General features: G+C 43.4%; 32 protein-coding genes and 2 pseudogenes (1 of these 34 running past the window's edge). 12 read left to right on the top strand and 22 right to left on the bottom strand.

From position 1 onward, the window contains the following. Positions 1-221: 221 nt before the first annotated feature. The 16 genes and pseudogenes from AACU32_RS40345 to AACU32_RS40270 all read right to left on the bottom strand — a co-directional run bounded on the left by AACU32_RS40345 (position 222) and on the right by AACU32_RS40270 (position 21,969). Positions 222-1,301, bottom strand: coding sequence for an NAD(P)H-dependent flavin oxidoreductase (locus tag AACU32_RS40345; protein ID WP_096607788.1), 1,080 nt, complete (start codon positions 1,299-1,301; stop codon positions 222-224). 278 nt (positions 1,302-1,579) lie between these two features. Then, the gene (locus tag AACU32_RS40340; protein ID WP_096607787.1) at positions 1,580-2,269 is read right to left on the bottom strand and encodes a VOC family protein; all 690 of its coding nucleotides are present in this window, start codon (positions 2,267-2,269) and stop codon (positions 1,580-1,582) included. 144 nt (positions 2,270-2,413) lie between these two features. Further along, positions 2,414-4,096, bottom strand: a complete 1,683-nt coding sequence (locus AACU32_RS40335) for a GMC family oxidoreductase (protein ID WP_339378660.1) — start codon at positions 4,094-4,096, stop codon at positions 2,414-2,416. 225 nt (positions 4,097-4,321) lie between these two features. Beyond that, on the bottom strand, positions 4,322-4,720 hold the full coding sequence (locus AACU32_RS40330; RefSeq protein ID WP_339377498.1) for an epoxide hydrolase N-terminal domain-containing protein: 399 nt from the start codon (positions 4,718-4,720) through the stop codon (positions 4,322-4,324). Positions 4,721-4,804: 84 nt separating this feature from the next. Further along, entirely contained in the window at positions 4,805-5,131 is a 327-nt protein-coding gene (locus tag AACU32_RS40325) for an NIPSNAP family protein (RefSeq protein ID WP_096607853.1), read from the bottom strand. Positions 5,132-5,249: 118 nt separating this feature from the next. Beyond that, the gene (locus AACU32_RS40320) at positions 5,250-5,960 is read right to left on the bottom strand and encodes an SDR family NAD(P)-dependent oxidoreductase (RefSeq protein WP_096598201.1); all 711 of its coding nucleotides are present in this window, start codon (positions 5,958-5,960) and stop codon (positions 5,250-5,252) included. A gap of 55 nt (positions 5,961-6,015) precedes the next feature. Beyond that, entirely contained in the window at positions 6,016-6,792 is a 777-nt protein-coding gene (locus AACU32_RS40315; RefSeq protein WP_096607786.1) for an SDR family NAD(P)-dependent oxidoreductase, read from the bottom strand. A 322-nt stretch (positions 6,793-7,114) separates the two neighbouring features. Continuing rightward, complete coding sequence (locus AACU32_RS40310; protein WP_096607785.1) at positions 7,115-7,627, bottom strand: YybH family protein; 513 nt, start codon at positions 7,625-7,627, stop codon at positions 7,115-7,117. A 51-nt stretch (positions 7,628-7,678) separates the two neighbouring features. Further along, positions 7,679-8,545, bottom strand: coding sequence for an oxidoreductase (locus AACU32_RS40305; RefSeq protein WP_096607784.1), 867 nt, complete (start codon positions 8,543-8,545; stop codon positions 7,679-7,681). Positions 8,546-8,666: 121 nt separating this feature from the next. Continuing rightward, on the bottom strand, positions 8,667-9,134 hold the full coding sequence (locus tag AACU32_RS40300; protein WP_096607783.1) for a VOC family protein: 468 nt from the start codon (positions 9,132-9,134) through the stop codon (positions 8,667-8,669). A gap of 154 nt (positions 9,135-9,288) precedes the next feature. Next, positions 9,289-9,858, bottom strand: a complete 570-nt coding sequence (locus AACU32_RS40295; RefSeq protein WP_096607782.1) for a DsbA family protein — start codon at positions 9,856-9,858, stop codon at positions 9,289-9,291. A 218-nt stretch (positions 9,859-10,076) separates the two neighbouring features. Further along, on the bottom strand, positions 10,077-10,706 hold the full coding sequence (locus AACU32_RS40290) for a response regulator (RefSeq protein ID WP_096607781.1): 630 nt from the start codon (positions 10,704-10,706) through the stop codon (positions 10,077-10,079). After that, entirely contained in the window at positions 10,703-16,711 is a 6,009-nt protein-coding gene (locus AACU32_RS40285) for an AAA family ATPase (protein ID WP_096607780.1), read from the bottom strand. The genes AACU32_RS40290 and AACU32_RS40285 overlap by 4 nt, the downstream gene beginning before the upstream one ends. Before the next feature lie 133 nt (positions 16,712-16,844). Then, positions 16,845-18,043 (bottom strand): annotated as a pseudogene (locus AACU32_RS40280) (IS4 family transposase). Positions 18,044-18,606: 563 nt separating this feature from the next. Then, the gene (locus AACU32_RS40275; protein ID WP_339378659.1) at positions 18,607-20,730 is read right to left on the bottom strand and encodes a hypothetical protein; all 2,124 of its coding nucleotides are present in this window, start codon (positions 20,728-20,730) and stop codon (positions 18,607-18,609) included. A gap of 63 nt (positions 20,731-20,793) precedes the next feature. Beyond that, positions 20,794-21,969: a hypothetical protein gene (locus AACU32_RS40270; protein ID WP_096607777.1), complete on the bottom strand. Its 1,176-nt coding sequence runs from the start codon at positions 21,967-21,969 to the stop codon at positions 20,794-20,796. A gap of 439 nt (positions 21,970-22,408) precedes the next feature. On the opposite strand from AACU32_RS40270, the gene AACU32_RS40265 reads away from it, so the two are divergent. Continuing rightward, positions 22,409-23,695 carry an AAA-like domain-containing protein gene (locus AACU32_RS40265; RefSeq protein ID WP_096607776.1) on the top strand — a complete coding sequence of 429 codons (1,287 nt, stop codon included), beginning with the start codon at positions 22,409-22,411 and terminating at the stop codon, positions 23,693-23,695. Next, the gene (locus AACU32_RS40260; RefSeq protein WP_096607775.1) at positions 23,692-27,264 is read left to right on the top strand and encodes an AAA-like domain-containing protein; all 3,573 of its coding nucleotides are present in this window, start codon (positions 23,692-23,694) and stop codon (positions 27,262-27,264) included. Before AACU32_RS40265 ends, AACU32_RS40260 begins: the two co-directional genes overlap by 4 nt. Before the next feature lie 121 nt (positions 27,265-27,385). Here the strand turns inward: AACU32_RS40260 and AACU32_RS40255 are convergent, their stop codons facing one another. The 3 genes from AACU32_RS40255 to AACU32_RS40245 form a co-directional block, all read right to left on the bottom strand. Further along, a complete protein-coding gene (locus tag AACU32_RS40255; protein ID WP_096607774.1) occupies positions 27,386-27,982 on the bottom strand; it encodes a hypothetical protein in 597 nt (198 codons plus the stop codon). A 90-nt stretch (positions 27,983-28,072) separates the two neighbouring features. Further along, positions 28,073-28,198 (bottom strand): hypothetical protein, encoded by a 126-nt coding sequence (locus AACU32_RS40250; protein WP_339378658.1) that lies wholly within the window; start codon positions 28,196-28,198, stop codon positions 28,073-28,075. Between the two features lie 435 nt (positions 28,199-28,633). After that, complete coding sequence (locus AACU32_RS40245) at positions 28,634-28,879, bottom strand: helix-turn-helix transcriptional regulator (protein WP_210403062.1); 246 nt, start codon at positions 28,877-28,879, stop codon at positions 28,634-28,636. 192 nt (positions 28,880-29,071) lie between these two features. Between AACU32_RS40245 and AACU32_RS40240 the strand changes: the two genes are divergently transcribed. The 7 genes and pseudogenes from AACU32_RS40240 (at position 29,072) to AACU32_RS40210 (ending at position 33,300) form a co-directional block, all read left to right on the top strand. After that, a complete protein-coding gene (locus tag AACU32_RS40240) occupies positions 29,072-29,212 on the top strand; it encodes a hypothetical protein (protein WP_339378657.1) in 141 nt (46 codons plus the stop codon). 83 nt (positions 29,213-29,295) lie between these two features. Beyond that, positions 29,296-30,081, top strand: coding sequence for a hypothetical protein (locus tag AACU32_RS40235; RefSeq protein ID WP_339378656.1), 786 nt, complete (start codon positions 29,296-29,298; stop codon positions 30,079-30,081). Positions 30,082-30,537: 456 nt separating this feature from the next. Next, the gene (locus tag AACU32_RS40230) at positions 30,538-30,696 is read left to right on the top strand and encodes a hypothetical protein (RefSeq protein WP_339378743.1); all 159 of its coding nucleotides are present in this window, start codon (positions 30,538-30,540) and stop codon (positions 30,694-30,696) included. Positions 30,697-31,169: 473 nt separating this feature from the next. Next, a complete protein-coding gene (locus AACU32_RS40225) occupies positions 31,170-31,442 on the top strand; it encodes a hypothetical protein (protein WP_096607772.1) in 273 nt (90 codons plus the stop codon). Positions 31,443-32,251: 809 nt separating this feature from the next. Next, on the top strand, positions 32,252-32,374 hold the full coding sequence (locus AACU32_RS40220; protein ID WP_339378655.1) for a hypothetical protein: 123 nt from the start codon (positions 32,252-32,254) through the stop codon (positions 32,372-32,374). Between the two features lie 13 nt (positions 32,375-32,387). Continuing rightward, a pseudogene (locus AACU32_RS40215) lies at positions 32,388-32,570 on the top strand (phosphatidylglycerol lysyltransferase domain-containing protein); the annotation flags it as partial. 19 nt (positions 32,571-32,589) lie between these two features. Beyond that, a complete protein-coding gene (locus tag AACU32_RS40210) occupies positions 32,590-33,300 on the top strand; it encodes a lysylphosphatidylglycerol synthase transmembrane domain-containing protein (protein WP_096607770.1) in 711 nt (236 codons plus the stop codon). Positions 33,301-33,320: 20 nt separating this feature from the next. On the opposite strand, the gene AACU32_RS40205 is transcribed toward AACU32_RS40210, so the two are convergent. After that, a complete protein-coding gene (locus AACU32_RS40205; RefSeq protein ID WP_339378654.1) occupies positions 33,321-35,006 on the bottom strand; it encodes a hypothetical protein in 1,686 nt (561 codons plus the stop codon). A 290-nt stretch (positions 35,007-35,296) separates the two neighbouring features. Then, the gene (locus tag AACU32_RS40200; protein WP_096607768.1) at positions 35,297-35,482 is read right to left on the bottom strand and encodes a hypothetical protein; all 186 of its coding nucleotides are present in this window, start codon (positions 35,480-35,482) and stop codon (positions 35,297-35,299) included. Positions 35,483-35,734: 252 nt separating this feature from the next. On the opposite strand from AACU32_RS40200, the gene AACU32_RS40195 reads away from it, so the two are divergent. Next, positions 35,735-36,712: an FHA domain-containing protein gene (locus AACU32_RS40195; protein WP_096607767.1), complete on the top strand. Its 978-nt coding sequence runs from the start codon at positions 35,735-35,737 to the stop codon at positions 36,710-36,712. Between the two features lie 53 nt (positions 36,713-36,765). Next, positions 36,766-38,748, top strand: coding sequence for an ATP-binding protein (locus AACU32_RS40190; protein WP_096607766.1), 1,983 nt, complete (start codon positions 36,766-36,768; stop codon positions 38,746-38,748). Between the two features lie 108 nt (positions 38,749-38,856). On the opposite strand, the gene AACU32_RS40185 is transcribed toward AACU32_RS40190, so the two are convergent. Continuing rightward, a complete protein-coding gene (locus AACU32_RS40185) occupies positions 38,857-39,480 on the bottom strand; it encodes a Pvc16 family protein (protein WP_096607765.1) in 624 nt (207 codons plus the stop codon). A 271-nt stretch (positions 39,481-39,751) separates the two neighbouring features. Between AACU32_RS40185 and AACU32_RS40180 the strand changes: the two genes are divergently transcribed. Beyond that, positions 39,752-40,812 carry the 5' portion of a hypothetical protein gene (locus AACU32_RS40180; RefSeq protein WP_096607764.1) on the top strand. 1,138 nt of this gene lie beyond the right edge of the window, so only the first 1,061 of its 2,199 coding nucleotides appear in the window; the start codon lies at positions 39,752-39,754; the stop codon falls past the right edge of the window.

Genomic DNA, 40,812 nt, shown 5'->3' with positions numbered 1-40,812 from the left:
GCCGAACGACGTGTTTGTCCCCGACTTCATCATGGATAAAACTGCTGGTTTTGTTTTGCTCGATTGTGCGATCGCAGAACCGAATATACCTAGCTGTGTAGTCGCAATGGTCATAGCCGCAGCGCCCAAAAAGCGGCGGCGTTGATGGTTGATTTTCTCGGACATTTCTCTTTTTCCAATTGGATTTAACTCAACTTGCTTTAATTGAATTGGCTATCTGTTTATTTGAGTTGTAAAGAAGCAGTTACGGCAAGAAATTCTTGTATAATTTTTTCGATCAGTTCACCTGCCGGGAGAGCTTCGGCTAATGCTGCTCCCTGTCCTGCCCACATACTGGCAAAATCGGGACTTGATTGTTGAGCAGAAGTCTGATATAAAAACCGCCCTATAGACATCTGAGCTGGGAATGGCAGTACTTTATCTCTGTTATTTTCCATTTCACGTATAAATCGATTTCGGATTGCTCTGGCGGGTTTGCCGGAAAATACTTCAGTAATAACCGTGTCTTCGTCCTTACACTTGAGTACAGCCTGCCTATAGACTTCTGGGATATTGTTCTCAGGACAGGCGAGAAAAGCGGTTCCCATCTGTACCCCGCTCGCCCCAAGTGCAAATGCAGCAACGATTCCACGAGCATCCATGATTCCGCCCGCCGCAACGACCGGAACCGATACTGCATCAGCTATTTGCGGCACTAACGCTGCTGTTCCAATCAATCCATGTTCATAAGATACCGCAAAAGTACCACGATGACCTCCAGCTTCAAAGCCCTGGGCTATGATGACATCAACTCCTGCTTCGACTAGAGTTTTTGCTTCATTAGTTGTTGTTGCAGTAGCTAACACAATTGAGCCTATAGCGTGTATCTCACGAATTGCCTCAATTGGCGCAGGCCCAAAGTGGAAACTAAATACAGGTATTTTCTCTTCAAGCAGGACAGTAAATTGATCAACAAATGGCCCTAGTATCGGTATTGGTTCGGGCACAGGTCCGGCGTCAAGTTCGTTGTGCCATTTTGTTAATAGCTCAGACATCGGTGTTTGCTGCTCAGGTGTAAGTTGATACGCTTCAACTGCTGGGGCAAACAAATTAACTGCAAAGGGTTTGTCTGTCAGCTCTCGAATTTGCCTGATAATGGAGCGAAGTTTGGCTGGTGGTGTGGCCGCAGCGCCATAGGAGCCAAGACCTCCTGCATTAGAAACAGCCGCAACCAACTCAGGTGTGGAAGCGCCAGCCATCGGAGCCTGAATTATTGGATGCGCGATTTTGAGCAAATCTATTAGTTCTGTTTTAGGCCACATAAGTATCTCCCACGCTTGCTATTTTTCATTGTTTTATAATTTAATTTACTGTTCATCCCAAGTCATAAAATGATCTCTGGTAACAGCCGATCTCCTCATCTGATAAGGGGCAAAGGAACGCTGCCGATACATCTGGACAAGTTTTGAAGTGAGGACGCGGACTCAGCGCAGCGACCTGAACGCCACCCTAAGTTCCTGAGCAAGAATCGTTGGCTTCGTAAGCCTCTGCTGCTACCTACTCGCCGACGTACTCTGCGGGTATGGCAACTCTGCACGTATCATCTGGAAAGAACATGAAAAACCTTTTCCATGTAACGGTCCGCGGCGGCGGCGGACTCTTCTGGACTGCTGCCATTCTGACGTGCGCTCAGGTAAGGCGCGTACCAGTCCCACCAATGATGCTCGGCGTGAGTTTTCTCGTAGCGATCGTGGTACTCCGCCGTCTCGCCAAGAAGGTTTGCAAGGGTTGCAATGTCCATGTCTCGTGCTCGCGTAGAGTTCCAAACGCAGCTTCCCGGTCGCGTTTGGATTTCCTGGAGCAGCCAGAGGTTCCCGTCTGGGTCCTCGAACGAGGCAAATGAGAAGTAGGAACGACCTTGCGGGTCGCGCCCGGGGATGCTTGAGTTCTCCACGGCGTTGTTGAAGGGGCCGCCAGCGTAGTGGAAGACTTCGCTGACGTTAACACTACGAGCGATCAAGTCTTCGCGAGCGGAGTCGAGGTCTTCCACGGCGAGAACCAGGCTATGCGCCGAGCCAGGATTGTTCGGAGTGACTTTCTTGCCGAAGATGATCGAGGCTTCCGAGTTGTACGGTGTCATCTGCACGCCGCGGAAGTCACCATCCACCACGTCGATGTCGAGCCGCCAGCCGAGATTCTCGTAGAATGCTTTCGCGCGGTCAACGTCGGAAACGCTGAACACCACAACTTCGAGCTTCATGTTTGGACTGTTTACGCGATCGCTGCTCATATTTTTCTCCTTTTGATTGGTATCTTTAATGTTCAGATTAGTTACTTTTCATTCTTCTGCGAGCGCGATTGGGCACACCACTCAAATTCTTTGAGTTCAAGGGGCGACTTAGATATGCGTCCGCCAATGAAAAGTGCGGTGGTTTTATTGCACGCTTGAGTCTGTTTTTACAGTGGTTTGCAGCTGGTGTTCGAGATGTAAAATTTCCGCTGCCCGCTCCCCAACTATTACGCAAGGAGCCATCGTGTTACCGGTCGTTACTCGCGGCAGAATCGATCCATCAGCAATCCGGAGATTTTCGATTCCATACACTTTCAGGTTGCTATCTACCACTGACATAGAATCTCGGCCCATCTTCGCGGTACAGGTTTCGTGCCAGAAACTCGTCGCAGCATCTCGAATAAAACGTTCGAGTTCGGCCCCTTTCAAATTACCTGGCATCACTTCACGCTTAACAAACGGACGAAGTGGAGCGGAGTTACCGACTTCGCGGCAGAGTTCTACGCAGGCGATCGCAGTTTTGAGATCATCCGCGTCAGACAGAGTGTTTGCATCAATCAGAATCGGGTCGGATGGATTGGCTCCCGTCAGGCGCAGACGGCCTCGGCTTTTGGGATGGGCAATCGCCCCGAATAATGTCCAACCTGCATCGGGTAAGCCAAACCGGGCGATATTCTCGGCAGTGGATTTTGGCACTTCAGCCTGACAGACAAATAAATCTGGACTGTCAAGCCCGGACTGGCTGGTTGAGAAAAAGATTGCCTCGGACAAGTTGTTTTTTGGTTGGAGAGCGGTTTCATATTCCCAAACACAATCGAATGCAACATGGTCTTGAAAATTTTGCCCCACACCGGGAAGGTGCTGCACGACAGGAATTCCAAATCGCCGCAACTCAGCCTCATCGCCAATGCCAGATTGCATCAGCACCTTCGGCGTATGGATCGCACCGAGCGACAGCACGACTTCGACTGCCGCACCAATGCGATAGAGTGTGCCACGGTAAGAAATCTCCACGCCAGTCACCCGCTTACCCTGGAACGTCAGCCGCGTCACCAGTGCATGAGTGAGAACCGTCAGATTGGGTCGATCCATATAAGGGAAGACGTAGGAGCGGAAGATAGATTCGCGCTTGCCATTGCGGACTCGCACATCGCTGATAGCGGCGCCCTTCACTGCTTCCATCATGCGACCGTTCGGATTCTCGAAAGTAGGAATACCGACCGATTGCGCTCCTGCGATCGTTGCAGGAGCGATCGGGTTTGGCTCCGGCGCGGGCTGGACAAACACTGGCCCTCCCGTTCCGCGATACATTGGGTCTGGCACACCATGCCAATCTTCCAGGCGGCGATAAATCTTTAAGACGGATTCATAACTCCAGGCCGGATCGTTGGCAACGGATGCGAAGAAATCCCAATCGTGCTGGTGTCCGCGTGCCCAAACCATGACGTTGATGCTTGATCCACCGCCGAGTACTTTGCCCATCGAGAACGGAATTGAACGATCGTTGACATGGGGATTCGGCTTTCCCTGGAAGCTCCAGTCCCGATCGCTTCCAAGATTCATAAACCATTGATTCGCGGTGACAACACTGGGTACATCATCGGTGCCGCCAGCTTCAAGCAGTAGAACGCTAACATCCGGGTTCTCAGCTAGTCTGCGGGCAACTACTGAGCCAGAAGATCCAGATCCGCAAACAATAAAATCGTACTGGTGTCTTAGTTCAGAGGTGAGCTTGTGCTGGTTGCTGCGAACGCGATCAGTGAAATTGTCATCATTACTGGTGCTACCCAGATCGTTGTCCCGTTCATGCTCAAAATTCGTTTTCACTGGGTCTACCTTGCTTTCAAAATTGAAATGATTCCGTTATATCTGTCACTCGGCTCAAAATCGGTAGAGATGCTTAAGTTCCGCCACTTTTGGTCAGCTTCAAACCGTGCGATGTCACTGTGCTCCACCGCATGAGCAGCATCACTTCCGAGCAGAAGCCGCAGTTGTTAAAGAGTAGCGACGATTATGATTAATTTCTTGGGACACGTGCCGACCTCTTTGTAGTTAGGTTCTTTCTAAAGCAGTCATTTTGACGCGCGCAGCGATCTGAACGCTAACCTTGCGCCAGTCGTAATCGGTTGCCCAATAGCGCGCGAGTTTCTGAGTCGTTGCGAGCTGCACACCCTGCGACTGATCGGCGACTGTCTCCTTTTCGGGCCATCGCGTTGCTATGATGCGACGGCGGAGGTCGTCGAGTGCCGCTTGCGGAACGTTGATGTGGAAGGGACGGATTGTAGTTGTGTCGGTGTGCAAGGTTTCAAGTTGAGTCATGGTGGTCACCTTTGGTGTTACTTTGCTGGATTGGGCATTGGCAGAACCGAATCGACCTAGCTGTGTAGTCGCAATAGTCATCGCCGCAATGCCCAAAAAGCGGCGGCGTTGTTGGTTGATTTTTTTAGACATTGATCGTTCTCTGATTGGATTTAGCTCATTGAAACTGACGAAACTTTCGTAACCCCAGACATCATCTAGAACTCACCCCATCGCTCACTTCACCGAGGAGAAGGCGGTCGGTTGAAGCAGTTCGTTGCTGATGTTTTGCACGAGTGGGCCGTCCTTCTCACTCTCTTTACTGATCGCGATCCATTCGGGGTCCGCGAGAAATGCACTCCAACGCTCCTGACGCTCAGCCATGCTGTCCCAAGCGAGCAGGTAGGTGAGTTTCTGGTTGCTCTCGCCAATTAGCGTCGTCCAGAACCCAGCTTGGCGGATGCCATGTTTTTCCCATATCTGTATCGTGTGGTTCTGAAAGCGCGAAATCAGTGCTGGCAGTCGTCCGGGCACGGATTGATAAATGCGTAATTCATAGATCATAGCTGTGTTCCTTTTTGGAAATGTCAGAGTTACAACCGTTTCCATTTCACACCCAAATTATTCAGCCGATGGCTTACTAAACTGAAAACTGCTGAATTTTTCTGATCGCAAGGCGGTATCAGTGACCCGCACTCTGGCCACCATCGACGTGAAGGATTTCGCCCGTGACAAAGTTGGCTGATTCGAGATAGAGGATTGCATCGACGACATCGGATATCTCGCCCATACGACCGATCGGGTGCAGAGCATCGAGCTGTGCATGGGTTTCGACAGGATGCATTGGTGTCTTGATAGTACCCAGCGCGATCGCGTTCACCCGAATACCACGCTTGGCATACTCGATCGCCAGCGATTTGGTCGCGGCATTTAGTCCGCCCTTCGTCAGTGACGCGAGTACAGACGGTACGCCAGCGATCGCGTGGTCAACCAGGCTCGTCGATATCTGCACAACATGACCGCTGCCCTGCTTCTCCATTTCGGCGATCGCCAGTTGCGTCATGTGAAAGAAGCCAGTGACGTTAGTGCCCACGTACGCCTCGTAGTCTGCCTCGGTGTATTGGGTAAATGGCTTGGCGATGAAGATACCAGCATTGTTGATGAGCGTGTCAATGCGCCCAAATCGGGTCACGCCTTCGATGATCGCACGCTCGGCAGTTTTTCGATCAGCAATGTCGCCTGACACCGCCAGGATTGCATCATCATCCGATGGCTGAATTGAGCGTGAGATAGCGACCACCCGATAGTTGCGATCGCGGTACGCCTTGACAAGAGCTGCGCCAATGCCCTGCGACGCGCCAGTAATCACAGCGACTTTCTGTTCGATGCCCATAATAAAACTCCTTTATGCGTTTGAGGGGTTGATGAAACAAAGAATGTCAAAAGATTTATGCACTGCGGAAAGTCGCTCCACCGATTGGAGAACCAACAATGCCACCATCAACAAAAAGTTCAACCGACTGGACGTAGGATGAGTCGTCTGAGGCAAGAAAGAGGACTGCTTTGGCAATCTCGTCCGCTTCTCCCAAACGACCTAGTGGAGTCGCTGCTGCCCATTCCGCTGTCAGTTCGTCCGCCTTCTTAGGTGGAGTAGACCCACGGCTCCAGATGGGAGTTTTGATTGCTCCCGGTGCGACGACATTGACTCGAATGTTGCGGGGAGAAAGTTCAGATGCCATCGCTCTCGCCATGCCGCGAACACCCGCTTTGCTTGCTGCGTAAGCTGCCCTGCCGGCACTACCCAGCGAACCGATAACGGAACTGTTCAAGATAATTGAGGAGCCATCATTAAGCAGTGGCAGTGCGGCTTGGACTGTAAAGAAAACGCTGGTAAGATTGACGCGAATGATGTTCTCAAACACCCCTTCATCAGCGCTGCCTATGGGTGTAGCTCCAGCAATACCAGCGTTAGTGAAGATGATATCTAGACTGCCGAAGCGTTGACCAATTTTGCTGAAAAGGTCGGCACGGGCATTGGAGTCCGTCACGTCTGCACGATAGGCAACGGCTTTTAAACCCAGTTCTTTGACAGCAGCATCGAGCGTCTTCTGATCTCGACCCGTGATTGCGACTTCAGCCCCTTCGTGAATGAAGAGTCTAGCGGTGGCAAAGCCAATGCCACTGTTTCCCCCGGTAATCAGTGCCTTCTTACCTTCAAGTTTCATAACATCTCCTTTGGAAAGTGAATGTGTGAATATTGCAAATTACCGTCCGGGAGTGCGTGTCTTCACCTCTCTGCACTCCACCCCGTCACAATACTTGTCGGGTATTGGGGAAAAAGGGAAGGGGAAAGGAAAAAGAAAAAATCTTTAACCTTTACCCTTTACCCTTTAACCTTTTCCCCAAACCTAATGCCGAGTTAAAAATGCACAAAGCGAGCAGTATTGCACCCCGTCACAACAACTTTTGCATCTTCGTCGTCAAACGCTTGAGCCGTTGCCAGTCCACTTTGCAGTTTATGTTTATCGCATCAATCTGTCGTGGAGATCACGCCACAACTTTATCGTTTACAGCAAGTTGATACGCTTCTAGCAGTTTCACATTGTCGATCGATCCGTGATGATGAATCTGTCGCCACCCACCGTCACTTTCTGAGTACTGAAAACAGCGGCTCGTTCTGAATCTAAGTGGAATAATGCGATCTTTAGTTGTAAATTCACCGCGCTCTTCTCCAGCAAAGATGGCTGTCTTTCCACTGAAGTACTCTACAATATCCTCGAACTCAACCCAGACGTTTAACGATCCTGTGAAAAGTTTGGAGTAGAGATCGCGAATCGGTTCATAGCCTCGGAGCATTCCTCCCACCGGATTGTTTAGTTGAACCAGTGGACAGTTGAGCCAAATCTGAGTAAGTGTCTCAATCGAGTGCTGATTGAAGGCATAATAGAACGTTTCAAGTGCCGCACGCGCCCCTGCTTCTGATGGCTGAGTCGCTTCATTAAGCAAGTTACGAGCCGTTTTGCCATAGCCTGTGGTGAAATGGTTTACTATAAAAGTCATTGATTTTGCTTTCCTGATAATAAGTTCAGTCAACGCTTCTAATGTTGCAGATCAGGCTATGGTCGAAGCCATTATGCGGTGGTCATGGTCGGTGCTGGTAGCGACTGGCAGCCATGCTTGAATTTCCTGTGCCATTTTTGCGGCGTTACTCTGGTACATTGCGATCGCGTCCTTCCCAACGGGCAAATGCAACGGCGGACGTTCTGTATTGGCGAGTTGAATAATCACAGCCGCAAACTTTTTCGGATCGCCAGGTTGGTTCCCGTGTAGCGCATCGGCTCCGCTACGCATGGAACCTACTGTTGCCTGGTAATCAGCGATCATGCTTTTAGCGGCGGTATATGATTCAGCGCTCAGGAAGTCAGTACTAAAAAGACCAGGAGCTACTGCCGTGACGTGGATGCCGAGCGGTGCTACTTCGAGGGCTAACCCTTTCGAGAGACCTTCGATCGCAAATTTAGTAGACCCGTACAATCCCCAGCCCGGAACTGCATCGTAGCCGAACAGCGACGTAATATTGATGACCCGCCCGGATTTTTGCTGTCGCAGGTACGGCAATATCGCACAAGTCACGTTCAGTAACCCAAACACGTTGGTATCATACTGTTTGCGGACTTCGGCATCCGTGGCTTGTTCGATCGCAGTAATCATACCAAACCCGGCATTATTAACTAAGACATCAACCCTGCCGAAACGGGCAATGCCTTGTTTGACAGCCTCTTGTACCTGATCTTCCTGGGTGACATCCATCTGCACGTTGTGCAGATCCGGGTGGTTGTGCAGGGTAGCGGCGAGTTGTGCCGGCTGACTGCGAACCGTCGCTACTACTTGGTCGCCAGCTGCCAGGGCTGCTCTGGCAATTTCTAACCCAAAGCCTCTGGAGGCTCCGGTAATGAACCATACTTTCTGCGTTTTCATCGTATATCCTCGTTTTAGGTGTTGTCTAGTTTGTTGGCTTTAGCTCTTTCGGTTAGTGTCAAAAGGAGTAAAAAGCCTGATATTTTTGGCTCCTTTTGATCCTTAATCGATTGATGTTCCATTACCGTCCGGGGGCCCGCGTCTTCACCTCTTGGAGCAACCAACCATTGCCGTCTGGATCGCTGAACGAGGCAAACGAGGCATAGTCACGACGTTGTGGATCGGGGCCAGGTACTCGTCCCTCGGTTCCGGCGTGGTGGAAGACCCCGCCCACGTCGTGGAACACCTCACTCACCTCGACACCGCACTCGACGAGTTCGGCGCGGGCTGCCTCAATGTCGTAAACGATCAGGTACAAACCCTGAACTGAACCGGGCGCGGCTAATGTAACACGACTGCCGAAGATAATTGAAGCCTCCGAGCCAGGAGGTGTCAACTGCACCACTCGGAAGTCCTCCCCGGTGACAAAATCGGCATCTAGCCGCCATCCCAACGTTTTATAGAAGTCCTTGGCTCGATCGACATCGGAGACGGGCAATACCACAACTTCGAGCTTCATGTTTTGACTGTTTAGGGAGTTGCTACTCATTTTGTTCTCCTTTAGGTTGATGGGTTTGATGTTCAGATTGGTTAGTTTTCATTCTTGGGCGATCGCAATGCGACCATCGCTCAATTCAGAACACTCAAGTTCTTTGAGCAAAACTGCAACTTAATCGTTCTGCTTTGAATTGTGTAATTGAGGATCAAAGCACTTCATTACTTGCAGCGATAATGGCTGTCATCAACTGCTCCATGTCCCAGCGATCGCGATACCGAATTCCATTAATAAACAAAGCTGGTGCAGTCACGACTCCACTTTGCTGACCACTCTCGATATCTTGATTGATGCGGTCAACATGGACTTGTTTGGAAATATCCTGCAAAAATTTGTAAATGTCGAGACCTAGATGATTGGCATATTCAACGAGATAGCCGTTTCCCAATGCTTCTTGATGGTTGAGCAGCATCTCGTGCATCTGCCAAAACTGACCTTGCGCTGCTGCTGCTTCCGCTGCTTCTGCGGCCTTTTGTGCTTGAGGATAGATTGAATGTTCGATAAAGTGACGAAACACTACACAAATTGAATTTTTCTCAGTCAGCCCGGAATTGAAATCTTGCACGATTGCCTGAATCAACTGATGCATTTCCCGGAACTGAAGACATTGGTAATTCCCATATTCCACAAGTATGATCGGGGCATTGAGCATCCCCTGATAGTGATCGCGTTGGGAAGGTGGAACAAAGAGTTGATTAAGATGACTATTTTGATTCATCACACACTCTACCAAGAAGGTTTTTCATAGCATCGAGGGATTGCCATGACTCCTATCTGTGATTCCTCCCGACTCCGTTTTTTCTATGTATTTAGCTTATGAAACTAATTCAGCTTTGTCGCCAACTCAGAGTTGAGTAATTGAAGCGATGAAACAACAGTTGCTTACTATCTCTAAAACTAACCCTCAACCGAACTTAAGTTCAGTTCTCATTGTTTTCACAACTTGGCGAGTCCCCGTTTCAATGCGGTAATCACCGCTTGAGTGCGATCGCTCACACCTAATTTGCTCAAAATTTTGTTGATGTGAAATTTGACGGTACTTTCAGTAATATTCAAAGCCGCAGCAATATCGTGATTACTCAAGCCAAGCACCATCTGATGAACAACCTCTTGTTCTCGATCACTCAACTCTGGAATGTTCATCCGTTGCACCAGTTTGGCAGCGACTTCGGAAGGGATATATTGTTGCCCACTGTGAACAATATGAATCGCATTCAGGAGTGCATCCGGTTCAGCGTCTTTGAGCAGATAGCCCTTGGCTCCGGCGCGTAATGCTCGATAAATATCTTCGTCCCCGTCATAAGTGGTCAGTACAATTATGCGGGCATGGGCGAATTCAGCACAGATGGCAACGATCGCATCAACGCCGCTTACCTGGGGCATCCGTAAGTCGATCAAGGTGACATCAGGCTGGAGTTGTTTATATTGAGCGATCGCTTCCTGTCCATTGCCAGCTTGACCTACCACCGTCATATCTGGCTCATTCTCAATCATCGCGGCCAGTCCTTGCCGGACGATTGAGTGATCGTCAACAATCAAAACGCGGATTGCTGTAGGCGGACTCATGCTGATGCCTCCCGATGTACAGATACGATCGTTTCTGTTCCTTGCCCCAGTCGGCTCTCAATTGAGAGTTGTGCCCCAATGCGTTCCGCTCGTTCGGTAATCCCCAGTAAGCCAAACCCCCGATTTAGGGTTGTATGATTGGCTTCAAATCCTTGTCCATTGTCTTTAATTCGTAAGAAGAATTGCGTTGGTTCATAAACTAATTCAATCCGAATTTCATTTGCATTAGCATATCTAATTGAATTTGTAAATGCTTCCTGTGCAATTCTTAGCAGATTATTATCTGTTTCAGGCGGTAACGTATAGGGCGTGCCGATAATATCACAAATCAGGCTGGTTTCGGTTGAAGATTGCATTGTAGCTACAAATCGTTGCAGTGCTGTCCAGAGATTGCCGTCTTCTAGGGATTGGGGACGCAGTGCTGCAACGGAGCGTCGAGCTTCTGTCAGCCCGGTGCGAGCCAAATCTCGCACGGTATTAATATGTGTTTGAATTGCTTGGGGGTTGGTTGCCACTAATCGAGAAACGGTTCCCATGTGAACCAGAATCCCCGTAAAGGCTTGCGCGAGAGTGTCATGAATTTCGCGTGCCATACGGTTGCGTTCTTCTAAAATTGAGGTTTCTTCGGCGCGTTTGCGATCGCTGATATCTGTAATCAGACCATAGTATCCTTTGACTTGACCATTGTCATCGAAATCAGGGATGAGGGAATTACTGATATATTTCTTGCCAAACACACAGGGAATTTCTGCCTCATAGGTTGTGATTTGCCCTGCTAGTGCTTGATTGATGTATGGTTGTACAACTTGATAAGCCGCCTCACCCAAGTTTTCGCAAATATGCTTGCCCAGAATCTCACCTCGACTACAGTGAAACCATTCCTCGTATGTGCGGTTGGCAAACCGATAACGCTGGTCGGCATCTATATATGTGATACAAACAGGTAGAGCGTCTGTAATTACTCGTAATTCCTGTTCTCGCTCGCGCAGTTCTGCTTGGCTTTGTTGTAAAGCTGCCGTCCGCTCTGCTACCTGTTGCTCTAAGGTGCGGTTGTAATTTGCTAAAAGGTGTTCTGCTTGTTTGCGCTCGGTGATATCTTGAAAGGTGACGATCGCATAAACCACATTGCCATGTTCGTCAAAGACTGGAGTTCCCCATGCCTCAACTGGAATGGTTGCGTTATTTTGGTGAATTTCTACGTCGTCAACTCTGGTGCGTTCGCCGCTCAACGCCCTGATGATTGGCAGTTGCTCAGTTGGATATATCCGATCCGTTCCTGCCACATAAAGTTGATAAACCTCTGCGATTTGCTCCGGTGCTACCAAAGGATCGATCTCTTTGCCCATTAACTGAATTCCCCGGTGATTAGCGTAATAGGGGCTACCAGTCGCATCCACTATTCCAATTCCTACCGGAATCGCTTCTAGAAATTGAGCCATCTGACTTTCGCTAGTGCGTAGCTTTGAATAGAGTTTGGCATTTTCGATCGCAATTGCTGCCTGAGTTGATAGTAGATTTAGAAGTTGTGAGCGTTCTGCTGTGAATGCCCCAGTTACTAATCGATTTTCCAGATACAGCACACCAACAAGTTTACTTTGATTCAACAACGGCAAACAAAGAAGTGATTTCGTTTGGTTCTGCTGAATATATGGCTCATTGATGAAATTACCTTCACGAGTTGCATCATTTAAGATGACAGATTCATGAGTCCGAATCACATAATGAATGATGGATTCGGGTAAGCGATTTACCATTGAAATCGATTGCAATACTTGTGTAGCACAAAGATTCGCATCACCATTGAGTTCACAAGCAGCTTCAATCGCCCATTCTCCTGCGTTTTCTAAAATCAAGCATCCAGTTTGTGCGCCAGCATTCTCAATTAATATCTGCATCAAAGAATTGAGTAACTGATCCAGTTCAATTTCACGAGAGATAGCTTGAGATGCTTTCATCACCGCCGCTAAGTCTAAAGCGATATCTGAGCTATTAGAAGTAGTTCCAGCAGTGGTATGAACTAGTGCGCCAGCCACATTCAGCGACTGAGGAAAAAACTGGGGATAGCGAGTTTCTAAATCTTTGGCTTTTGCGGTTGCTCCCCATCGCTCATAGCAGTAATGGGCTTCCTTCATATAGAGTTGAGCAAACCTTTCTCGACCACGAGCCAAGTAATGTTTTGCAGCTAACTCATAGCCTAAAGCTTCTTCTTGAAGGTACTCGTTTTCTTTAGCACCAAAAATTGCTTGTTCGTAAAACTCCTCTGCCTCAAAAAACTGACCCAAAGCTCGTGCTTTCTCTGCCTCAACTAACTGAAACTTATGCAAAAAATTCATGGGTGCATGGTGTGCCCATTTCTGCATTTTTTCCTGGTTGGCGTTAACGCGATTCAACCAAGCTGCTTTTTCAGAGTTTGAAGCATCCGCCAACAAGCTCAGAAATATTAGAGAGTCATAGAAATGAAATAGAGGTACAGAGATTATTGCTGTGGCTGCGCCTAAATACTGTTCTGCCAAAGTAGCCGTTTTTGCAGCTTGCTTATACTCTCCGAACAGATAGCATAAAATCAGCTTATTTAAGTAAAAATAGTGAATGCTAGTTCCATCCTTGACAGCGATCGCCCGTGATATTGCTTGCTCTTCGTTATAGATACAACCCACTAAGCGACTTGGATTTTCAGATTGACCTCGCAGGTTAAGGATTGTTTGCTGCAACATTGCCAGCCAAGTGGCAGGAGTCTCTCGTCTAATTTGATTGGTGGCTTTACGATAAATCGCTGTTTGTTGTTCCAGCTCTGTCAGTTCTTGTCCTGCAAAAAAGGGGTAATAACATAGGCTGAATGCACAATAACTGGCAAATTCAAACTCTCCACTTTCTATCCCGCTTTGATAAGCCTCATTTAAACTAGGGAACGTCTCTTTCAGGTGGTCTTTCCAGTGAATGATATGAAAATTCACCATCAGCAATGCTTTGCAGTTACCTTTCTTGTTACTTAATTTTTTCGCTAAATTTAAGGATAGTTTGCCAAATCGATAGCCCAGTTCGATGTCTTGTACAACTCCACATAGCATCATGCCATAAGCAGCATAACCGAGAAGCGACCAGATAGCGTTTCCATTGGTGATCGATAAATTCACCATCTTGCACACAATCAGCACCATCAGAGCAGGTGACACATTAAAAGCCGCACCCACTGTGCTTACTAAAATGTAGATTGCTGCCAGTGGCACAGGTTCAGTCATCTCTGGCAGATCAATCAAATCTTCGATTTCCCGCCCAGCCAATTGTGAAGCGGTTTCCTCTAATGCTGCTTGAACGTCTAACTGACTTGGAGCTTCCACTAAACTAATTCCCAAGAGTTGCAGGACTTCCAAGCCAGTTTTAAGTGCTTCTTTAGGGTCGCCCTGCGACAGCCATGCTTGAATTTTGCTATCGTAAGCTTTCACTTTATCAAGCGCCGTCTTCGCACGCTTGAACACTTCTTCTACAAGCCGCTCCATGTTGTCAAAGTGACCACTGAGGTATGCTGCCTCTGCTGCCTCCGAATGCAACACCAAAGTTAGGTCATACTCACACTGCCAACTTTCCACATCAAGGAGTTTAAGCCCTGTATTGAAATACTTGAAAGCTGCTTCATAAGCCGTTGCTGCCAGCGCTTTTTGACCTGCTTGCAAATTCAGTTTAGCAATCTCATTCCGTTCAAATTGCTCACTGATTAACTCGGTTCCATAATTAAGTTGGTCAACAATTTCAAACAACCGCTCTGCTAGCTGCTTTGGTGAAGTCTTTTCGAGTAAATTGCGACCGATTTGCAGATGTACCCCAACTTTTTGCGACTCATCGATTAAGGCGTATGCTGCTTGCTGTACGCGATCGTGCAAAAACTTATATTTTTGAACTAAGAGGTTTTCGTCTAATTCAGATATAGGTTGAATTAATCCAGCTTGAATGGCTACTAGTAAATTTAGAGAAATTGCTTTAGGAGATTGTTCGCAAACGATCGCTAGCGTATTTAAATTAAATTCAGCACCGATACAAGCTGCTAACTGGAGAATTTGCTGTGTGTTTTCTGGTAATTTATTTAACTGGATCAGTAGCAACTCCACCACATTATCGGTAATATCCTGGGCTTGAATATCAGCAATGTTCCATTCCCAGCATAAGTGTTGTGCATCAAAGGTCAGCAGATTTTCGCTATGCAGCATTCTCAAAAATTCACCGACAAAAAAGGGATTACCCTCAGTTTTACGCAGTACTAACTCGGCTAAAGAACAAACGGTGTCTGCATTCTGATGTAGCGTCTCGGCAATCAACTTGCTCAGTGGACTCAGCGTTAATGGTGCCAGGATTATCTCCTGAATTACTGCCCCTTGTTTTCGCAGTCTTAAGAGCGTTAACATCAACGGATGAGTTGGATTTACCTCATTATCTCGATAGGCTCCAATTAAAAATAGGAATTGGGTTTGTTCATCAAGCAACATCAGCTCGATTAACTTCAGCGTTGCTGAGTCTATCCATTGCAAATCATCTAAAAAGATCACAAGCGGGTGTGACTCTGAACAAAACACCCGCACAAAGTTTTGAAATATTAAATTGAAACGATTTTGAGCTTCAGTTGCTCCAACTTCTGATACAGGCGGCTGCTTGCCGATAATTAATTCAACTTCTGGGATGATATCAATGATAATTTGTCCGTTGGTTCCCAAAGCCGTTAGCAAGCGCGATCGCCATTGTTGAAGTTGCTCGTCTGGTTCACCGAGCAATTGTTGTACTAATTTTTGCAGGGCATTTGCGATCGCGCTGTAGGGAATATTACGCTGAAATTGATCGAATTTACCCCAAATAAAATAGCCGCGCTTTGCGGTGATTGGTTTATAAAGTTCCTGCACTAATGCTGATTTCCCAATTCCCGCATAGCCAGAAACCAGCATCATTTCGACTTTGAAGGTTTGATTGTCTGTTAGTTTCTGCTCTGAAGTTTGTTGTACAAGATTTTCTGAAGCAATGCGACTGTCCTTCCCTGCGGGAGGCTGCGCCAACGGACACGCAACGCGCTCAAAAGCCGCTAGTAACATTGCAACTTCCCGATCCCGTCCATATAGTTTTTGGGGAATTTGAAACTGATCCCAAACATCTAATAGACCCAGTTGAATACTATTAATTTGCCCGATTTTTTTTAATTGGTCAGCACAAATTTCTAAATCTGCTTTGATACCCCAAGCACTCTGATAGCGATCCTCCGCATTCTTTGCCATTAGTTTCAAAACGATATCTGAAACTGCTTTGGGAATCGTTGCCTTCAGTTCATGAGGCGGAACAGGTGATTTGGCAAGATGACAATGGACAAGTTCAAGAATGTCTGTTGTGGTAAACGGTAACTGTCCAGTGAGCAGTTCATAGAACGTTATGCCAAGGGAGTAAAAATCAGTACGATAATCAAGCAAACGGTTCATGCGTCCGGTTTGCTCTGGAGATAGATATGCAAGAGTGCCTTCTAGAACATGAGGGTTTTTGAAGGTTGGATTGGTGCGGTTAAATCGAGTAGCAATTCCGAAATCAATAAATTTAACGACCCCAGTATCTAGATTGAAGACAATATTGCTAGGGTTGATATCTTTATGAATGACACCAGCAGCATGAATTCTGCCCAGAATACCTGTGAGTTTAATGGCAAGGGATAGAAAAGCTGATAAGGGCATAGGGCAGAAATCTGGACGCTGCTGTATCCATCTCTCCAGAGACTCTCCACCGAAATCTTCTAAAAAAATAACGAGTGTGCGCTGATATTCCTGCTGACTATATGCCTTGATCGCGCCTTCTAAGTTAAGCGATCGCGTAATTTCATATTCCTGCCTGTAGCGGGTGAGTTCCGATGCCGTAGGATAGTCCTGTTTGAGAACTTTGAGAATAACAGGCGTGCGATCTGACAGCTTGATGCCACGATACACCACAGAATTCTTGCTGGAGTATATCTGAGCATCAACCGCAACGTCAGGTAGCGTAATCATTCTTATCACCTTGTCAAAGCATAGAAAGAACCGCAAACCCAAATAGAATTAATATTTATTATTCAAGTTCTACTTTGAGAAGTCAATCTACCTATTATGTATCTGTACCAAGCCTCAGAGGGTGACAACCTACCTATAAAGTTTGCTGCATAAGGGATAGGGCATAAAAACCACGCTGAAAATAGAGCCGTTTATGGGGTTTGAGACCAATCAGACGCAAGACCCAATCTGCCCATAATTCCATGCCATAACGCCATCGTTGTCCATAGAGTCCAAAGCTAAAGTTACTCTGGCGTGGGGTCTGCTCTTTGTGTGATTGGATACATCCAGCATAGATATCTATCCCTAATTTTTTCATTTGCTGTCCCTGCATGGTTGCCAAACTATAGGCCAGGGCAATCAACAAGACTAAGGCTAAAAAACGGGTGTCATTGACCTTGGTATCTTCTAAGTTATAGCCACCAGTTTTACAATCCTTGAACATTTGTTCAATGCCCCAACGACAACGATAGACTGCCAATGCTTGTTGTAATGTCGGGAGGTTAGTTAAGATATACCAGGGTTCTTTTGCACCCTGATTATTATATTTTCGTCTCCAATAGACCGCTAAATTAAATAGTCCGATTCCATCGGCTTTATTGCACCTTACTCCCTGATAAAATTTAGACATACCTGGTTTAAATCCCAGATTTTTCAGGACTTGATACTCCTGATTCAATGCTGTTTGGAAATGCAGGTCTTTTTTCTGCCTCAGAGCAAAGAATACACCCCTGTCATTCAGCCATTGAGCTAGTTTAGGGCTGTGAAATTCTCGGTCTCCTAATACTAAAACCGGATAATTCTGAAATAGAGTCAGCACTGTTTTCAGAAGCCGTTTTTGAGTATTAAAATTACTGCTCCCTACCTATTTTAAGATTTCCCAATACAATGTTGAGCATGAGTTACCCAAACTAAGCTCACCATAAATACATTCCGTCCTTTCCACTGAGTCCTGTCAATTGCGAGCATCCAATATCCATATTTATGGTGTTTGAGTCTCTGGAGACGACGACGTTGATCTCGATTTAAGTTCCGTCCCGTTTGTACTTGTCTAATCCAATATTTGATCAAGGGAAACCACAAAAGTTTAACATTGAGTCGAGGCAAGTTTAAAAAGCGTTGCAGGTTTCGCTTACGACTACCATATTGAATTGGTTGGGGAAAGACACTCGCTAAAACAGAGAGTTTGACCTGACGATGAACTTGTAGCAATAACAACAGAAGCTTTATGGTTATATACTGGCTTTCATTCAGATGGGTACGCAGGGTTTTTTGGTAAGATTCAGGAAACATATTTTTCCAGGGGAGCCACAAAAATGCTCCCTATTTTTTGTCTTCACCATCTTCTCAAAGTTTTGTCCTGCATAGCTTAGAGTTGTCTTGTCATCCTCTAAGGTACTGGTCGTAAGGTTGCCCCCTCATCCCTTTTTATACTAATTTGAAAAAAGAATGCGACAGATACACAGATCCAAAGCCTTATCCTGTCTAGATTCTTAATTTTGAATTTTGAATTTTGAATTTTGAATTTTGAATTTTGAATTTTGAATTTTGAATTGGTATTATTCGTGGTTCTGTCAAACTTGCCTGCGCGTTCGGCTTTGCCGTTGCCGAAGGCATCGCAACTTCGCTTCATTCTTTTACCGCATCTGATTTAGCACAAGTTGATATTCATACTTGGCTCGAATTACGTTCTCAATTGCAAAAACACCACAAAGCAAGAATTGAACAATATCGATTTCGCCCAGACCCCAAGGGTTACTTGGCTAATTTAGAGAGTCGTCTTCTCTAGTAAGTTTTACCACACTAGTAAAAAACTACTTTCAATTGCACTCCAGTTAGGCATTACAATCCTCGTCTCAGTCCTGATAACAGCGTAAACGTTGCAGTAATTGTTCGCGTTCTGGCGATGGTGTGACATTCTCAGCAATGGCGATCGCAGTTTTAGCATCTCCTGTACGCACTAGATTTAAAGCAATCCGCCCCCAGAGACGAGAACGTTCTGCAATTGCTGCTAAGGAAGACTCTGAGGCATTGCGGAGGGTTTGGATGAGAATATTGAGGAGCGATCGCGCTTTTGTGAAATTACCTTGAGTCAGATTTAGTTCCACAACTCGTAAAGCAAAGTCAAACTTTTCGCTAGAATTTCTCCCGGCGTAACCAATAAAACGGGATGCTTCCTCTGGCTGACGATTGGCGATCGCTTGATTACCAGCTAAGGTAGCAAAGTCTACTTGTTGAAGTAACTTCAGTTTTTCTGCCAGTGTAAAATAAGTTGATGGCGTTGCGGCAAATTCTGAACTAATTGATAGCAATAATTGTGCTTGCTGTGGCAATGCTTTTTCTGTTTGTATCAGTGTGACAATTCGATTCAATACCTGATCGGCTGGACGATTGGTGGAAATCAAAGTATTGGCGATCGCCGCATGAGTTGTGATGGCGGTGGGTAAAGCAGAAATGCTATTAGCTATTACTTGGCTACGAGTGAATAATTGATCGGCAACAGCAACATTACCACGGCGATGGAAAGCTTGAGCAAACCGCAGCAATCGCCGCACATCGGTTTTTTCCCCAGCAATTGTAGCTTCTGCATCCTGGGGCTGTCCATCTTCAAGAGCGGCTATGGCAATATTATCTAGCCAGCGATCAGTTTCATCGAAATAGCCTGCATCTATCTGTACGATCATCGGGCGTGGTAGTATTTGCCGAGCAGTTGTCAACTGTTTATTAGCAATCAAATCTTTCAGGACAATTCCCAAGACATTCACCGCACGCAGTTCAGCAATCAAGGCTTTGAGTTCTGGCTGATAGCCGCGAGTTGTAGATAAATTTGACATCTCGCCATACCATTCATTATCGAAGCGTCCACCAAACTGATCGGCTATTTTAGCGGCTTTGGCATCAGCAACCAAACGGGCGATCACTTGTTTACGGATTTCTGGCTGGTTAAATTTGCGACTTTCTGCCGCAATTGTCAACCAACTTCTAGCCCGGAAAGAATTAGGACGTTTCATTTGAGAAACAATTTGCTGCGATCGCCCTAAATCTCCACTAGGGGCATAGTGTAGCACCAAATTCATTAATTTAATTTCCCGTTGTTCCACATCTTTAGTTGCTAGTGCTGCTTTGAGCAACGGATCTAGTAATTGCTTTGCTTTTACTGGGTCTCTAGCTTTAACGTAGGCAGCAGCAATCTGAGTGACGGTAATATCAGGATCGTAATCTTGAGGAGAAAGTTGCTTTAGCACCTCTAAAGCTTTTGTGGGTTGGTAAATTTGGAGATATAAATTAACTATTTGTGATAACGACTCACGTCTGGCGTAGGTATCTGTCAGATTTTTGATGGTTTGCTCAAACCCATAGTTGAGGGAAGATGCAGCTTCCGCCGGTTGGTTGAGAGCAATCCACCCTTCTGCAAGGCGAATGTGCGCCGCAACTAAATCTTTAGGAGTATTGCGAATTCCTGATACCGACTCAGACGCAAGCTGTAGCGTTTGTTTTCCTTTGCTAGACTGAGCAATTTGTGCATAGGCGATCGCAGATTCCGTCAAGACATACGTTTTACCCAGACTATACCCACTCGGTAAAGGTTTAGCTAAAACCACGATTTGATCGAGGATAGTCGAAAGTTTTGGATTATCCTGTTGTTTCAGCGATTGTATTTGAGTAGTAATTGTCTTGATGGCAAAATCTAATGTTTGGGTTGTAAAACTTGTGTCTCCTCGCCGTTGAGCGTTTTCTAGCTCTCTGGTAATTGCGGAGAGCCTATCAGTTAAAGACATTCCAGAAATTTCGTTCCAGCGTCGGGTACTTTCACCAGTTAGCTCCACACGGCAAGCTTTAGAAATCGTTATCCTAGCATCTGCCGCATAAATGGGAACAGAGTAAATTAGTTGAGAAGCAATAATCAAAGCGAGCGATAGCTTCGCTCGCCGCAGGCATCGCGTCAGCATCATCAGCTTATGTTGTATATTAATATTCACTTAAATTAGGGCGTATTAATTACTAAAAACCTTGTATCTAATAGATTTATACTCAGCACTCAGCTATAGCTTGCTAAGAATCTTGCCACTGAGATTAACCGTGTAAGTCAGTGATTTCTGAAAATTTGTCACCGTGATATTCCAACCGTCAAGGTTTTGCGTTGGTATACAAGGTTCATTAGGTGCAGCTGTGGGACTCCGGAAACAACTGAATCTTGGTGCAACTTGGGTAATGCTAAGATTAGCAATGGGTTTTTTCAAGTCTGATTTGGCGGCGTTGAATACTGTGCGAGCGATCGCAGTTGGTAAGTCATCAGTGCGGTTGGGAAGTCCGGCGATCGCTTCAGTGCGAAGATAAACTTTATCACTGCTAATTCGGTATATTTGCTGTGCTGGAGACTTCCCCGCCACCGTCACCCGATAGCCCCGAATTCTTTGTTGAGCGCAAGATTCGGCTAAATTCCCTAATCCTAAACAGCTATCAGTAAAGGTTTGAGGCTCGATTTTAGTAATCAGAACAACTGAGGATAAGATTTGCAAGTGTTTGTTGGCAATACTCTTGATTTCGTTAACCACCGGAATCGGTAAGCCGCGTTCAATCACAGGATTAGCACGTGCAATCAATTGTAAATCATCGGCTGTTTCACCTTGAAATACCCAACTTTGGCGTTGGTGGGGAATGGTAATTTTCCAGCCTTGATTAATAATCGGATCGCAAGGATAAGGAAAAGAAAACTTTTCACAACCACTTGCCCAAGTTGTCTTTGCAGATGAAATATCAGTTAATAGGGGTTCTCCAGGATAGCCCCACTCTTTCGCCTGTTGAATCGCTGCTGTGATCATTGCCGTTGGCGGAATTTCTTCGGCAGGTTTTCCCAGAGAATGGGTGTTTTGTCCGTTCATTTGCATCAAGACTCTAAAGTTACCATTATCAGTGGTGAAATAGACCAAACTTTTATGCTGATCAGCGATCGCAATTTTCCAGTAAGGTACAGGATTGTACATCCAGGTATCGCCCTTACCAAATCGAGCAACTTGAACGACTCTTGCAGTATTATCAAGTTTCTCTTTGGCGATCGCATCTTGAAGCACTTGTTGAGCGATCGTCTTTGCTTGTGGTGTAGTCAAAATTTGCGGATTAGCAACGGTAGATTGTAAAGGAATTAGGGAACTAGAAAAAAGCAGACATCCGATAATAGTTGATTTTACTAAAGCGTTGTGGGAAAAGTGTTGCAGCATAGAATATTGATTTAAAAATAAACTGTTCCACCTGAAACTTGCACATTGACTCGATGAGGCTGTTGACAGTTGACAGTTAACAGTCAACAACCACCACGAGTAGTTATGCAATTTAGACGCACATTAGCTGATAAGTAAATCTTGCAGTCTCAAGTTAGCTAATGAATACTAAGACTCAGGATTGAGTTACAGATTTGGAAACAAAATACATATTTCAGTAGTTGCAGTCATATTTGTATGATGCTTGACGCTTACTATCATTGTCAGCCGGAAGAAATCCGGTTATTTCAGGCGATAAATTCCGGTTTTTTCCGGAAAAATCCTGGTAACTATTCCCCATTGCTAAGTAATCACGGTTTGTTCTGGTTCTTTGGGTATTAGGGGGAATTATTGAGAAATCCTATGTTAGAAGATAAACATCGCTTTCTAATGTAGGGTTATGAGCTTAGACGCTGGATTTCAATGGAATGCTGCTCAACAACTCGTCGATCAGTTGATGCTACAAACTACGCAAAAGCATCTGAGTGATGTTGAAATCCAAGTTTTGCAGGGTGCATGGGAAGGTAAAACCTATGAAGCGATCGCGGCTGAGTCTTATCTTACCGTGAAGTATGTTAGTGAAGTCGGCGGGCGGTTGTGGCAATTGCTTTCAGAAGCACTCCAAGAAGAGGTGAAAAAAACCAATTTTCGCCAAGCCCTTCAGCGACGATGGCAAACCTATCAGCCCCAATCTTACCAGGGAATGAAGCAACCATCTAAATGGGAATTTTGCTGTGCAGAGATTGATAAACCAGGGGCATTACTCCGTATTAAAGCACCAATTCAGTTTGGTAAAACCACACTTATGGCGCAAGTTCTCAAGTATGCTCAACAACAAGGATATCGGGCGATCGCTATCAATCTCCGCGATGCGGTTGCTGATGATTTTGGCAGTTTAGATAGTTTCTTACAGTGGTTTGTTGCTAGTGTTACTTATGCGCTGAATTTAACGGTTGATATCGAAACTCATTGGCGCAAAAGTTTAGGCAATAGCAAAATCAAATGTAGAACTTATTTGCAAAAATATCTCTTAACTGATGATATCCCTTTAGTCATTGCCTTAGATGAAGTAGATCGCCTATTTACTCATCAATTAATTGCTGGTGAATTTCTGGGAATGCTGAGAACTTGGCATGAAGATGCTAAAACCAAATTGCTTTGGACTCAGTTACGTTTGATAGTTCTACACACTGAAGTTTACACCCAAATTGACATCAACCAATCGCCATTTAACGCAGGTACAGAAATTCAGTTGACAGAACTAAATGCCACAGAAATCCTCACTTTACTAAATCAGTATCAATTGCACTGGAGTCAGCAAGAGATAAAAAAATTAACTGCAATTGTTGGCGGACATCCTTACCTTGTCACCTTGACTTTACAATTTCTGGCTCAAAACCCAACTTCCCTTGAGCAATTGCTCAATACCGCAGCAACTCCGAATAGTATCTACCGCAGCCATCTAGAAAGGCAATGGCATAAGCTACAAACGCATTCTCATTTACTTGCACCATTGAAAGCGATCGCCTCAGCTGATGCTGCTATTTCCATTCAACCACACTTCCATCTCGATGATGTGGTGAAACTCTATGACTTGGGATTAATCCAGCTACAGCAACACCAAGTATCTATACGCTACGAACTTTACCGTCAATATTTTCGTGAACGTTTGGGAATTCAAACATGAACAATTACAACCATTATCAAGTCGGTGGTAGTTTACGAGAAGGTACTGAAATTTACGTTCATCGTCAAGCCGATAGTGATTTATATACAGGACTAAAAGCCGGAATATTTTGCTATGTTCTCAACTCTAGACAGATGGGTAAATCGAGTTTACGAGTGCGTACAATGTCGCGCTTACAGTCAGAAGGATTTGTTTGTGTTGCTTTTGAAATGCGTGAACTCTGCGTTTATCAAGTGAGTGCAGATGAATTCTATGGGGGATTTGTCAGCCATTTTGCTAGTGAACTTAACATTGAAATTGATTTAGAATATTGGTGGTCTCAAAATACTTTGCTACATCCATTTTTGCGCCTGAGTAAATTTGTGGAAGAAGTTTTACTAGCAAATATCTCTCAGCAAATTATCGTTTTTGTAGATGAAATTGACAGTATTCTCAATCTAGAATTTAAGGATGATTTTTTTGCTTTTGTGAGAGCCTGCTACAACAAACGTGCTGATAAACCCGAATTTCAAAGGTTAACATTTGCCCTATTTGGTGTGGCTACACCCACTGATTTAATCGCCGATAATAAATTTACACCACTAAATGTAGATAGTCGCGCTATCGAACTTACAGGTTTTCAATTGTCTGAAGCTAAACCACTGGAACAAGGCTTAAACGAAGTGGTAGCAAATCCTACCAAGGTGATGGCAGAAATTTTGGCTTGGACTGGTGGACAACCATTTTTAACTCAATGGTTATGTGAACTAATTAATACATCCAATACTTTTATTGCACCGGGATGGGAAACTTCAGCAGTAGAAGCAATTGTGCGATCGCAAATGATCGAACATTGGTTAGCAAATGACCGACAGCAGCATTTTCAAACAATTCGCGATCGCATTCTTCACAATAAATCTTTGGCTTGTTGGTCATTAGGACTCTATCAGCAATTGCTCAATCAAGGGGAACTTTCGGCTGAAGATAGCTGGGAGTTAATGCAGTTGTGTCTTTCTGGTTTGGTTGTCAAACGTCAAGGCAAATTGAGTATCTATAACCGCATCTATGCCACCGTGTTTGATTATACCTGGACAGAACAAGCTTTACGTGCTATCCGTCCCTATGGTGCAGAACTCGCCGCTTGGGAAATTTCTCAAGATCCTCAATATTTGCTGCAAAATGAAGCCTTGCAGTGGGCGTTGGTTTGGGCAAAAGGATTGAGTTTGAGTCATAGTGATTATCAATTTTTATCCGCTAGCCAAGCCCAAGAACTAGCGATCGCCCAATCCAAAACCCAAACAGCAATACAACAAGAAACTCAAGCAATTGGGCGATTAAAAACCGTGCAACATCAAACCAAAAAACGATTGCAAATTGGAGCGATCGCGCTTTCTGCGGCTGTAATTAGCACCATCGGCACGTTTTTTTACTTCCAGCAATCAGAACAGCAACTCAGAACCAATGCAGATATCTTAAATCTAGAACGAGAAGGAAGCCGAATTTTGCAAGTGCGTGCAGATGGCAATCAACTGAAGGATTTGCTAGGGGCGATGAAATCAGCGCAAAGACTTAAACAATTGACCAAACAGCATTCTTTTAAACATTTACCCACCCACACACCTTTATTTGCCCTGCAAGCTGTTCTTTCCACGATTAATGAGCAGAATCGTTGGCATTTAGATAGTCCGGCGGTAGCGATCGCCTTTAGCCGTGATGGACAGAAACTAGCAACTGGAGGCGAAGACGGGGCGATAACTCTTTGGACAATACAGGGAAAGAAAATTCAGACCATTAAAACTCACAAAACTAAAACTCTCCAGGGCTTCCCAATTTCCATTTCTTCTCTGAGTTTTAGTCCCGATGGTCAGTATATTTTATCTGCTGACTCCGATTATGAAATCCAGGTTTGGCATCTCAAAACAGGTACTCTTGTCAATAAGCTAAAACTCGATCAAGAAACTCTTAGCGATGTCCGGTTCACAAATGACAACAATATTGTGGTAGTCAACGCCTTTGGCAAAGTTGCAGTCTTAAATTTGCAATGGAAATTACTTTACACTAGGCAGATTGCTCCACCTCAACAAGGTATTGACCTTACCATTAGTTTAGAAGGCGATGCAATTGTATTTATCAATGCCCAAGGAAAACCGGAAGTTCGAGACATTAAAACTGGTGCGTTGATCAAAACTTATCCTAACATCACCCATAATTTAGGCAATAACCTTTGGCACAGTTTCCGCCAAAAAGATGGTGCTTACATTTCTGCCAATCTCAACACCCTCAAATTATGGCATCCAGACGGAACTTTACAAGCAGAAATCAAAACTCATCAACTGCTGGTTTCTGGTTTTAGTTCTAGCTTTGATGGTTCTGTCATCGCCACGAGTCACCCAGATGGGATGCTGAAACTCTGGAAAATCCATCCTCAAAAAATCTCCACTCCATTGACACCACCAATACAAACGCCCCGTGTGGTTGTGGGAAATCAGCAACGCATCAACCGCATACAAATACCGGGTGAGAAACTAAAAATTGCTGGGGCAAAATCTGATGCCCAAAATAGAATTATGGATGCCACTCTTAGTCCTGATGGACAGACAATTGCTGCCACAAAATTCAATGGAGAAATGACATTATATCGGGCAGATGGCAGTGAACTCAGAACAATACAAACTAATCTCCCGGAAAGTGTGATTAAATTTAATACCGATGCTTCTCGCCTAGTTTTGTTATCAATTCGTCAACAAAAAATACAATTCAGGTTAGCGAATGGGGATCTAATTCAAGAAATGGATGCGGCTCATTATAAACCAGGAATCGAATTTAGTCCTGATGGCAAAGAGTTGGCAATTTCTGGTAATCAACCCGATAAAATTCAACTTTGGAGTAGTGAAGGTAAATTTTTGAAGACTATCAAAGATGCAGATTCCCTCTACTTTAGCCCCAACAATCAAACTTACATCACAGTAACTTCTGGTAATACCCCCACACGCACCCTGCGCTTGTGGAGAAGAGACGGAAAACTGCTCAAAACCCTATCAGGACAACCAAATGAAATTACAGCAATGGGATTTTCCCCCAGTGGGCAGTTTATGGTTGGCGATCGCTTTGGTAAACTGGTAATTTGGTCGGCTGAAGGTAATCTCATCCAAACCCTCAATCATGGCGCAGCGATTATTGATATCGCTCACCGTAACGACGGACAACAGTTGGCGACGGTGGGAATTGATCAAAATATCAAAATTTGGCGTTCTGATGGTACGCTCATTCGCACACTTGAAACAAACCAAATCGGTCGTTTTCAATTTAGCCCAGATGGGCAATTGTTGATTGCTAAGACTATTGATAGCACAATCCATATTTGGCAAGCCGACGGCACACCTATTACTCGCATCCCTATGGGTGGTGCATTCAATTCATTCCTCAATTTTACCCCAGATGGCAACCGCTTGATTTCTAGCAGTGAGTCAATGCTCTATTCTTGGAATCTGAATCTTGACGATCTCCTTACCCAAGGTTGTAATTGGCTGGGCGACTATTTCCACAACCATCCCCAGGAGTTGCAGCAACTCCCATCTTGTCGTAAATAACCTGAGTTCGGGATCAGGAAAGGGACAAGTAGTAAGCTAAAAATAACGTCAAATCTAGCACCTATCTTATGTTTAAAGGAACTCTGGATAATAAGTGACTGGTAAAACTGGCGCACGTTCGTTAAAAAGAGACATCTGTATCATCTTGTTCTGCTTGTGACCAAAGTTGTTTCAATGCTTGTTGTTTTGCTGCTTCTAACTGTTGTTTCTCCTGGACTGATGACTCACCGACGAGCTGCTCAAATTCTTCCCTTTGTCGTTGCTTCAATTGCTCAGTAGTCACAGAAGGTAATGCCAGTTGCTCATCTTTGCCTTGACCAGAAGGGCGAAAGCGACGACGACGGTACAAAAAGCGAAAATGGTGTTTGTCCTGTCGAGGAAGCTTCCGCCATACTTCCTCATTCCAGCCTGGGGGTATGAAGTCAGCAGATGGGGGCAGGAGGTTTTGGATTTGGGATTGCAGCTGGGCGATCGCCTTCCCTTGTTCCTCGATTACCTGGTTCTGCTGTTCAAATTTCTCCAATAGTTGAGCAAGTAGTTCTGAATTTTGCGGGGCTAACTCTGCTTCACGGGTTTTCACTGCAAAGTAATTTTGTGCGGCAGCTATCTCACTCTTGCGCGGATCGCCGTTCATCGCCACCAAATAGCAGGCGTGTCGTGATAGCTTGTAATCCTTGAGCACTTCTCGAAATGCTTGAGAAGCCCCAATTTGCGCCATTTGGACGACATCGACCAGATGGTAGGATTCATTTAACCCGGAATTCCTGGCACTGATTTTTGCTCTTTCAACTGTGTCTTTAATTCTTTTCTAAGTCTGATAACCCAGTAGTGTTAACAATTCAGTTGCTAACCAATACTCAGATCCGTCAGCATCCATGTGTTTAATTTGGTCAAATGGGCTGCTGTTACTTTCGTACTTTATAATTGCGTCCATACGATCTCCAAAATTTTGACGCATGAAACTATCGCGGCATTGCAACCATGCCGCCACAGATTTTTAAAGTTTTGTAACTAAATATAGCTACGCTAGTACATTGCTGATTAAAAACGCCATCGAGTGATAACTCTTCTTCTCTATGAAAGACTATGCCAACGAGACGCTACGATAACGTTAAGCTTCGGCTAACGCACTGTCCCCTGTCAGGTTATCGTCGCAGATTTTGGCGCAGGCATCGCTTTTAATTTTTTGCTAATATTCTTCGCTGTCTGGTAGATAATGCTTTCCTTTCTTTAGGTGGCGCAGTAGTTGGTTTTCTGGAGAAGCTAGCAGCATCCTGAATCTATAAAAAAGTAATACATTCTCTATCTAGCGAATGCATCTAATTCCTATAAAAGCGATAGCAACGTTACAGAAATTATTTGCTTTGTTTTAATCGAGCTTCCTTCCACTTTTGCGCTGAGTTGCAATAAAAGATTCTGATAATTCTTCGAGTGTGCATTGGTAAAGACGGATCAGCTGTAACGTTTCACTGGGGCTAAGGCTAGGGATATATGTTCCTGCCTCCCAAAATCGAATCGTGGAAACAGACTTACCTAACTCCACTGCTACCCGTTCAGCTGATAAACCAGCTTTCTCGCGCAACTCCTTTAAATCCATAAAAATAAGCAACTTCAACTTAATCACCTCCTCTAGATTACTGGTCTTGCTGCCTAGTCTAATCTAGTTAACTAGTCAAGTCAATAGTGAGATAGTCTAGTTAACTAGTCTTTTGTAGATGACAAGTCTAGTTAACTAGAGTATAGTAATAAATATAAGGGCAACGGAATTGCAAGCCGCCAGCACCCGAACGCTCAAAAGGTTTGCCAATTGAATCATCAAGTTGAACTCATTCAATTCATCCAAAACCCAATGCCACCGGGATTAGCAGCCGGAAGCCAAACTTGTAATGCTCAAGCCGCCGGAGATGATTCCGATGACCTAACTAAGTCTGAAAAATTGGTTATTTAGCGAATATACGTCCAGAATTCAAAGATTTGTACAGCTTCGCTGATTCTGTTGTGAGAGCATTTTGTCATTTGCACAGCGCTCTTTTGTACATCAAAAACAAAGGCGATCGCTCATGTCTGGAAAACTCAGCGATCGCCTTTTACCCTTTTCTCAAAGGAATATCTATTATGACCCATACAACGCATACACAGCAAGCAATTTTCGCTTCTTTCGTCGTTGATGAGCAACTAAGCGCTCAAGCAGAACTAGAGCAGCACATCACACAACAGGGAGAAGTTTTAGCACCCGAAGAATTCACAGTTGTCGAAATCACCTGCTATGACTATGAAATTTACGTTGGCGAGAAACTGATAGCTAGCATTACATACGACCATAACGAATTCCTAACCCAACGTTGGGTAGTCATGGTGAACTCAACCGAAGTACACCGTGCAAACAGTTGGGCGAAATGCCACAACCATGTCGCTTGGCACTACAAACAAGGCACACTGCCTGTGCAAAAGCAAAAAGTTCCAGCCAATACTACGGGTAACGAAGTCATGGCACAAATTGCCTTGGAATGCGAAAAGTTTGGCTTTGAACTCCTCGATGACGGTATCTACAACAACGACAAAAAGCTAGGCTCGGCGGGATGCACTGATGGTCGCTGGTGGGTGGAAAGAGCATCATCAGAGCATCAGCAGCAAATGCCCTGTGATTCTGCATTCGATGCTATGTGGTCGTTGTCGATGGTCGAAGTATTGCCTAGTCTCGAAACTAGGTCTTGCGAGGAATTGTTGGATAAACCGTTTGATCAACTGACGAGCGAGGAATGGAAGCGGCTTATGGAGTACAAGCCACTTCCAGACAGTATGGTGTTAGTCGCGTAGTTTAAGAGAGAATATGGTGGGCACAATGCGCCCACCATCTCAATATCAGCATAGTAATCCGGACGTGAGAAGTCTTATTAGATTCATTCAAAAGAGTTAATCATAAATAGGAGTCAGAAGTCAGAATACAGGAGTCAGAATACTCCACCCATGTTCACGAAGTGTTCCCGTAGGGTAGGGATGGAGTTTTAATTAGTCAGAATATTTTAATTCTTTTCGCCCACAATTCCACTCGCTTTTAAACCAATATTCATCCGCCAGTCGCACAGAATTCAATTCTCAATTCTGGCTCCTGATTTCTGAATTCTTCTTATTAAAAAAGTTTGGGTTTAAATCAACAAACAGCGCTGAATCAATTTCAATAAGATGAAAATTGACTGACTCGCACTCAAAATTAATTCAATTAGCAAAATAAACTGCAAATATCCAGTTAATTATTAGGAATTTAAAAAACTGATGGATATTAAGACTATTGCTGTCACCTATCACAGAAAATTTAATTTGGGTGACTATGAATCGTTGGAATTGGGTTGCTCATTATGGGCACAAATCGACCCAGAAGAAGATGCAGAGGGCGTAACACAATTTTTATATCAACAAGCCACGGTAATTTGAAGCGAAAAGCTCCATCACTTCAGGTGTACAGCTAAAAAGAAGTAGAGACCCAAAGTTGAATAGCACTAAGATAACGCCAAACCCATTACCTATAAGGCTTTTGGGTGTGGGGTGTCGGGTGTCGGGTGTAGTGAAGAAGGAAAATATTTATGTTCGTACTCGATATTTGGTTTTCTTAATTTCCCCCTACACCCTACACCCCACACCCTACCCCCAATACCCTAGACAAGCTTTCAGGAGCAGGTATTTTTATGTTGATGGCATCAATAGTTCCGGTCAAATTCCGGAACTTGACCGGAACTCAAGGAGAACTCAAGGAGAACTCAAGGAGGCGAAAAGCTTGTTAATTCAAGGTAATTGCGTAGTCGAACAACCTCTCACACGAGAGCAAGTAGCAAAGAATTTGCAACCACAGGTGACGATGAGGCAATTGCAAAAGTATTTAGACTTAGCCAGTCTTTACTTACCAGAATTTGCAGATTGTAGAACGCTCACGCATCGAGCAACGCCAGCTAACAGCTTTAAAGTTAGCTCAAACCCAAGTCATGCCCAATACTCAAAAACTGAAAATCCGGCAGTACATTGACAATCCAAAACGAGATCCTCGCCCAGAAACTACAGGTTGGTTAGAGTCGGAAGTGGTTTATGTTTATGACTCTGCTGGTGCTTGCATAGGGCGGATTTCTGCTCGGCAATGGCAGTGGAAATATCACTACAAAAATGCTTGCACTGATGCACCAGGCTAGTAGTCTGGCAAGTCAACTTTGCATGGTGGCAAGCTGGGGAGGCTGGGGAAGCAGGGGAGGCAAGAGAGTCATTGAACAATAACTCTTTTCTCCCCCAGCACCCCCACTCCCCGCTCCCCCAGCTTGCCAGAACGACAATTCTGGGTTACTCGAGCAGGAGGAATTAAAAACATGGATACTCAGAAAAATTCATCTTCTGAGCAAGCAACCGAAAAGCAGACTCAGAAAAGGCGGAGATTTTGCGCTTGCGAAACGAAATGAATCTCAACCAGACCCACATCATCAGAATCCTTTGGGATGCCAGACCTGGGGAAAATGAGGCTTACCGAAACGCCGTTTCAGAATATAAAGACCTGATGTCTGACGTTGAATAGTACTTATCTCGGAGGCTGGCAGATTTTTTGCTTGTTTTATCCCAACCCTACCTGATTTGAATTCAGTGGGGTGTTTATTTACCTAGGAGTTTTATTGAATTATTTTTATCTGGTTTTGCAGTTTTCATAAAACTTGATATTAGCCAGACTTAATTAATCTGTGGTTAAATTTCTTTGTCAGGTCTATGTTTTGGGCGTTAAAGTTCCGGTTGAGTTCCGGAAGTAAATCGGAACTCAGCTAACCATATGCATTCTGTAGCAACAAGACGGTTAAGGAAAATTTTCCACAAGCGTTAACATTTTTGAGAAGCAGTGTTTAGGTACTTCTGTCTGGTAGTTTCACCGACAATTTGCTTAATAGCCGCGACAACGTGGAATGATCTCTTCCTTATAATTTAAGAAACTGGATTGAATATAGCTTTAAACAGGTCAAGAATGACTGGTTTTTTGCTGCTGATTTTGGTAGTTAACTTGCTGCGACGTAAACGAACAGCTTGGTGGGTAACGATCGCCTTACTCATTATCTCCATCTTGAGCCACCTGATCCAATATCCTTAATGGAAAAGCGTGAAAAAATTTGCGAAGGTTCTACAATTTCATAGGACTATACACCTACAAAGATAAATTTCATCCACGTTGGGAGCCTCGCTATCTCATCTATCCTAACTTAATTGCTTTACCCGATGTTGTCGTGGCTTTAATTCGAGCAGATTCAGGCGATCGCCTCCTAGATTATTTTAAACCTGGTTCGTGAACTCCAAGGGTTAATATTCATGTCTTGGAAACGTTGCTTACAAATACTTCCTTCCTTTGTCGGAATTGTTCTATTAGGTGTTACGATTTGGGTGATTGAGCGAGAGATACAGCAGTATCCACCAGGAGAGATTTGGCGGAGTCTTAGCAGCATTCCAACTCATAAAGTTGTCTGGGCGATCGCGCTAACTTTCCTAAACTATATTGTCCTAACTGGCTACGATCAACTAGCTGTGCAGTCTATTCGTCACCCTTTGCCTTATCGTAAGACAATACTAGTTTCTGTTATCGGCATTCCCATCAGCAACATAATTGGCTTTTCTGTGTTTAGCGATGGTGCAATTCGCTATCGATTCTATACTATTTGGGGTCTGTCAGGCTGGGAAGTTGCTCAAGTTATTGCATTCTGTCATTTAAGTTTTTGGTTAGGATTGTTTGCTGTCAGCGGAGTCATATTTATAGTTGAGCCGCTCACAATTCCATCACTGTTGCATCTTCCATTCCACACAGTGCATCCACTCGGCGGATTTTTTTTGAGTATAATTGCTACCTATTTACTCTGGAATAGCTTTCATCATCGATCCCTACAGATTAAAAGATGGACAATTCCTCAATTTCCTTTGCGGCTCTGTTTGGCTCAAATTGCGATCGCATCTTTAGACTGGGTGCTGTCTGCTACGGTTCTTTATGTTATGTTACCCCCTACGTCTACATTATCCTTAAAAAAATAATGTTGGAAAAAAATTAATAATCATTTGAATTGAGAAATGATTGCAGCAGTATCACTATCTATTAATGCAAACTTCTTAACAGATTTAGCTATAGTTATCAATTGACCTGGTAGTGTTTTTGTTAGCTTTTTAGCTGAATATTTGACAGTGTTAATACTAATCTGAGTTTTCTGTTTGAGGCTATGCTGTGTATTGGTAAATTTATTTTTGCCCTGTTGTGTTATAGTTTTTGCATCTTCTTTAAAGTGCGAAATATTTAGAATTTCATCTCTCAATTCTTTGGCAGATTTTTTATGAATCTCAGATTCAGTAATTCCCATTGTTTTTAGGATATTTATCGCTAATTTATCTGACTGTTTTGCCATGACAACTATGGCAGCAGCAGCAAATTTTGGGTGTTTCTGGAATATCTCTTCCTCTGCACCCATAGCATTAACTTTTGCGTTAAAAGCAGCTTCTTGAGCCGTACCAGCTTGATAACTATCAACAAGCTGTTCTCCAAGTTTCTTGCCTAGATTGATTGCAGTTCCCAAATATTTAATTACCATTCCGGCTACAGCAGTAATACCTCCTAAATTGAGAAGATTCCCAACTATTTTGATTACATTTACTACAATATCTACAGCTTTTCTGATTGCTATATGCGTCATTCTTTTAGCAATGATTTCCACAGCATCTTCGAGATAATATTTGTGATGTTTGGCTTGTTTGTATAGCAATTTATGTGTACTAGCTTGTTTAGTAGCTGTACCCATCTCATAAGCACTGTGAATTAAAGTATTACTATTTGCAATGATATTGAAAATTGGAAAACCTGCCATATCTAGCCTATTAACTAAATCTTGATTTCCAAAGATTTTAGTTAAATACATCGCACCTGATGTGGCAGCGAGTAGATTATCTTTTAACTCGATACCTCCTGCAATTACTTGCTCTTTACCTTCTTTTTTAATCACTGCATCACTTTTATTTACCCATTTTTTTGCTCCTTCTACTATATTCGCGATCGCAAATCCAGCGTTAGTAATATTTGTGCCTACATCAATACTGTTTGATATTCCCTTGAAAACTTTAGTTCCATTGCTGTTGGGTGTAAATTTCTCAGAAATACCACCCCCAACCTCTGCTACTGTTTTTATAGTACTTCCACCAGTTTTAATATATGCTTTTAATTTTTCTGAGGTAGATGTTTTCGTTGCAGAGTTATTAGCATAAGTTAGTTTAGCATCATATTTATCTTCTAAGAAAAATTGCTTTTTGACATCATGTAAAAGTTTAGCTTTGACATCTGTAGGCGTGGGTCTGTATGCTGGAGGTAAGTCTTTAAATGCTTCATTTTCTAAATCTTGAAAGTTTTCTTGTTCCAATATATATTTTTCGGCTCGTAATCTCGCTTCTTGAATAGGATAGCCATATCTTTGAAACTGTGCTGTTTTCTCAAGTTTTAACCTAGCTATTCTCTCAGATTTTTTCTGCTCAAAATTATTAATTGCTTGCGCTACCTTTGTTGCCATTTCTGGTGTCAAGCCTTGCTCTGCTAATCGCTGCTGCTGTTCGGAACTAGCAACAGTTGAGAAATCTTGCCCAAAGGTTTTGTGAATAATGTCTTTAATTATGGCTATTTTCGTTGTTTTATCAACTGTCCCTATATCAGAATTAAAACGCTGTAAAGTTTGGCTGGTAGATGTATTTTCTTGCCTAACCACTGGTGTAGTTATCCGCTCAGCTTCTAGTTCAGAGTTCGTTTGCGGTTGTGTAATTACCAAGTTACCGAAAATACTTCTATAAATAGCATCTCTATATAATTTACTAGGACGAGTAGAAGTTTTTTTTCGAGGATAGGTTTGTAAAACTGCTTGTGTTAAATCATCACTAACAGGTGGATAAATTGGAGATTGTCTTTGCTGAATAGCAGTGGATTTAACTGATTTTTGCACTTGTAAGTACACCATAAATATCCTAGATTATTGGTATGTTTAAATTTTGTATTTATATTTCATGCGTCTTTTTCTTTCTCTTCCTGTTCAACTTGCTGATGTGATTGAAGTCGTTGATTAATTTTATCTCTCATTTTTTGTTCGGCGTTGTTCATTACCCCATACATTAGGCTGCTGATTATAGCTTCAACCTGATACATAATGTTTCTAAGGATATTTTCAACTATTTTTGATAGTGCTGCCATAAATTCAAACTCAAATTCTCTAGTTTTATATTATAGATATCTGGCTTGATAGACTATTATGCAAAGGTCTAATCATATCATTCATCAAAAGTTATTTAGAAAAATTAGACCTATGGGTAATTAAAATTCCTCAAATTATGTGCAAAATATAAAATATTGCTAAACAGTATTAGCCTATCTAAAATATGGAACAAGGGCTATATGAAAGTTTATTGCTATTTCTGAATATTTAAGTTTTAATTTAGGTTAAAAATGATGAAAGTTAAGGTTTTTAATTCACAAACAAAAATTCGAGGAATTGAACTAGACTTTGATGAATTATTTACGCATGAAGACGTATGCTTCATAGGGCGATCGCCTGATTCGGGTTTAGTCTTAGATAGCCGGGATGTTAGCCGAGTACATGGTAAATTTTTTCTGCAAGATAGTGAAATTTTTTACACTGATCTTGGCAGTACAAATGGCTCTAGGATTAATGGCGAACTTGTTGAACCCAATAAAACTTATCTCCTCAAAGTTGGAGATGTGATTCAAGCTGGAGAATTTATTCTCTTTATTCAAGACACTAGCGATGTTGTTGAAGATGCAACATTTGTGAGAAATATAGATGCAACTGCATTTTCATCTTGGCATCCTGATGAAGAATTAGAGACAACTAATAAACCCGGCGCTTTAGTTAAAGTTACGCCAACTCTGGAAACGACAGAACCAGCAGATCCCAAGTACCAAACTCAGGCTTTACTCGCAGCAATCAATAAACGCATTTTTACAGATATCAAAGCCACAGGAAACTGGACAAGAGATACATACATTAAAGCGGTACGTAAAGCGCGTGAATCAATAGAGAATCACAAATTCATCGATCCAGAGGAACTGGAGAAAGAAGCAGATAAGTATTGGCGATCGCTCTCTCAAGGTACTGTAATTATCGGTAGCCGTTTAGGAGCTGCGGCTGCTCAAGGCGTTAGTCGTGTTAGTTCTGTAGCTGCAAAAGGAGCGTGGGAACTGAAAATTCGTCTGGGATCTGCGGTTCAAGCAGCTTGGAAAGAAATGATTGCGGCTAAATCTCATCAAGAAATTAACCAGTCTGTTTCTCAACCAGCAAGCCATACCCCTGACGCGGCGATCGCTCTAGATGATGTGCAAACTCCGGAAGTTGATCTGAGTCAACCAAATTTTGCAGATCATCAACCTTCAATTATCAACAAACAACTAAAGGACAAATCCTAGGAGTACACAGTTGTGCGCCTCTACCCGGATAAAATATTCAATATGCTGCCAAGATGAATCCCGAATTTGTTCAAGACAAAGCTAACATTTACTATCTAGAGGCTGCTATGTCTGCAATTGAGCAAACTGTAATTGATTACAGCGATCGCCAACAAGATGTAGAGCCTTCTTCTGATATACAATCTCAGCTTGTAGATGTCACCACTACCATCAGCCATTGTTCAGCATTCGGCTATCTTTGTACTAAGTTTGGTCTGTCACTATTTGAGTGTCACATTCTACTTTTGTGTCTTGCTCAAGCTCTGCTTCCCTACTTTGCTCAACTTTGTGCCCAAGCTGAGGGAGATGAGCGTTTAGCTTACCCAACTTTTGGTTTAGCTATGCGTTTGTTCCCAGATTCTCATTGGAGTGCCTTTTTACCAACTGCTCCTTTGCAACATTGGCAATTAGTGCAAGTTGGGGCTAGTCAAGAACTTATTAAATGTCGCTTGCAAATAGATAATAGTATCTTGCTTTATCTGCTGGGACAGCCTTATCAAGATGAAAGACTGATACACCTCATGCAGCCATTGCCAAAGATTGATAGCAATCTACCCTTGCAGCCTTCACACCAAAATATTGCCCAAAAACTAGCAGCTATCTGGTCACCAGTAGAAACAGCCTCCACATTACCAGCCGTGCAACTTTGTGGCGCGGAAGTTAGAGATAAATACGCGATCGCCAATACTGCTTGTCAACTTGTAAAGCGATCGCTTAAAATCATTCCTGCTCGTAATCTGCCCACAGATCCTACTGAACTCAACAACTTTATTCGCAGATGGGAACGACAAGTTGCTTTAACAAATCATGTTCTTCTACTAGATTGCCAACAGTTAAATTTAGCTGAACCAAGTTTAAATACAGCAATATTACAGTTAATTGAGAATATCCATAGTCCATTAATTATTTCTACAGAAGACAGGTTGCACTCACCACGCCGTCCCCTCATGAATTTTGACGTGGTAAAACTTACCCCCGAAGAACAGCAAAACATTTGGCATACTTGTCTTGGCAATACTGCTACTGAACTCAATGGACATCTTAAGGCGCTAGTATCTCAGTTCAATCTCAATACTCATGCTATTCAATCTGCTTGTTTACAAATTAAAAATCAGCCTATTCCTAGTAACAACTCTCTACTTTCTCATGATTTATGGGATATTTGCCGCACAATGGCGCGTCCTCAACTTGAGGACTTAGCACAACATATAAATGCAACTGCTAATTGGAACGATCTCATATTGCCAGAATTACAAAAAAAGATTTTGCGGGATTTAATCGCTCAAGTTAGGCAACGAGGAAAAGTTTATTGGGAATGGGGATTTGCTAGTAAAGGAAGTCGTGGTTTAGGTGTTAGTGCATTATTTGCAGGTGCTCCTGGTACTGGTAAAACAATGGCAGCTGAAGTAATAGCCAAAGAGTTACGGTTAGACCTTTATCGGATCGATTTGAGTGCAGTTATAAGTAAATATATTGGCGAAACAGAGAAAAATTTGCGGCGGATTTTTGATGCTGCTGAAGCAGGTGGAGCCATTTTACTTTTTGACGAAGCTGATGCTTTATTTGGCAAACGTTCTGATGTTAAAGATAGCCACGATCGCCATGCTAACGTTGAAGTTAGCTATTTGCTGCAACGAATGGAAGCATATCAAGGGTTAGCAATTTTAACTACTAATATCAAACATTCTTTAGACCAGGCTTTTATGCGTCGTCTGCGCTTCGTTATTTCTTTTCCTTTCCCTGATTTCAAATCACGTGTAGAAATCTGGCGGTGTATTTTCCCTCCACAAATATCCACTCACAATTTGGAATTTGATAAACTTGCCCAGTTAAATTTAGCAGGTGGCAATATTCGTAATATTGCATTAAATGCCACATTTAATGCTGCTGATGCTGGGGAGTCAGTGATGATGAAGCATTTACTAAATGCTGCCCAAAGTGAATATTTAAAACTAGAAAAGACACTTACTGATAGTGAAATCAAGGGTTGGTTATGAATCAAAATTAGAAAAAACAATCATATTTAAAGGTAAAATATAACCAGGTTAAAGATTTTTATCTTTAACCTGGTTATACGTTATTTTTTTATAATTACGAATTACGAATTACGAATTATTTTTAATTAACACCATTGATGCTTGATAGCCAATTGATGGGCGATACTGCGTTTGCAGCATAGACCAAAGCTTTGAAGTTTCTTCCATGTTAGAAAACTCTGGGCTAATTCTTATTGAACCGATTTGTTCAGCTAAAGTAGAAACAGATGTAGAGGCAAGCACTGGAGATAAAATGTTAGAAGTGTTGACAGTGAGAGTATTTTGTAAAGCAGTATAAATAACATCCTGGGTCAATATTGGTAGGTCATAAAATAACTGCATAATATATTCAAGCAATAGCTCTGTTTGAAATTCTTTGCCGCCATAAACTGTTAGTAAGTAGTGCAAGTCAAGTGCTAGGGGCGGATTTTTAGAGCGTTGTTCTTTTTGTGATTGGGTAATACGCTGTTTCAGTTCTCCGGATGTCCAGTCAGCATTGCGGTTTTGCGTCACTTGATAAAGAAACAGGTTAATTTGAGAATGTTCATCTACTCCAACAGTAATGCGGTCGGGTGGTATTGCTGTTACAAGAATGTCACCGATGCTGGCTGTGATTGGGTCACTAGTTAATCCGTTTTCAACTACATTTTTCAGCACAGCAGTTACAGATGCCATAGCAATTGTATTACGCATATTATTTATTATTTTTAATCTGTAAAAAATGGCGATCGCTAGGAACACACATTTGTGTATTCCTACAAATTATTGATGTATTGCAAAAATTTTTGGAATCTATATATTAATTTTCCTTAATCATCCATTAAAAATGGATTATTTAACATCATACCTTTATAAAACCTATAAAAAATCCGACTAATGTATATGAAATTAGACTAATTAAAATGACACCATAAAGTGAGAACAGCAACTCACAATCAAACTGCTGCTTATATGCAGATGGTGTATGGAAAACCGGATCGTTAATGCTAATCTCTCTACTCAAAGCGTTACTTTTAAGCCTGGTGGCTCACCAGCGACTTTTGGCGTAACCGTGATTAATGGTAGCGAGCAATTTGCTGCTTTTCAATTAGAGGTTTTAGCAGCCGGAGCTAGTAAAAGTTCAGGTTCTCAATGGTATCGTCTTACACCAGAAGTTGCAGCAGCTAAACCACCGGGTGGTGTGACTGAATTTCAAGTTGAAATTTTTGATACGCCTTTACCTGCATTTGTAGGTACTGTAAACCTGACAGTGAGAATCTTTTCACCTCAGTTACGTGAAGAACGTAAGCTGTTAGTGCGTTTGATTATTCAGCCAGGTAAAATTTCCACATTATTAAATGTGGAATTACCAGTGCAGCGATTTCAAGTCTATCCTCGCAATTCTGTTGATATTCCAGTGCGGGTGAAGAATTTGAGTCCGATTGAAGTTGAGACTGTACTTCGTGTTGAAGGTCTTAATTCTTCTTGGATAATCGGTAGCGCAGAAAGAAGATTGCTCTTAGAAGCAGGTGGACAGGTGGAAATTTCTTTCCAATGTCAGCCGCCAGCGATGACTCAAGCGCCTAGCGATGATTATTCCTTGATTGTGAAAGCAACTAGCCGCAATAGTCCGCCAATTTCCGTGGCGGGGATTTTGGAAGTCTTGCCAGTGGGTTATGTTGGATTTAGCGCCACACCACAAAAACAAACGCTACCAAGTCATCAAAAATTATTACCTGATTGGCAGTCTAAAACAGCAACATTTCAACTATTTTTCAAAAATACCAGCAATCTTTACCAACAAGTAAATGTGCAACTTCAAGGCAGAGATAAACGAAAATGCACTTATCAAGTTGTGCCGGAAAATGCCGATTTAACTATTGGAGATACAACAAAAGTTCTTCTGAATGTGACGACGCAACGTCCTTGGGTGGGATTGGCAAAAACTTTGCGCTTGGAAGCTAGAACTGCGCTTACAGACCAGCGTTTGGGAAGTACAGACCCCACAACCCAAACTCTAGATTTAAAAGTTTTACCGATAGTTCC

Origin of the sequence: Calothrix sp. NIES-2100 (assembly GCF_963875285.1) — a bacterium.
Lineage (GTDB): Bacteria > Cyanobacteriota > Cyanobacteriia > Cyanobacteriales > Nostocaceae > Aulosira.
This window is presented reverse-complemented; position numbering and strand designations above follow the sequence as displayed.

What these genes read in the sequence shown, in the direction of transcription:
- AACU32_RS40340 (WP_096607787.1), bottom strand. Translation starts at nt 2,269, where the DNA reads ATGAGCAGCGATCGCGTAAACAGTCCAAACATGAAGCTCGAAGTTGTG.
- AACU32_RS40285 (WP_096607780.1), bottom strand. Translation starts at nt 16,711, where the DNA reads ATGATTACGCTACCTGACGTTGCGGTTGATGCTCAGATATACTCCAGC.
- AACU32_RS40330 (WP_339377498.1), bottom strand. Translation starts at nt 4,720, where the DNA reads ATGTCTAAAAAAATCAACCAACAACGCCGCCGCTTTTTGGGCATTGCG.
- AACU32_RS40210 (WP_096607770.1), top strand. Translation starts at nt 32,590, where the DNA reads ATGTCTTGGAAACGTTGCTTACAAATACTTCCTTCCTTTGTCGGAATT.
- AACU32_RS40230 (WP_339378743.1), top strand. Translation starts at nt 30,538, where the DNA reads ATGGATATTAAGACTATTGCTGTCACCTATCACAGAAAATTTAATTTG.
- AACU32_RS40345 (WP_096607788.1), bottom strand. Translation starts at nt 1,301, where the DNA reads ATGTGGCCTAAAACAGAACTAATAGATTTGCTCAAAATCGCGCATCCA.
- AACU32_RS40195 (WP_096607767.1), top strand. Translation starts at nt 35,735, where the DNA reads ATGATGAAAGTTAAGGTTTTTAATTCACAAACAAAAATTCGAGGAATT.
- AACU32_RS40290 (WP_096607781.1), bottom strand. Translation starts at nt 10,706, where the DNA reads ATGAGTCCGCCTACAGCAATCCGCGTTTTGATTGTTGACGATCACTCA.
- AACU32_RS40315 (WP_096607786.1), bottom strand. Translation starts at nt 6,792, where the DNA reads ATGAAACTTGAAGGTAAGAAGGCACTGATTACCGGGGGAAACAGTGGC.
- AACU32_RS40255 (WP_096607774.1), bottom strand. Translation starts at nt 27,982, where the DNA reads ATGGCGCAAATTGGGGCTTCTCAAGCATTTCGAGAAGTGCTCAAGGAT.
- AACU32_RS40320 (WP_096598201.1), bottom strand. Translation starts at nt 5,960, where the DNA reads ATGGGCATCGAACAGAAAGTCGCTGTGATTACTGGCGCGTCGCAGGGC.
- AACU32_RS40270 (WP_096607777.1), bottom strand. Translation starts at nt 21,969, where the DNA reads ATGCTGCAACACTTTTCCCACAACGCTTTAGTAAAATCAACTATTATC.
- AACU32_RS40325 (WP_096607853.1), bottom strand. Translation starts at nt 5,131, where the DNA reads ATGATCTATGAATTACGCATTTATCAATCCGTGCCCGGACGACTGCCA.
- AACU32_RS40185 (WP_096607765.1), bottom strand. Translation starts at nt 39,480, where the DNA reads ATGCGTAATACAATTGCTATGGCATCTGTAACTGCTGTGCTGAAAAAT.
- AACU32_RS40190 (WP_096607766.1), top strand. Translation starts at nt 36,766, where the DNA reads ATGAATCCCGAATTTGTTCAAGACAAAGCTAACATTTACTATCTAGAG.
- AACU32_RS40200 (WP_096607768.1), bottom strand. Translation starts at nt 35,482, where the DNA reads ATGGCAGCACTATCAAAAATAGTTGAAAATATCCTTAGAAACATTATG.
- AACU32_RS40265 (WP_096607776.1), top strand. Translation starts at nt 22,409, where the DNA reads ATGAGCTTAGACGCTGGATTTCAATGGAATGCTGCTCAACAACTCGTC.
- AACU32_RS40295 (WP_096607782.1), bottom strand. Translation starts at nt 9,858, where the DNA reads ATGAATCAAAATAGTCATCTTAATCAACTCTTTGTTCCACCTTCCCAA.
- AACU32_RS40220 (WP_339378655.1), top strand. Translation starts at nt 32,252, where the DNA reads ATGACTGGTTTTTTGCTGCTGATTTTGGTAGTTAACTTGCTGCGACGT.
- AACU32_RS40260 (WP_096607775.1), top strand. Translation starts at nt 23,692, where the DNA reads ATGAACAATTACAACCATTATCAAGTCGGTGGTAGTTTACGAGAAGGT.
- AACU32_RS40310 (WP_096607785.1), bottom strand. Translation starts at nt 7,627, where the DNA reads ATGACTTTTATAGTAAACCATTTCACCACAGGCTATGGCAAAACGGCT.
- AACU32_RS40250 (WP_339378658.1), bottom strand. Translation starts at nt 28,198, where the DNA reads ATGGACGCAATTATAAAGTACGAAAGTAACAGCAGCCCATTTGACCAA.
- AACU32_RS40300 (WP_096607783.1), bottom strand. Translation starts at nt 9,134, where the DNA reads ATGAGTAGCAACTCCCTAAACAGTCAAAACATGAAGCTCGAAGTTGTG.
- AACU32_RS40305 (WP_096607784.1), bottom strand. Translation starts at nt 8,545, where the DNA reads ATGAAAACGCAGAAAGTATGGTTCATTACCGGAGCCTCCAGAGGCTTT.